This is a genomic window from Vibrio sp. JZG120 (assembly GCF_053890955.1).
Genome location: NZ_JBSRRK010000009.1, coordinates 1 through 57,671 on the forward strand (window position 1 = coordinate 1; position 57,671 = coordinate 57,671).

Below are 57,671 nucleotides of genomic sequence, written 5' to 3' on the forward strand. Positions count from 1 at the left end.
GCGTCCTGGAGGATTCGAACCTCCGACCGCCTGGTTCGTAGCCAGGTACTCTATCCAGCTGAGCTAAGGACGCGCAGATCTTCTTGCTAGGAAGTTGTGAAGCAAATCACATTCATTTCTTACGAAACAAAAAAAAGGCCATCGGGCCAGTCAATGAATGGCGGTGAAGGAGGGATTCGAACCCTCGATACGGGATAAACCGTATACTCCCTTAGCAGGGGAGCGCCTTCAGCCTCTCGGCCACCTCACCGTTTTCATTGTTATATCTCAGAAGAGATATGGCGCGTCCTGGAGGATTCGAACCTCCGACCGCCTGGTTCGTAGCCAGGTACTCTATCCAGCTGAGCTAAGGACGCACTTTCTTGTTGATGTCTCAACGTTGCAAGAATGGCGGTGAGGGAGGGATTCGAACCCTCGATACGGGATAAACCGTATACTCCCTTAGCAGGGGAGCGCCTTCAGCCTCTCGGCCACCTCACCGTCTTGCGGAGGCACATATTACGTTTTACCGAAAATATGTCAAACACTTTCTTTGAAAAAATCCACGAAACTGACTTAACCGTTGCTGATTTAATCAAAGTGACTATTAAACGAACTTTACCACTCTATTATGATGAAAAAAAGAGAGTCTTCTCTGAAAAAAAGACATTTATTTTCAAACGACTTCCTGGTGTTCGATTCAACAATATTGACGGATTCACCGCCACACTCAACACAATGGTTTCCGCAAATCTTCAAAAACATTAAAGACTAAAAAGGCCAACCCTTCGGTTAGCCTTTTTCATTCAAACTAAGCTCTGTAAACAGGAGCGACTTAGTAGTTACCTGAAGCAACGTTGCCATTGCCTTTTTCAGCTTGAATGCGCATGTAGATTTCTTCACGGTGAACTGAAACCTCTTTCGGAGCGTTAACGCCGATACGTACTTGGTTACCTTTCACACCTAGTACAGTTACAGTCACTTCATCACCAATCATCAGTGTTTCGCCTACGCGGCGAGTCAAAATTAGCATTCTTTGCTCCTTGAGTAATCTCTAAATTTTCTTGCTACAAAGCTATTATCCAACAAAAGTTATATTTTCGTAAACTACCTTGTTAGCGAAAATCAGCCTAAAAAGGCATGTTTTTGTTGAATGTTTAATGCTTCACTAGACGTAATGTAAGCATCATGCAGAATGTTTGCTGCTGTATCCACACATTCGGGTGCTAAAACTAGCATCATAGTGAGTGCATTCGTTGCGCTGAAATTGATCTCAATATCTCGCTTTGCCAACAAATCGCATGCGTGCTCTACCATTCCATTGGCCTCAAGCCCCACTGCGGTCAACAGGCTTACCACTTCACTATTACGGATTTTGTCGCTGAACACCAGATCGAACTTGGCACATGCATCTTGTTTTATCATGATACCTGCCCGTTCTGCTTCCTCGATCACATTCCAAATGTCTATACCCAACATCTGACATTGTTTTGTAGCACTAGATAAATGTTCTTTATCGACTTCGATAATGGCAAGGTCACGTTGAATGGCTATACCAGAGACGGCTTGACTGCCTGACTCCCCCTTTACCAAACTGCCTTCATTAACATCAAATGTCGAAAGCACGCGTAGTGGCACATTATTCTTCCATGCAAATTGCACTGAAGGTAAATGTAATACTTTTGCGCCTCGGCTTGCCATCGCTTCCATTGAAGGAAAATCGATAACCGCCAATTTGCGCGCATTTTTCACTACACGTGGGTCACAAGTATAAATACCATCAACGTCGGTAAAGATTTGACACTCGTTAGCGCGCAATGCGCCCGCCAGTGCCACAGCGCTCGTATCTGAGCCACCTCGACCTAATGTGGTGATATCCCCGTTCTCATTCACACCTTGAAATCCCGCAACAATCACGATTTGGTCTTGCTCAAGCAATCCCATAATTGTCGTGGTATCAATGTGTTTAATCGTTGCGTCATTGTGTTGATTATCCGTCACAATATTCGCCTGTGCTCCGGTAAGCGAGCGCGCAGCATGACCCATTTTATTCAAAGTCATGGCTAACAGTGCCATTGACACTTGCTCACCAGCAGAGAGCAAAACATCAAGTTCTCGAGCTGTAGGTACGCTATCTATCTGTTTAGCGAGATCCATCAGTCTGTTTGTTTCGCCTGACATTGCAGACACGACAACAACAACTTGATTGCCATCATTTTTCGCCTTAATGATGTGTTCAGCGACTTGGTGGATTCTTTCAATTGAACCCACAGAGGTTCCGCCAAACTTTTGCACGATAAGGGGCTTTTTCACCAGTCTTCACCTTCCCAAGACCGAAGTCTCTTTAGAACTGCTTACATCTTAAATATTTCCTTTGAGAAAAATTATATAAGCAGTAGTTACAACAAAAACCAAGCAGCTTAAATGACTCGGTTAACTTTTGGTCAATTAAACCACTTGGTTGCTAAAAAAAATTACGCTCAATCAAAGAAACTTGATTGAGCGTAATTTTATTAGTTAAGAGCTTATAAACGCTCTTCTAGCCAAGGCTGAACTGTTTTGATTGCCTCTGGTAGTGCTGAAACATCAGTACCACCGGCTTGAGCCATGTCTGGACGACCACCGCCCTTACCACCGACTTGCTCTGCAACCATTTTAACTAGATCACCTGCTTTTACTTTACCAGTGAGATCTTTAGTCACACCAGCAATCAAGCCAACCTTGTCACCCGTTACGTTTGCAAGCAGTACAACACCAGAACCCATTTGATTCTTGATGTCATCAACCATGGTACGTAGGTTCTTGCTATCAGCACCTTCAAGGGCCGCAACTAGAACTTTTGTGCCATTTACTTCAACCGCTTTGCCCATGATGTTAGCGCTTTCTGCGGCTGCCATCTTATCTTTTAGCTTCTGCACTTCTTTCTCTAGTGCTTTTGCTTTCTGTGCAGATTCTGCCAGTTTCTCTTCGTACTTCGCATTTTGAGCTTCAATGGCGTCTAATGCCGCCTCGCCTGTTACCGCTTCAATACGACGAATACCGGCTGCAATACCGCTTTCTGATGTGATTTTGAATAGACCAATATCACCCGTGCTTGATGCGTGAATACCACCACAAAGCTCAGTAGAGAAATCGCCCATAGATAGCACGCGAACTTCGTCATCGTACTTCTCACCAAACAGTGCCATTGCGCCTTTCTTCTTAGCAGACTCAATATCCATCACGTTGGTTTCAATCGTGTGGTTACGACGGATTTGCGCGTTAACTAGGCGCTCAACTTCTTTCAACTCTGCTGCGGTTACGGCTTCTAGATGCGAGAAGTCGAAACGTAGGTTGTCTGCCTTCACCAATGAGCCTTTCTGCGTTACGTGCTCACCTAAAACTTGGCGTAGTGCTGCGTGTAGCAAGTGCGTTGCTGAGTGGTTTAGAGAGATAGCTGCTCGACGCTCTGCGTCAACGATAGTTGCTACTTCGTCGCCTTTCGCTAGAACGCCTTCTGCCATTACACCGTGGTGTGCAATTGCGTTACCGAGTTTTTGAGTGTCCTCAACGCGGAATACACCAGACTCAGTACGGATTTCACCAGCGTCACCACACTGACCGCCTGACTCTGCGTAGAATGGCGTTTCACCAAGTACGATGATGGCTTTGTCGCCCGCAGATAGCGAATCTACTTCGTTACCTTCAACAAACATCGCGGCTACAGAGCTAGAGCCTTTAGTACCTGTGTAACCACAGAATTCTGTTTGCGTATCAACTTTGATTGCTGCGTTATAATCTGTACCGAATTGACCAGCTTCACGCGCACGTTGACGCTGCTCTTCCATCGCTTTTTCGAAACCCTCTTCGTCGATCGCGAACTCACGCTCACGTGCAACGTCGTTAGTGAGGTCTGCTGGGAAGCCGTAAGTATCGTAAAGCTTGAATACCGTTTCTCCGTCTAGCACTTTGCCATCTAGGTTATCTAATGCTTCGTTAAGAATTACCATACCTCGCTCAAGTGTACGACCGAAGTTTTCTTCTTCGATACGCAGTACTTTTTCAACCACTGCTTGTTGACGCTTCAGCTCTTCGCCTGCTGTACCCATTACTTCTGCTAATACGCCAACAAGCTTATAGAAGAATGCACCTTGTGCACCTAGCTTGTTACCATGACGTACGGCACGACGAATGATACGACGTAGTACGTAACCACGACCTTCGTTTGAAGGCATCACACCATCAACAATCAAGAATGAACATGAACGGATGTGGTCAGCAATAACGCGTAGCGATTGGTTCGATAGATCTTCATAACCAATGACTTCAGCCGCTGCTTTGATAAGAGTTTGGAATACATCGATTTCGTAGTTTGAGTGAACGCCTTGCATGATTGCAGAGATACGCTCGATACCCATACCAGTATCTACCGATGGTTTTGGTAGCGGTTCCATAGTGCCGTCTGCGTGACGGTTGAACTGCATGAATACGTTGTTCCAGATCTCGATGAAACGGTCACCATCTTCTTCAGGCGTGCCAGGACGACCACCCCAGATGTGTTCACCGTGATCGTAGAAGATTTCAGTACATGGACCACAAGGACCAGTGTCGCCCATTTGCCAGAAGTTATCAGACTCGTAAGGCTTGCCACCTTCTTTGTCACCAATACGCACGATACGATCAGCAGGCACGCCAACTTTTTTGTTCCAAATGTCGAATGCTTCGTCATCGGTTTCGTAAACGGTTACCAATAGACGATCCGCAGGCAGTTTAAGAACTTCGGTTAGGAATTCCCAAGCAAATGAAATCGCATCTTCTTTGAAGTAGTCACCAAAGCTGAAGTTACCTAGCATTTCAAAGAATGTGTGGTGACGAGCGGTAAAGCCAACATTTTCCAGGTCGTTGTGTTTACCACCAGCACGTACACAACGTTGAGCCGTAGTCGCTCGAGTATAGGCTCGTTTTTCTAAGCCTAAGAAACAATCTTTAAATTGGTTCATACCTGCGTTTGTGAACAGCAGGGTTGGGTCGTTATGTGGAACTAACGATGAACTTTCTACGATTTGGTGTCCTTTGCTTTCAAAGAACTTGAGGAACGCGTTACGAACCTCGTCAGTGCTCATGTACATGCAGCTCTTCCTGAAAATAGTCGAGTTAGAATTTTGCCGTATTGTAGATCATGCAAACAGCTGAGACTAGTTTTCTTGAGGAAAAGAGAGAGTAGAAGAAAAAATTTGAAGCAAAACAAAAATCAGCGCAATTGGATCAACGCTAATCTTGGTCTTCAAAGGCAAGCGCATAGCTAATTTGGTCGAAACTGTAGCCTCGGTATTGTAGAAAACGGACTTGTTTCGCGTATTCTTTTTGGTCCTTGGCTTTGACACCTTTGAATTTCTTTTCTGCCGCCTGCTTAGCAAGTTCAAACCAGTCTTGCGGTTCTTCAGCCATGGCTTGCTCAATCACCGATTCCGCAACACGTTTCTGGTTTAACTCTTGGCGAATTCGACGCTCTCCATGTCCTTTGTATACATGCTGCCGAATTTGGCTCTTCGCATAACGTAAATCATCTAAATAGTTATGGTCTAAGCAAAAATTAATCGCGATTTCGATGTCTGATGCTTCATAGCCTTTCATCGACAGTTTTTGGTACAGCTCATACTGACCATGATCGCGACGGCTAAGCAGTTGGATAGCCGCCTCTTTGCTCGATAATGTTGGTGTCTGGCGCTTTTGGTACATGGTGATCCTAAAGGTATTTTTGCTGTACAGACTCTCAATGGCCTTTGTGATGATTCGATTTTTGATGTCAATAGATACAACAAAGCCCCGCATTGCAGGGCTTTATCACTTTTTAATCTGTGAAGGGATTAAAACTCTTCAGCTTGCTCAGGCGCCTCGCCTGCTTCAGGAGCTTCCGCAAGGGCTGGCGCTAACAACATTTCACGCAATTTAGTGTCGATGGTTTTAGCCACTTCAGGATGCTCACGTAGGTAGTTGCACGCGTTCGCTTTACCTTGACCAATCTTATCGCCTTGGTAGCTGTACCAAGCACCAGCTTTTTCAACCAGTTTGTGCTTCACGCCTAGATCTACTAGTTCACCTTCGCGGTTAAAGCCTTGGCCGTACATGATTTGCGTATTGGCTTCTTTAAACGGTGCAGCAATCTTGTTCTTAACTACTTTGATGCGCGTTTCGTTACCAACGACTTCGTCACCTTCTTTGATTGCGCCAGTACGACGAATATCAAGACGAACAGAAGCGTAGAATTTAAGTGCGTTACCACCCGTGGTCGTTTCTGGGTTACCGAACATCACACCAATCTTCATACGGATTTGGTTGATGAAGATACACATACAGTTAGACTGTTTTAGGTTACCTGTTAGCTTACGCATCGCTTGAGAAAGCATACGTGCTTGCAGACCCATGTGGCTGTCGCCCATTTCGCCTTCAATTTCTGCTTTTGGTGTTAGCGCCGCAACTGAGTCAACAACCATTACGTCGATAGCGCCAGAGCGAGCTAGTGCATCACAAATCTCTAGTGCTTGCTCACCAGTGTCTGGCTGAGAAACCAAGAGCGCATCGATATCAACACCAAGTTTCTTCGCGTAGACAGGATCCAGAGCGTGCTCTGCATCGATAAACGCACAAGTTTTACCTTCACGTTGCGCAGCAGCGATAAGCTCAAGCGTTAGTGTTGTTTTACCTGAAGATTCTGGACCGTAGACTTCTACGATACGACCCATTGGCAGACCACCTGCACCCAAAGCGATATCAAGAGAAAGAGAGCCTGTTGAGATGGTTTCTACGTCCATTGCTCGGTTATCACCAAGGCGCATGATAGAGCCTTTACCGAATTGCTTTTCAATTTGACCTAGCGCAGCGGCGAGCGCTTTCTGTTTGTTCTCGTCCATTACTTTCTCCGATTTATTCATCTTCTTTGGGCGACGAATAGTAATTCATTTTTCTTAAGCAGCTAACCTGCTCAGCAATGAAAGTTATTATACTGTTGATTCATACAGTGTCTATACCTGTATAGAAAAAATTTAGTTCACTGCTTCTAAGGATTTGCTCTAGCCCTTATCAATTCTGGGCTAAGACAGTGTAAGAAATTCTAAATTAAATGTTGATGCAATCGAGTCAATGCATGCATCACCGCTTGTTGACGAACTTCCGCCCTGTCACCAGAAAAATGCATGGTCTCAACAAAGAGCCAGTCGTGCTTATCCGCAAAAGCAAAGCAGACGGTTCCAACCGGCTTTTCATCAGTGCCTCCCCCCGGTCCAGCAACACCACTGATGGAAACCCCAATAGTGGCATTCGAGTGTTGAAGCGCACCTTGCACCATTTCAAGCACAACAGGCTCACTCACGGCACCATGTTCCTCTAAGGTTTCCACTCTCACACCCAGCATTTCCATTTTGGCTTCGTTGCTGTAAGTGACAAAAGCTCTATCTAACCAACCTGAGCTGCCTGCAATATCAGTAATAGCGGTCGCAACACCGCCACCCGTGCACGATTCTGCCGTTGTTAAAACATGACCATACTTTGCCAATAATGCGCCTAAATCTGCGCTCAATTTTGTTGTTTTTTCCATAGCCAAAATGCCCTTTGTCTCTTTTTACTTGATAGGGATTCACGTATCCTAAGCCGCTACGGAAATAAACAAAAGAATTTACCTGTGAAAGCTGAACAAAAACACACTCCGATGATGCAGCAATACCTCAAGCTAAAAGCTGAGAACCCTGAGATTTTGCTGTTCTACCGCATGGGCGATTTCTACGAACTCTTTTACGATGATGCAAAGCGAGCGTCCCAACTGCTTGATATTTCGCTAACTAAGCGCGGTTCGTCAGCTGGAGAGCCTATTCCTATGGCGGGAGTGCCATTTCACGCAGTAGAAGGCTATCTAGCAAAACTTGTTCAGCTTGGTGAATCAGTCGCAATCTGCGAACAAATTGGCGATCCAGCCACCAGCAAGGGTCCGGTAGAACGTAAAGTTGTGCGTATCGTGACACCAGGCACTGTGACGGATGAAGCGCTGCTTTCTGAGCGTGTCGATAACTTAATCGCAGCAATTTACCATCACAACGGTAAGTTCGGTTATGCGACGCTGGATGTCACCTCTGGTCGCTTCCAACTGACAGAACCAGAAACTGAAGAAGCAATGACAGCCGAGCTTCAACGTACCGCACCACGTGAGTTGCTATTCCCAGAAGATTTTGAACCTGTACATTTAATGGCGAGCCGAAACGGTAACCGTCGTCGCCCAGTATGGGAGTTTGAGCTTGATACGGCTAAGCAACAACTCAATCAACAGTTTGGCACCAAAGATCTGGTTGGTTTTGGCGTAGAACATGCGTCCTTAGGGTTATGTGCTGCTGGTTGTTTGATCCAGTATGTGAAAGATACACAACGTACGGCTTTACCTCATATTCGCTCTTTAACGTTTGATCATCAGGACCAATCCGTCATCCTTGATGCCGCTACCCGACGCAACCTGGAAATTACTCAAAATCTAGCAGGCGGAACCGATAACACGCTCGCTGCGGTACTCGACCATTGTGCGACGCCGATGGGCAGCCGAATGCTGAAGCGTTGGTTGCATCAACCTATGCGTTGCATTGAAACGTTAAACAATCGTCTTGATGCGATTGGTGAGATTAAAGAACAAGCGCTGTTTGCCGATCTTCAACCAACGTTAAAACAAATTGGTGATATTGAACGTATCTTAGCACGCCTTGCACTACGCTCTGCTCGCCCTCGCGATATGGCTAGACTTCGCAATGCCATGCAGCAGCTACCAGAGCTAGAATCTGTCACCGCTTCTTTGACCCATCCATATCTAGCAAAACTGGCGCAATACGCAGCTCCGATTGACGAAGTATGTGATCTGTTAGAGCGTGCAATTAAAGAAAATCCGCCAGTTGTTATTCGTGATGGTGGTGTGATCGCTGAAGGCTATAATGCCGAGCTCGATGAATGGCGCAAATTAGCAGACGGTGCAACAGAATACCTTGAGCAGCTTGAGCGAGATGAGCGTGAACGACACGGCATCGATACGCTTAAAGTCGGCTACAACAACGTACATGGCTTCTTTATTCAAGTGAGCCGTGGCCAGAGCCATTTGGTTCCACCGCACTATGTACGTCGCCAAACACTAAAAAATGCCGAACGCTATATCATCCCAGAGCTTAAAGAGCACGAAGACAAAGTACTTAACTCGAAATCGAAAGCGCTGGCACTTGAAAAGCAGCTGTGGGAAGAACTGTTTGATCTATTGATGCCAAATCTGGAGAAGCTGCAGAATTTAGCTTCTGCTCTGTCTCAACTCGATGTACTACAAAACCTAGCAGAGCGTGCAGATTCGTTGGATTACTGCCGACCAACGCTTGTGAAAGACGCTGGCATTCACATTCAAGCGGGTCGTCACCCAGTCGTAGAGCAAGTAACAACAGAACCGTTCATCGCGAACCCAATAGAGCTTAACCCAGCACGTAAAATGTTAATCATCACCGGTCCAAACATGGGTGGTAAATCCACTTACATGCGTCAAACTGCGCTGATTGCATTGATGGCACATATCGGCTCTTATGTACCTGCAGAATCTGCACAAATTGGTTCTTTAGATCGTATATTTACTCGTATTGGAGCGTCAGATGATCTTGCATCTGGTCGTTCGACCTTCATGGTAGAAATGACGGAAACCGCTAATATTCTGCACAATGCAACTAAAAACAGTTTAGTGCTAATGGATGAAATCGGTCGCGGTACCAGTACTTACGATGGCCTATCTTTAGCTTGGGCAAGTGCGGAATGGCTCGCAACACAAATTGGTGCGATGACACTATTTGCAACTCACTACTTCGAATTGACAGAGTTGCCAAACCAACTGCCAAACTTAGCGAACGTTCACTTGGATGCCGTAGAACATGGTGACAGCATTGCCTTTATGCACGCAGTTCAAGAAGGTGCGGCAAGTAAGTCTTACGGCCTAGCTGTTGCGGGCTTAGCTGGTGTACCAAAAACGGTTATCAAAAATGCGCGTAACAAGCTATCTCAGCTAGAGCAACTAGGGCAAAACAGTGACGCACCACGTCCAAGTGCAGTAGATGTGGCTAACCAATTGAGTCTAATTCCAGAACCTAGCGAGATCGAACAAGCCTTATCTAGTATTGATCCTGATGATTTGACTCCACGTCAAGCACTTGAAGAGTTGTATCGTTTGAAGAAGATGCTTTAAATCGATTCACTTTAGCGAGCGCAAAAAAAAAAGGCTATGGATAACCATAGCCTTTTGCATATCTACTGAAGTACGGATTATTTAATCATCTTCGACGTTAAATAAGTTTTCCATATTCAAACCTTGCTTGATTAAAACTTCACGAAGACGACGTAAACCTTCTACTTGGATTTGACGTACGCGCTCACGTGTCAAACCAATCTCTCGACCAACTTCTTCAAGCGTCGAAGGCTCATAGCCTAGAAGACCAAAACGTCGTGCAAGTACTTCTTTCTGTTTTGGATTCAACTCTTCTAACCAATGAATCAGCGATGATTTGATATCGTCATCTTGAGTCGAGACTTCAGGATCGGAGTTGTTTGCGTCGGGAATAATATCCAACAGCGCTTTTTCACCGTCACCACCGATTGGTGTGTCGACAGAACTGATACGCTCATTGAGACGTAGCATTTTGCTTACATCTTCGACTGGAATATCTAACTGAGCAGCAATTTCTTCTGCGGTAGGTTCGTGATCGAGCTTCTGAGAAAGTTCACGCGCAGTACGCAGATAAATGTTCAGCTCTTTCACGACATGAATAGGTAGACGGATCGTACGAGTTTGGTTCATCAACGCACGTTCGATCGTTTGTCGGATCCACCAGGTCGCATAAGTAGAGAAGCGGAAACCACGCTCTGGATCGAACTTCTCGACCGCACGGATCAAACCAAGGTTACCTTCTTCAATCAGATCGAGTAGTGCTAGACCTCGATTACTGTATCGACGAGAGATCTTGACCACCAAACGTAGGTTACTTTCGATCATACGTTTACGTGCCGCTTCGTCGCCACGCAGGGCTCGTCGAGCATAAAGCACTTCTTCTTCGGCAGTAAGTAGAGGTGAGAAGCCAATTTCACCTAAATACAACTGAGTTGCGTCTAAGCTTTTACTGCTCGCGTCAAATTCTTCACGCGCAGCCGTTTTGCTTTCTGTGGATGATGATTTTTCGAGTTCGTTATCAATGGTCTTCACTGACGCATTGTCAAATGCAAACTCTTCAACTTTGGTTACTGTGTTGCTGATACTCATAACGCCTCCCCCTGGCGAGTTAGCAAGACATGACAACTCAATATGTCGCTAAATGATGTCGCAAGTTGTTTTTCAAAGTTTTAAGGCAAATAGCGCTTTGGATTCACTGATTTACCTTGATAGCGAATTTCAAAGTGTAGTTTGACCGACTTTGCACCTGAACTACCCATGGTGGCGATTTTTTGTCCGCTTTTTACGCTTTGTCCTTCTGTGACCAGCAGTTTGTCATTGTGTGCGTATGCGCTTAAATAATTGTCGTTATGCTTTACTATAATTAAGTTGCCATAACCTCGTAGCGCATTGCCTGAATAAACGACTGTGCCGGCTGCGGTTGAAACGATAGGTTGACCACGCTGTCCTGCGATGTCGATACCTTTATTTCCCTGTTCTCCCGCCGAAAAGTTCTTGATTACTCTCCCTTTTGTTGGCCACAACCACTTAGAAACTTTATCACTCTTCGCCGTGGTAACTGGCGATTTTTGCTTCACTTTTTGGTTATCTTTTGAACCAACATACTCCTTTGTTTTCGATTGTTCAACCTTCTTTGGAGGCTGTTTTTGTACGACTTTAGGCTTAGTCTCTGTAGGTTTTTGACTAGAGTTTTTACTTGAAGTTTTCGGTTTAGAGGATGTTGATGTTTTCGTCACTGGGGCTGGTGGCGTCGTAACAACAGGAACCACAACGGGTTCAACTTTTTGGCCATATTTAGGGGCGACATATTTCGGAGCCCAAAGTTTTAGCCTCTGTCCAGGGTAGATGGTGTAAGGCTGAGTTAACTCATTGTAACGGACAAGATCATTTACATCTTTATCTGTGACATAAGCTATGAAGTAAAGTGTATCGCCTTTTTTTACCTCATAATAACTCCCTCTGTAACTCCCTCTTTCAAGGCTTGAATAGTCTTTTTTTAGGCTAGAGACAGGTGCAGGGGAATGCGCTGCACAACCAACTAGTCCTGCAGCAAACACAAAGCTAATACCAATATGACGTAGTAACTTATTCACCTATCCCTAACCCTTAAGCTAAATCACCCGCAACCAGAGGTACGAACCGAACCATTTCTACAACGGTAGAGAGATATTCGTCTCCCTTACGCTCTATTTTTAATAACTGTTGTTCCGTATCTCCAACAGGAATGACCATTTTGCCGCCATCTCTTAATTGTGAGAGAAGAGCTTGGGGGATCACTTCTGCAGCTGCAGTAACAATGATGGCATCGAAAGGACCACGAGCTTCCCAGCCTTGCCATCCATCAGCATGCTTGGTTGAAACATTGTAGATATCCAATTGTTTCAGACGGCGTTTTGCTTCCCATTGCAACGATTTAATTCGCTCAACGGAGTATACATGGTCAACAATTTGCGCCAGTACTGCGGTTTGATAACCGGAACCCGTTCCGATTTCCAGTACGTGACTCGTTGGCTCTAGTTCGAGTAACTCGGTCATACGAGCAACAATATAAGGTTGAGAAATAGTTTGTCCCTGACCAATCGGTAACGCATTGTTATCGTAGGCTTGGTGCATCATCGCTTGAGAGACAAAGCTTTCTCGTGGTAAGCGTTGGATAGCATCCAGAACTCTTTGGTCTTTGATGCCACTGGAGATAAGAAACGCTATCAACCTGTCAGCATGTGGGTTACTCATTACTTCTCTTCCTTTAACCAACTATCCATTGCACGCAGCGACTCATGAGCAGTGAGATCAACTTGCAGAGGCGTCATTGAAACTCGACCATGTTCAATCGCATAAAAGTCGGTGCCCTCCCCCGCATCTTGCTCTTTTCCTGGAGGCCCTAGCCAATAAATATCATGACCTCTCGGATCTTTCTGCTTAATCATATTCTCTGCGTGATGACGCGCACCTAAACGCGTGACTTCGATTTCGCCCAGGTTTTCTGCTGGTAAGTCAGGCACGTTTACGTTCAATAACCGATTCGTTGGAATCGGAGACGCTAAATGCTGTTGCACAATTTGACGTGCAATTTTTGCGGCAGATTCGAAATGACGCTTACCCACCAGCGAAAAAGCAACCGACTGAACACCAAGGAAATGCCCTTCCATTGCTGCAGCTACCGTTCCTGAGTAAAGAACGTCATCACCCAAATTTGCACCATGATTGATGCCTGATAAAACAAGATCGGGCAAATCATCTTTCATCAGCTCATTCAGCGCGAAATGTACACAATCTGTAGGCGTTCCTTGCACTGAATAGATATTTAGGGCAATTTCAGTTACGCGCAATGGTTGCTCTAGTGTCAGTGAGTTCGAAGCACCTGAACGATTTCGGTCGGGTGCGACAATGGTCACTTCAGCGATATCTCGCAACTCATCAGCAAGTGCATGAATCCCTTGCGCATGTACGCCATCGTCGTTGCTGATTAAGACTCTTAGGGGCTTCGCGTTTAGTGAATCCTGTTCCATTAGTATTCTCTTTCTACTTCAACCTCATTAACTAACTCACGAACGATAGAGGTTGCAAAAGATCCCGCATCCAGTGAGAAAGTCAGCGTAATGTTGTTACCTTCAACCGTCCAAGCTAAATCTTTTGGCTTCAGCGCAATATCGCGACGGTCGTGGCGCATGCGATTACCACGAATCAGCGCCATGAGATCAGGCTCTTCATCTAAGAACGGTTGTTCTAAAGTAAGCGCATCCGCTTGAGTTGGAAGCGCATTATCACCTGCTAGAGCCGCGGTAATTGCCACTTCGCCTGCAGCAAATTGTGCTTGTAGATCTGCGATATTGCTTGCATCAACCAACTGAGTGCCAGAACTTGTCTGTGCAATATCACCATCGATGAATTTATCAAACACACCATTTTCTAGACGAGCAGAAACGATACGGTTGAAGATCCACGAACGCGCCGCTGATAAATACATGCTGCGCTTATTTTGATTACGGGTACGAACGTTTTCGCGTCCCCATCGACGTGCTTCTTCAAGGTTGTTGCCATCATTGCCAAAACGCTGACTACCAAAGTAGTTTGGCACACCAACTTGTTTCACTTTTTCAAGGCGTTGCTCTACATCTTCAACGTCAGTCACTTCAGACAAAGTGACAACAAACTCGTTCCCTATTAAGTCTCCAGGACGCAGTTTTTTGTTGTGTCGATCAGTCGCTAAGATCTCAATACTCGGATATTGAGCTAGGAATGCCGAGAAGTCCGGCGTTTCCCCTTTCGGTAAATGGACACTCAGCCACTGTTCCGTCACCGCATGGCGGTCTTTAAGGCCTGCCCAGCTAACGTCTTTCGACTTTACGCCACAAGCTTTCGCCAACTCATTCGCAACAAAACTGGTATTTTCTCCAGTTTTTCGAATACGCACCATTAGGTGCTCGCCTTCGCCAGTAAAGGCAAAACCTAAATCCTCACGAACCTGAAAATGTTCTGGTTGCGCTTTGATTTTTGCCGATGCAACAGGCTTACCCGTTAGATAAGCCAATGAAGATAAAATATCTGACATAATGTTTTTCCGCTGTTTACACAGCATTAAGGAGCAAGTTGGTTAATTATTGCTTGAACAGAAGCACCACGGCTTCCGTTGCAATGCCTTCTTTGCGTCCAGTAAAACCGAGACGCTCTGTCGTCGTCGCTTTTACGTTAATGTTACTAATATCGGTTTCTAGGTCTTCCGCAATCGCCGCACACATCGCGTCAATATGAGGTGCCATCTTAGGTGCTTGTGCCATGATGGTGACATCGGCATTACCAAGGCGGTAGCCTTGCTCTTTGACACGACGATAAACGTCCTTCAACAATTCGCGGCTATTTGCCCCTTTCCATTTATCGTCGGTATCCGGGAAGTGACGACCAATATCACCCGCAGCAATCGCCCCGAGTAGCGCATCAGTCAAAGCATGAAGAGCAACATCACCATCTGAGTGGGCTACTAAGCCCTGCTCGTAAGGGATAGCAACACCACCGATAATGACCGGGCCTTCACCACCAAATTTATGCACGTCAAAACCGTGACCAATTCGAATCATTTTTTATCCTTTCTTTTTTAGCCGCGCTCACGGCTCAGATAAAACTCGGCTAACGCGAGATCTTCTGGCTGAGTAATTTTTATGTTATTCGCATTACCCTGGACTAAAGCAGGCGTTTCGCCCAACCACTCTAAAGCCGATGCTTCATCCGTGATGGCTACGCCTTGTTCTAATGCGTCAGCCAGTGCTCGAGTCAGTTGTTGAGTTTTAAACATTTGTGGAGTTAATGCATGCCACAATGCTTCTCTCTCTACCGTATGACCGATATCTTGTGCTGCATTTGCTCGCTTCATTGTGTCTCTCACTGGAGATGCGAGGATGCCACCCGTTGGGTGAGCGCAGCAAACATCAATCAAACGGTCAATGTCGGATGTTAATACACATGGCCTTGCAGCGTCGTGGACCAATACCCACTCGCTTTCCAGATGTTCATTGACATAGTTTAGCCCTGAAAGTACGGAATCAGCGCGCTCTTTGCCACCCGCGACTTGAATTACATCGGGATGGTTCGCGATGGTTAACTCAGGGAAATAAGGGTCACCTTCGGTAATGGCGACAACCACTTTCGAAATTCGTGGGTGCGACAGCAACTTTTCTACAGTGTGTTCCAGCACCGCTTTTCCGTCGATCAATAAATATTGCTTAGGGCGGTCAGCCTTCATTCGACTACCGACACCGGCAGCGGGAACAATTGCGACATGCGATGAGTTCACATCCAACATTTTAATGATTTTCCTCACCTATAATGCGGTAGAAAGTCTCGCCATCTTTAACTAAACCAAGCTCATGACGCGCACGTTCTTCAATCGCATCAAGACCTTGCCTTAAGTCATCAATCTCAGCAAACATTTCATTATTGCGAGCTTGTAGCTTGCTGTTCACTTGTTGCTGAACTTCAATTTCATCTTTTACTGTGTAGTAGTCAGACACTCCGTTTTTACCAAACCATAGAGTGTATTGAAGCAAGCCAAACAGTAGCGTAAGGGCTATAACAAAGATTCGCATATCGCTGCTAACATTCTGTACCGGAAGGAATTAGATAAGGTGACATATATAGCATAAATGCGAGGTCGCCTCTAGGGGAGAAAGGGAGACTCACACGCTCCTTACAAGAAATAGGCAGCAAAATGAAACAAAGACATATGAAGCGATTCTTAGCACTCACCAAAGTAAGACCAAGAAATACAAGCCTATAGATACAAAAAACACCCCGCAAAATCAGGGGATTTTCAAAGCTTCAATCTAAGCGGTTAATCCAATGAAGAACTAAGCTTGAACTTCTTTAAGACCGCTTCTTTGAAACATGGAGGAGCGTGCTCACCTAGAGCTTCCTCGATGCAGATAAATGGGTTGCTTTCTTTAGGTATGGCAAGCAACACGGCCAGAACGGCTCATCGCTCTTAAATAAAAAACGCCCCACCGAAGTGGAGCGTTTCTAGAAAGCTATTTAGCTAAACTTATTCAATTAAGAATTAAGCTTGACCTTTAACTTCTTTAAGACCGTTGAAAGGAGCGCGCTCACCTAGAGCTTCCTCGATACGGATTAGTTGGTTGTACTTAGCAACACGGTCAGAACGGCTCATAGAACCAGTTTTGATTTGACCTGCAGCAGTACCTACCGCTAGGTCAGCGATAGTTGCATCTTCAGTTTCGCCAGAACGGTGAGAGATTACTGCTGTGTAACCTGCGTCTTTAGCCATCTTGATTGCAGCTAGAGTCTCAGTTAGAGAACCGATTTGGTTGAACTTGATAAGGATAGAGTTAGCTACGCCTTTCTCGATACCTTCAGCAAGGATCTTAGTGTTAGTAACGAATAGGTCGTCACCTACTAGTTGAAGTTTGTCACCTAGTAGTTCAGTTTGGTGCTTGAAGCCATCCCAGTCAGACTCGTCTAGACCGTCTTCGATAGAAACGATTGGGAATTGGTTAGCTAGCTCAGCTAGGTAGTGGTTGAACTCTTCAGAAGTGAAAGTTTTACCTTCGCCTTTCATGTTGTAGATGCCAGCTTCTTTGTCGAAGAACTCAGATGCTGCACAGTCCATAGCTAGAGTAACGTCTTTACCTAGTTCGTAACCAGCAGCTGCAACAGCTTCTGCGATAACTTCTAGAGCTTCTGCGTTAGATTTAAGGTTAGGAGCGAAACCACCTTCGTCACCAACTGCAGTGCTGTAGCCTTTAGACTTAAGAACTTTAGCTAGGTTGTGGAATACTTCTGCACCGATACGTAGACCTTCTTTAAGAGTCTTAGCACCAACTGGTTGGATCATGAACTCTTGGATGTCAACGTTGTTGTCTGCGTGCTCACCACCGTTGATGATGTTCATCATTGGTAGAGGCATAGAGAACTGACCAGCTGTACCGTTTAGTTCAGCGATGTGCTCGTATAGAGGCATGCCTTTAGCTGCAGCAGCAGCTTTAGCGTTTGCTAGAGAAACAGCTAGGATAGCGTTAGCACCGAATTTAGATTTGTTTTCAGTGCCGTCTAGTTCGATCATTACTGCGTCGATTGCAGCTTGGTCTTTAGCGTCTTTGCCAACTAGAGCTTCAGCGATTGGGCCGTTTACAGCTTCAACTGCTTTAAGAACACCTTTACCTAGGAAACGTGCTTTGTCACCGTCACGTAGCTCAAGAGCTTCGCGAGAACCAGTAGATGCGCCAGATGGAGCTGCCGCCATACCTACGAAACCGCCTTCTAGGTGTACTTCAGCTTCTACAGTTGGGTTACCACGTGAGTCGATGATTTCACGACCTAGAACTTTAACGATCTTAGACATTAATGTTTCCTCTCGTTTCAAATATAAATGTCAATTTTAAAGGGCAGCAGCACAACCTTCGCCGCCGCCCGTATCCTTTTACTTCTCGAATTCGCCGCGTGCGTTTTGGCCCGCAGCTTTAACGAAACCTGCAAACAATGGGTGGCCATCGCGAGGAGTCGATGTGAATTCTGGGTGGAACTGAGCCGCTACAAACCATGGGTGAGCTGGGTTCTCAATCATTTCCACTAACTTCTTGTCCGCTGATAGGCCAGAAACTTTCAGACCTGCTTTTTCGATTTGCGGACGAAGCACATTATTCACTTCGTAACGGTGACGGTGACGTTCATGGATCGTCGCGCTACCGTAAAGTTCACGAGCTTTCGTCCCTTTCTCTAGATGACATAGCTGTGAACCAAGACGCATCGTACCACCTAGGTCAGACTTTTCAGTACGCTCTTCTACGTTACCTGACTCGTCTACCCACTCTGTGATCAAACCTACCACAGGGTACTTAGTCTCTTTGTTAAATTCTGTTGAATGTGCACCTTCCATACCCGCAACGTTACGCGCGTATTCAATTAGTGCAACTTGCATACCCAAACAAATACCTAGGTAAGGCACATTGTTTTCACGTGCGTATTGAGCTGCACGGATCTTGCCTTCAATACCACGATCGCCGAAGCCACCTGGTACTAGGATCGCGTCTAAGCCTTCTAGCAGCTCAACACCTTTTGTTTCGATATCTTGTGAGTCTACATACTTAATTGTGACACTTAGACGGTTTTTCAAGCCAGCGTGTTTAAGCGCTTCGTTCACAGACTTGTATGCATCTGGCAATTCAGTGTATTTACCAACCATACCGATGGTTACTTCACCAGTAGGATTTGCTTCTTCGTAAATAACCTGTTCCCACTCAGAAAGATCAGCTTCAGGAGCTGTGATGCCAAAGCGAGCACACACAAGATCATCTAGACCTTGAGACTTGATCAATTGAGGAATCTTGTAGATAGAATCTACGTCCTTCATTGAAATTACTGCTTTTTCTGGAACATTACAGAATAGTGCGATTTTCTTACGTTCATTCGCTGGAATAACGCGGTCGCTACGGCAAACTAGGATATCTGGCTGAATACCGATAGATAGAAGTTCTTTTACAGAGTGTTGAGTTGGCTTAGTTTTCACTTCGCCCGCTGCCGCTAGGTAAGGAACAAGTGTTAGGTGCATGAACATTGCGCGCTCACGGCCTAGTTCAACGGCTAGCTGACGAATCGCTTCCATAAATGGTAGTGATTCGATATCACCAACGGTACCGCCAACTTCAACGATAGCCACATCATGGCCTTCAGAGCCAGCAATTACACGGTCTTTGATCGCGTTAGTGATGTGAGGGATAACTTGAATAGTTGCGCCTAGGTAGTCACCACGACGTTCTTTACGAAGTACGTCGGCATAAACACGACCTGCAGTAAAGTTGTTACGCTTGGTCATCTTGGTACGGATGAAACGCTCGTAGTGACCAAGGTCAAGGTCAGTCTCTGCGCCATCTTCTGTAACGAACACTTCACCGTGCTGAGTAGGGCTCATTGTGCCCGGGTCAACGTTGATGTAAGGGTCAAGCTTCATCATAGTCACTTTAAGACCACGAGCTTCTAGAATAGCCGCAAGAGATGCTGCTGCAATACCTTTACCTAGAGAGGATACAACCCCGCCAGTAACAAAAATGTAATTTGTCGTCATGTTTAACCTGAAATTGGTTGAATGAGGGAAATGGAGTGCTTCTGGACGGGAGATAAATATACCAGAAGCTCCTTACCGCCACAACGTGAAATCTATCACACCGTAATTTTTTATTTTTTGCTTCAAATCAAAGTGAGCAAAGACAAACCAAAGTCCGTTTTCGTGTTAAGAGGCAAACTGGCCTCATATTGTATATTCCGCTTATTTTCCCCTATCTAGACTCTTCTCGCTTTACTTCATCCCAGAAATCGTCGAGCTCTGATAAAGAACAATCTGTAAGCGCTTTGCCTGACTGCTGGACCTTTCCTTCAACTTGCTTAAAACGTCTCGCAAACTTTAAGTTTGCTTTCCCTAGTGCGACTTCTGGATTTTTATCAAGATGGCGTGCCAAATTGACGGTCGCAAATAGCAAATCGCCGAGTTCCAACTCCACTTTTTCTTCATCAGGCTGAACTTGTAGTGCTTCTTCCATGACTTCATCAATTTCTTCTCGCACCTTATCGACGACCGGGCCAAGAGAGTCCCAGTCAAATCCATATTTCGCACATTTTTTCTGTATCTTTGTAGCACGAGAAAGTGCCGGCAAAGAGTTTGGTATTGAGTCTAGGATACTTTCTTCCGCTTTGCCTACCTGCGCTTTTTCTTTTGCTTTTTCCGCTTCCCAGTTGGCGTTGATTTCCTCGTCCGATTCAAACTCAACATCTGAAAAAACATGCGGATGACGGCGAGTCAGTTTTTCATTCACAGTTTCGACAACATCCGAAAATTCGAACAGCTCTTGCTCTTTCGCTAGCTGGCTGTAAAAAATCACCTGAAACAACAAATCCCCTAGCTCTTCTTTTAGATTGGGCCAATCTCGATTTTGAATCGCGTCCACCACTTCGTAGGTTTCTTCTATTGTATGCGGAACGATGGTGTCAAAGGTTTGTTTTAAGTCCCAAGGGCAACCGTTTTCTGGGTCACGCAACTTCGCCATGATTTGTTCTAATTGTTCAATTGGATGACTCATTTTTTGTTCCTTTAAACCTTTCTACTAAAGAAAAAGGTGAGCAGCCAAAACCACTCACCTTCTACATTATATTTTCTCAGCAGCTTTCACTAAGTAATTGTTACTTTGACAAGGCAACAAGTTTTCGCGACTCCTGAGCATAGCTCGCCTATGTGATGAGCCTGGGCCGGCACTCCGGAGTGAGCGCAGGCAACAACGCTATCAGCTTCAAGTATGACGAGAATTTTAGCCGAGGCGTTTCACCGTCATGACATCCTTTATTTGTTCTACCCGTTTCGAAACACGAGAAAGCACTTCAATATTGGTGACTTCTAGATCAAAGTCCATGATAGCAAGTTGACGTCTGTAATCGACTCGGTTCTTCATACTGGTCACTTTGATCTTTTCGTTGGCGAACAGTGTCGTAATGTCTTTGAGTAGACCACCTCGCTCCATCGCTTCAACACGGACGGTGAGGATGTATGACCCGACGAAGCCGCTGCCCCAGACAGTATCGATGATACGCTCTGGCGCGTGATGGCGCAGTTCTTCTAGCTGTTCACAGTCACTACGGTGTACTGAAATCCCTCGGCCTTGCGTAATGTAACCACAGATATCGTCACCTGGAATTGGCTGACAGCAACGCGCTAGGTGCGTCATTAGGTTATCAACGCCTTCTACAACGACGGCGTCTTTTTTCGGTCGGCTTTGCGCTGGTGATTTGTGCTCTGCTTCTTGCAGTTTTTCCAGTGCTTGCTGGTCTTCTTCTTCTGCCGTTGGCTTGTTAACGAGCGCATTAATATGGTTAATGATTTGGTTGATACGCAAATCACCGCTACCAACACCAACGTAAAGCTCATCTGGTGTTTTGACGTTAAACCGTTTGAGAGCGTAATGCTCAGCATCTTTTAACGTTGCGCCAATTTTTGCTAACTCATGTTCAAGAATTTCACGACCCGCTTCGAGGTTCTTCTCACGGCTTTGCTTTCGGAACCAGGCGTTAATTTTGGCACGCGCGCGGCCAGAATGAACGAAGCCTAATGATGGGTTTAACCAGTCACGTGATGGGTTAGGTTCTTTCTGAGTGATAATCTCAACCTGATCACCCATATGTAGTTTATGAGTAAACGGTACGATGCGGCCTCCGACTTTGGCGCCGATACAACGGTGTCCCACTTCGGAGTGAATATGGTAGGCAAAATCTAGCGGCGTTGCCCCCATTGGTAAATCGACAACATCGCCGCGAGGTGTAAAGGCATAGACGCGATCATCAAAGACTTGGCTACGTAGCTCATCAAGCATTTCGCCAGAATCTGACATTTCTTCTTGCCAATCCAGTAGCTTACGCAGCCACGTAATCTTCTCATCATAACCGCTTCGGCTGCTTGCCCCTTCTTTATATTTCCAGTGCGCTGCAACACCCAGCTCCGACTCTTCATGCATTTGCTTGGTACGAATCTGGATCTCGATGGTTTTGCCTTCTGGCCCTAGAATTACGGTGTGGATCGATTGATAACCGTTTGGTTTAGGGTTAGCAACGTAGTCATCAAACTCGCTCGGTAGGTGCTTGTATTTGGTGTGAACTACGCCCAAAGCCGCGTAACAGTCTTGCAGTTTGTCTGCGATGATACGTACTGCTCGCACATCAAACAGCTCATCGAATGCCAAACTCTTTTTCTGCATTTTTCGCCAAATGCTGTAGATGTGCTTAGGTCGACCGCTCACTTCAGCATTGATGCCTGACACTTCCATTTCGTGCGTGAGGTCTTCAACAAAGTCTTTGATGTACTGTTCACGAACAATACGTCGCTCAGAAAGCTGCTTGGCAATTTGTTTGTAAGTTTCCGGTTGTTGGTAGCGGAAAGCGTAATCTTCAATTTCCCATTTCAGCTGACCGATGCCTAATCGGTTTGCTAGCGGCGCATAGATGTTGGCACACTCTTTTGCCGCCGCACGTCGAACCTCATCAGGCGCTTTTTTAACTTCAATAAGATTACAAATTCGTTCCGCGAGCTTGATAACCACGCAGCGGAAGTCATCCACCATGGCAAGCAGCATACGGCGTACGTTATCTACCTGAGATGACGCTGCACTGCCTTCCATGTTGACATTGAGTTGGCCAATAGCCGCCATCTCTTCAACGCCATCAATTAATTTTATGATTTCTTTGCTGTATTTCTCTTCCAGAATTTCTCTGTTAAAAGCACCACTTGAAACCAAAGGAAACAGTTGTGCAGCCACTAAGGTGGCCTGATCCATAGACAAGGTGATCAAAATTTCGATCATTTCTCGTCCACGCCACAACAACAGTTCCGCTTGCTCGTTATCGGCTAATACCGTCTGGCAATCTCGATATACTTCGATTAAGCGTGAGGCTGTGTTTTTCTCTTGTCCTAGGCTAGCCACCCAGTTTTCGAGTTCAAACTGTTCATCTTGGTTTAAATGCGCGCTTCTTACCGCAACCATCTCATCATCCTAATTATTATATTCGTGTGGTTTGACTAACACCGTCCAGGTTAGTTCTTTTACCTGCGCGTAAACGCTGGCTTTATGACCACCCACCACAAATAAGGTGCCAAAGTCCTAAAGTTAGGACTTTTCAAACAATGCCATCGATTCTAGATGACTGGTATGAGGGAACATGTCCAGCATACCTAATTTAGTTAATTTATAGCCTTGCTCCATCAAGCTTTGGCTGTCCCTAGCAAGGGTAGCAGGATTACAAGAAACATAAACTACACGCTGTGCGCCAAGCTCAGAAACTTGATCGATGATCCCACTTGCCCCCGCGCGTGCTGGGTCTAACAGCACTTTATCAAACCGTTCTGCCGCCCAGACCTGCCCTTCAAAATCTTGCTCAAGGTTAGCGTGATAAAATTGCGCATTATTGATTTGGTTCAAGGATGCATTATTTGTAGCTTTTTCGACCATCTCTGCAACACCCTCGACCCCAACTACGTGCTTAACTAACTTCGCAATCGGTAAACTGAAGTTGCCTACGCCGCAGAACAAATCTAACACTCGGTCACTCTTTTGTGGGTCTAACCACTCAACCGCTTGTTTGACCATTTGTTGGTTTACACCTTGGTTTACTTGAATAAAGTTATTTGGTTCAAAAGGGATTTTCACGCCAACTTCTTGATAAAAAGGCATATCGCCTTCGATAAGGTCTAATTGCTCTGTCGATGGCATTAAGTACAACGATGCACCATGACGTTTTGCCAACTCCGTTAGAGATTGAGTTTCACTCGTTGTCAGAGCGCTCAAGTGGCGCAGCGTAATACACGGCCCATTATCACCAAGTACCAGCTCTACATGGCCCAATTGTTCCGGCTTTTTATACGCTTTTAGTACTGAATAAATCTCTGGAAGCAGAACGTTCAGTTCCGGCGCCAGCACTGGGCAGTCGGTCACTTGCACAATTTGCTTACTCTGCTTTTTACGGAAACCAAAGTGCAATTGACGTGTTTTTTTATCGACAAATAAGCTCACTCGCGCACGACGACGATAGGCCAGTGAATCCCCTAATAATGGCGCATCAAGCTCAATATCATTGCCTGAAAATTTTCTCATTAGCTGACGCAACGTTTGCTGTTTGTACGTCAATTGTTGGTCATAATCTAGATGCTGCAAATCACAGCCACCGCACTCATGATAATGTGGGCAAAATGGCTCCACGCGAGTGTCACTCGGCTTAAGAATCTTAATCAGTTTACCGCGAGCAAATTTACTTTTTTCTTCCACTAATTGTGTGACGACTTCTTCTCCCGGCAATGCGCCATCAATAAACAGCGGTTTTTTCTTTAGGTAAGCAATACCTGCGCCGTGGTGATCTAAACGCTCCACTTGCACCGCTTGATGACGAGTATTGAGTTGGGTTTTCTTTTTCGGTTGAAAGATGCGTGCCATGCTCTATGCCTGATTTATGTCTAATTGCTCTTCGGCTTCACTATTCTTGATTGCAGCCGTTGTGTGATTCGAGTGACTTGATTATGCTTACCTTTTATTAGGTGACGTCACTTCTTTGCTCAACGCCTTATCGTGCGCTTGAGAAATAATGCGTTATTTTCCCATATCCAGACTCCGATGTAATTAGATAACATGACCAGATATGGCTTACGAGCACGTGTAATTACACTGACTCTCGCTCCCACTCTCATCATTGGTTTATTACTGAGCGGTTTTTTCTCTTTCAACCGCTACCAAGATCTTGAGAAACAAGTTATCACCACTGGTAACAGCATCATTGAGCCGTTAGCAATTGCCAGTGAAACTCATCTACTATCAGAAAGCCGAGAGGCGGTACGTCGCTTGATAAGCTACGCCCATCGCAAAAACTCTAAACTGGTTCGTAGTATCGCGGTGTTTGATGAACATCATGAGCTCTTCGTGACATCTAACTTTCACCCTAATTTCGAAGCCTTGATGTTCCCTAAAGATAAGCCGATCCCGCAACTGGGCAATTCGGAAATCTACGAAAACTCACTGATATTGCGCGTACCTATTTTGTCAGAGGGTCACTATTTAGCGGAGTTGTCGAACGAAAGCCAAGGAACCAAAGCAATTGGTTATATTGCCGTTGAGTTAGATCTCTCCTCTTTGAGGCTGCAACAGTATCAAGAAGTTTTCTCTGCTTTTTTAGTTCTTATACTCGGTCTTGGCTTGGCAAGTGTGTTTGCTTCACGTCTGATGCACGATGTTACCCAGCCTATCACCCACATGAAGAATGTCGTTGACCGCATTCGCCGTGGTCACCTAGACGTGCGTATCGAAGGTAAAATGCACGGTGAGTTAGACCAACTGAAAAACGGTATTAACGCCATGGCGGTATCGCTATCGGAATATCACGTGGAGATGCAGCACAGTATAGACCAAGCCACATCAGACTTGCGTGAAACGCTTGAGCAGCTAGAGATTCAGAACGTTGAGTTAGATATCGCGAAGAAACGCGCGCAAGAAGCGGCCAGGGTTAAATCTGAGTTCTTGGCGAACATGTCGCACGAACTGCGTACTCCGCTCAATGGGGTTATTGGCTTTACTCGTCAAATGCTTAAAACACAGCTTTCTAACAGCCAAACTGATTACCTACAGACGATTGAGAAGTCGGCGAACAATCTACTGAACATCATCAATGACATTCTCGACTTCTCGAAACTAGAGGCGGGTAAGCTGGCGCTGGAAAACATTCCGTTTGATTTCCGAGAAAGTTTAGAAGAAGTGATTAACCTACAAGCCACAAGTGCACATGAGAAAGGGTTAGAAATCACCCTAAAAGTGGACCCTAAAATTCCACCGGGTTTAGTTGGGGACCCACTACGTATCCAGCAAATTTTGACGAACTTAGTCGGTAACTCAATCAAGTTTACCGAGCGAGGCAACATTGATGTTAGCGTTGAAATGCGCTCTCAATCTGGGGACTCCGTCGAACTGCAATTCATGGTGCGTGATACCGGCATTGGTATTTCTGAACGTCAGCAAGCGCAATTATTCCAAGCGTTCAGCCAAGCGGATGCCAGCATTTCACGTCGCTACGGCGGCACTGGGTTAGGTTTGGTTATCACGCAGAAATTGGTAAGCCAGATGGGTGGCGAGATCAGCTTAACTAGTCGCCTACACCAAGGTTCGACGTTCTGGTTTACGGTGCGCTTGCACTCAACCGAAATGCCGATGAGCGAACTGATTGAAGTGGAACTTCTGACTGGCAAACAGTTGCTGTTGATTGAACCAAACATGCAAGCCGCATCCGTAACCCAACAGATTCTAAGTCAAGAAGGTATCTTAGTAACCTATCGCTCTTCGCTACCGAAAAACGAAGAACAATATGACTATGTATTACTGAATTTAGCGGCAAATCAAACGCATGATGCAGACGTCATTACACCTTGGATAGAACAAGCGAAACGCATGGCTCCGAGTGTGATCCTAGGGACGCCGAGTACCGAACTGGCACTTGCCGACCAAATTATGACAGAGCATCACGTCCAATGCCTGACGAAGCCGTTGTCTCGCCGTAAACTGCTACAAAGCCTAATTAGCGAACATGTCGAATCACCACCAACATTGAGTGCTCCAATTACGCCAAGCGAAGGGGAGCGTTTACCTCTGACGGTGTTAGCGGTGGATGATAACCCAGCGAACTTGAAGCTGATTTCCGCTCTGCTTCGCGAACGAGTAGAAACCGTCACCGCCTGTAGCAATGGCCAGCAAGCGGTGAACCTTGCGACGGAGAAAAAGTACGACTTAATCTTCATGGATATCCAAATGCCACAAATGGATGGTGTGACCGCTTGTCAGCACATTAAAGAGTTGGAGTTAAATAAAGACACGCCAGTGATTGCGGTAACTGCGCATGCCATGGCGGGTGAAAGAGATCGCTTGCTCTCGGCAGGAATGGATGACTACTTGACCAAACCTATTGAAGAGCATGTGCTACAACAGGTTTTGGTTCACTGGAACCCAAATGCTTGTACAGAGAGCATTGGCAAAGTCGCCCCTTCATACGTTGATGAGCCTGAAGGGAGCGCGCCACAATCCGTTTCTTCGCCTCAGCAGGATGTGATTATTGATTGGCAAGCTGCCTTAAAACAGAGCGCGAATAAAGAAGATCTAGCCAAAGACATGCTGCGCATGTTGGTTGAGTTTATCCCTGAAGTAGAAGCAGTCGTTGACCAAGCTCTGGAGCAAGAAGATATCTCCCGTGATGACCTAATTCATGTCATCCATAAGCTGCACGGCAGTAGCTCATATTGCGGAGTGCCTAGGCTGAAATCACTCTGTGCGACGCTTGAGCAAGCACTGCGCTCAGGGATCAGTCTTGAGGAGGTTGAGCCTGAAATGTTCGAGCTGCAAGATGAAATGATTAAAGTCACAACGACTGCAAAATTATACCTTGAACAGTAATCTGCTCGAGAGACAAGAAAGCCAGAGCATCTGCTCTGGCTTTTTAGTATTTTGTTTAAGACTTACAAGCTAGGATTCAAAAATGACCGTCGCCACAGCGTAATGACGCTCATCGGAAATGGACAGGTGAATGTGGTTAACGCCCATCGCATCCGCTATTTGCTTTGCTGTGCCCGTCAATGCGAGCACCGGTTTTCCAAGCGCATCGTTCGAGATGGAAAAATCGTGAAACGTGACCCCTTTCGCGATCCCTGTCCCCAATGCTTTTGAGGCCGCTTCTTTGACCGCAAAGCGCTTAGCAAGATAACGGCCTTGCAGCTTAAGCTGTGAAAATTTAGCCATTTCTTCTTCTGAAAGAATACGCTGAGCAAAAGGCTCACCACTACGAGCTAACGCTTTTTCAATACGCTCAATTTCTGCAATGTCGGTCCCTAACCCTATAATCGCCATCTAGATAGCCCTATTACTGGCGTGCCTCAATCATCAGTGCTTTCATGTCCGCAACCGCTTTATTCAAACCATCAAATACCGCGCGACCAATGATTGAGTGACCAATGTTGAGTTCGTAAATTTCTGGTAATGCAGCAATTGGCGCGACATTGTGATAAGTCAGGCCATGCCCGGCATTAACAATAATACCTAGGTCATGAGCATAACTCGCACCAGCGGCAATCTTCTTCAGTTCTGCTTGCTGTTCGTCTTCTGTCGTCGCATCAGCATAATGACCCGTGTGCAGCTCAATAAACGGAGCACCACACTTTTTCGCAGCTTCAATCTGTTGACGATCAGCATCAATAAAGAGTGAAACTTTAATGCCTGCATCTGTCAGCTTTTTCGTCGCAGCTTTAATTTTTTCAAGCTGCCCCACAACGTCCAAGCCACCTTCCGTCGTCAGTTCTTCACGTTTTTCAGGCACTAAGCACACAAACTCTGGTTTAGTTTGCAGCGCAATCTCAACCATTTCGTCCGTCACTGCCATCTCTAGATTCATGCGCGTTTGAATGGTTTCACGCAGAATACGTACATCACGGTCCAAAATATGGCGACGGTCTTCACGTAAGTGAATTGTGATACCATCCGCGCCTGCACGCTCAGCAATTTCTGCAGCGTGAACAGGATCAGGGTATTTTGTACCACGTGCATTACGTAGAGTGGCAATATGGTCGATATTGACGCCTAAATAAATTGAGCTCATTTTCCGTTACTCCGTGCTCTGGGGGTCTGAATGAAAAATTCACGACTTTTTAAAGGTTTGCCGCCAAGATACGGCTTTAAGGCTATACGTGTAAAGCGTTTTGCCGCTTTTAGCTGCTCTTTAGTGACGAACCGCCGCTCACTGATAGCAATCAGCTCATTCCCTAAAAACGTAAGGTTATCGCGCCTAACCGAAGCTATGAAGCCTTTTTGTTCCCGGTAACGATACGTCATCTCTGGGTCGACGGGCTCGCCAGTACCTGCACAGTGCAAGAAATCCACGCCATACCCCATAGAAGAGAGCAATGCTAACTCAAAACGACGCAGTGCTGGCTCAGGGTTCTCGTTGTGTGCCAACTCTGTTAACGCATGCAAATAATCATGAAATAGCGCTGGCATCGGCACTTCAGCCATCAATATCCGACCAATCAGTTCATTAACGTACATGGCAGAGTAGAGATTAATGCCCGTTAACGGTAAACCTAGGCTTATCGGCTCAGCTTGACGCAAAGTCTTCATTGAACCTTTTCCCGACCATTTAAGTAACAGCGGAGTAAAAGGTTGCAATGCGCCTTTTAAGTTCGAACGCTTACTGCGCGCGCCTTTGGCCATTAAAGTCATTCGACCATATTCCTCACTGAATACATCAAGGATTAAGCTCGATTCACTGTAAGGGCGGCGATGTAATACAAAACAGCGCTGTAAACCTTCGGAAGAGAGATTACTCATCTAAGTCATTGTGCCTAAAAAGTGTGAAATAAAAAATAAGGAGCCGAGCGGCTCCTTATTTTAATCGATACTAATTTTTCATCGATGTTGGAGCGAAGCATCTTCGCAGCCAAGATTATAAGTCGTCGATATAACCCAACGAGCGCAGTGCTCGTTCGTCGTCTGCCCAGCCAGATTTCACTTTTACCCAGGTTTCTAGGTAAACCTTACGACCGAACAACTCTTCCATATCTAAACGCGCTTCACGACCAATGGTCTTGATCTTCTCGCCACCTTTACCAATCACCATTTTCTTCTGGCCATTACGCTCAACAAGAATCAAGGCATTGATGTGGAAACCGTCGGTTTCTGGGTTGTAATCAAAACGTTCAATCTCGACCGTTACCGAGTATGGCAATTCTTCACCCGTGAAACGCATTAACTTTTCACGCACAATTTCAGATGCCATAAAACGCTGGGAGCGATCAGTCACGTATTCTTCTGGGAAGTGGTGCGTTGCTTTAGGTAAGTGATTACGCACGTGCTTACGCAGTACATCAATGTTCTTCCCTTGCTTCGCAGAGATTGGCACAACGTCCACGAAGTCCATCTTCTTAGACATCTCAGCCATGTGTAGCATCACTTCGTTACGATCTTGCACGTTGTCGACTTTATTGACACAAAGCACAACTGGGAAGTTCGATTTTTGAAGCTTAGTTAGCACCATCTCATCGTCTTTGGTCCAATGCGTACCATCGACTAAGAAGAACACTAGGTTTACATCACTTAGAGATGAGTTAGCCGCACGGTTCATCAGGCGGTTAATCGCACGCTTTTCTTCAATGTGAAGTCCTGGCGTGTCGACGTAAATCGCTTGGTAATCGCCATCCGTGTCCACACCCATAATGCGGTGGCGTGTTGTTTGCGGCTTACGTGAGGTGATCGAAATCTTCTGACCCAAGATTTTGTTCAGAAGTGTCGACTTACCTACGTTTGGGCGACCAACAATAGCAATGAAGCCACAGTGCTGGTTTTCTGGCGAGCTTAGCTCACCTTGTGATGCGAAAAACGCATCGATATCGAATTCGTTATCAGCCATTTGTTAATTGCTCAAGTGCTGTTTCAGCAGCCGCTTGTTCTGCCTTGCGGCGGCTGGTGCCTTTCCCGATTACAGGCTTGTCCACACCTGCTACTTCACACTCAACCGTAAACTCTTGGTTGTGCGCTTCACCTTTAATATTAGTCACTGTGTACACAGGCAGCGGTTTTCTTCTGCCTTGTAGGAACTCTTGTAGGCGAGTTTTCGGATCTTTTTGTGAGACGCCAGGTTTAATGGCTTCAAGGCGTGAGTTGTACCAACTCAGTACAATGCCTCGCACGACTTCAAGATCGCTGTCTAGGTAAATTGCGCCAATAATGGCTTCAACCGCATCGGCTAAAATAGAGTCTCGGCGGAAACCGCCACTCTTCAATTCACCTGGACCTAATTTTAAATAATCTCCTAGATCGAATTCACGACCCAGTTCCGCCAATGTATGTCCACGAACCAAAGTAGCACGCATACGGCTCATGTCACCCTCGTTCACTTTCGGGAAACGATGGTACAGATCATCAGCGATGACAAAACTTAAAATTGAATCGCCCAGAAACTCAAGACGTTCATTATGCTTACTGTTGGCGCTGCGGTGAGTCAGCGCCAAGTTGATAAGCCCGGCATCTTGAAACTGGTAGCCGAGCTTTCTCTCTAGTTTATCAATTGGAGAATTCATACTCTCTCGATATAAAATGGTTAGTGAATACCACCGATGCGGTTAAAACGCACACCAGTTGGAATCCATGAAGGTAGAACGCTATCTGCGCCACGATCAAACTCGAAGCTGATCCAAATGGCGACAGCTTTGCCGACTAAGTTTGCTTCAGGAACGAAGCCCCAGTAACGGCTGTCAGCACTATTGTCACGGTTATCACCCATCACAAAGTACTGACCTTGTGGTACAACCCACTCTGTCGTGCCGCTACGTGGGAAGTATTGCTCCACACGGTTACGAACAAGAGGGTTAACCAAAATATTGTGCTCCACGTTACCCAATTTTTCATCCAGTTGGATCATTGGAATACCGTTCGAGCTAAACTGACTTTCTTCAACATTGCTCAGTTTAACTGGTTTACACGCCGATTCACCTTGGCTTTGCACGCAAAGCTGCTTATCACTTGAATAACGCACTATATCACCAGGCAAACCAACAACACGCTTAATGTAATCCACACTTGGTTGTGGCGGGTATTTGAATACCACGATATCACCACGCTCAGGTTTACCTGTTTCAACTAACTGCGTGCGCCATACCGGATCTTTCAAGCCATAGGCGTATTTTTCTACCAAGATAAAGTCACCCACCAACAAAGTCGGCATCATTGAGCCTGATGGGATTTGAAATGGTTCGTAGATAAAAGAACGTAATACTAAAACGAACGCAATCACAGGAAAAATTGAGACGCTATTTTCAACCCACCAAGGCTGACGCTCAACTTTTTGCAAGGTCACTGCATCCAAACCATTAGACGTCTGAGCTTGAATCTCCGCCAGTTTTTCCTGACGCTTTTTCGCGAAAACCAGCTTTTCCAATAGCCAAACCACGCCAGTTACCAAAGTCGCAATAACCAGCATCAGTGAGAATGTATTCGCCATTAAATTCCCTTATCTAAAAATACGAAAGTGAAAGAGCCGAAACCCTTTCACTTATTTTAATATCTAACGTCTTAAGACCGACAAGTGTGAGACAAAGTTCAACTTTAGTCTTTACCTACGTGAAGGATGGCTAGGAACGCTTCTTGAGGCAGCTCAACGTTACCGATCTGCTTCATGCGCTTCTTACCTTCTTTCTGTTTCTTCAGAAGTTTCTTCTTACGACTTACGTCACCGCCGTAACATTTCGCGATTACGTTCTTACGCAGCTGTTTTACAGTTGAACGTGCGATAATGTGGTTACCAATCGCTGCTTGGATTGCGATATCAAACATTTGGCGAGGGATAAATTCTTTCATCTTCTCTACCAGCTGACGACCGCGAGTCTGAGACTGGTCTTTGTGTGTGATCATCGCCAATGCATCAACGGTGTCACCGTTCAGAAGAACGTCTACACGTACCATGTTCGACGCTTCAAAACGCTGGAAGTTGTAATCCAAAGACGCATAACCACGAGATGTCGATTTCAGACGGTCGAAGAAATCCAGTACCACTTCTGCCATTGGAATATCGTAAGTCACGGCAACCTGGTTACCGTGGTAAACCATATCGACCTGAGTACCACGCTTTTCAACACACAGCGTGATCACGTTACCTAGGTACTCTGAAGGTACCAGGATATTACAACGAGCGATCGGTTCACGAATTTCTTCAATATCATTGATCGCTGGTAGTTTGGCAGGGCTATCAACGTACAGCAGTTCACCATCGGTCTTTTCAACTTCGTAAACTACCGTTGGTGCCGTGGTGATAAGATCTAAGTCGTATTCACGCTCTAGACGCTCTTGGATAATTTCCATGTGCAGCATGCCAAGGAAACCACAACGGAAACCAAAGCCAAGTGCCGCTGAGTTTTCTGGCTCGTAGAATAGCGATGCGTCGTTTAGACTTAATTTGCCCAGCGCATCACGGAAGTTCTCGTAATCGTCAGAAGATACCGGGAACAGACCTGCGTAAACCTGAGGTTTTACTTTCTTAAAACCTGGTAGCGGTTTTTCACAGCCGTTCTTAGCCATAGTCAGCGTATCACCAACTGGTGCACCAAGGATGTCTTTAATACCACAAACCACCCAACCTACTTCACCAGTACGAAGGATATCGGTATCTACTTGTTTTGGCGTAAAAATACCAAGACGGTCTACCCCCCAAACTTGGCCCGTACTCATCACTTTGATCTTATCGTTCTTCTTCAGTTCGCCGTTTTTAATACGTACTAGAGAAACAACGCCAAGATAGTTATCAAACCATGAGTCAATGATCAGCGCTTGTAATGGCGCATCTGGGTCACCTTCCGGTGCTGGAATCGCTGATACGATGTTCTCTAGAACGTCATCAACACCGATGCCTGTCTTCGCAGAACAGCGGGTTGCTTCCATTGCATCGATACCAACGATTTCTTCAATTTCTTCCGCTACACGCTCAGGATCGGCTGCTGGTAGGTCAATCTTGTTCAAGATTGGCACAACCTCTAGATCCATCTCAATCGCGGTGTAACAGTTAGCCAGTGTTTGAGCTTCAACACCTTGACCCGCATCTACAACCAATAGCGCACCTTCACAAGCCGCTAGAGAACGTGATACTTCATATGCAAAGTCAACGTGCCCCGGAGTATCGATGAAGTTCAGCTGATACGTTTCACCGTCTTTAGCGGTGTAGTTTAGCGTCACACTCTGAGATTTAATGGTGATACCACGCTCACGTTCAAGATCCATAGAATCCAGAACCTGTGCGGCCATTTCACGATCGGTTAACCCGCCACAAACTTGGATTAGACGGTCTGATAGGGTCGACTTACCATGGTCGATGTGGGCGATAATCGAAAAGTTACGAATGTGCTTCATAGATTTAGGGTGACTAACTCTTTACAAATAGGGACAGTAAGAAACGCCATCTACTGACGGCATTTCAATCAAGTTGGCAGATTCTACCGAATTTCGTTAACGGGCGCACGTAATTTAAAGTACATACCCAAATAACCTTAAGTGGAGGGGGACAGCGCTTACTGGATTGGCTCTCCAAGTACCCTAACAAGGGTAACTTGGCGCTTGGATTCATCCTCTAACGGACGAGAAACACGTTTTGCGATCCACATTCCACCAGCTGCAAATAGTACTGATGCCAATATGATGATACCTTCTCCGCCCGCGGTCAGCGGCGCTAATAGGAAGTGACCAAACATCGCACCGATAATCAAACCAAACAACGGCAGTAAATAAACCGCCATTGCTGATTTTATCAGGCTCGACTCAGGAAAGCCTATCTCGACGACTTGACCTATCTTCACTGATTTATCCGTGCGCAGGTGCCAAGATAAACTCTTGTTACCAATGGCTTTAGTCACAACGCCCGTTCCACAGCTTTTCTGTGAAGAGCAACTACTGCAACTGGTCTGCTGTTCGCAGCTTAAATCAATTTCGTATTGTTTACCGCGACGATGTACGTCTGTCACAGTAGCCAACGCGGTCATCATTGTTGTTTACTCTTTGTTACATTAAATGTGACAGATTGAGCGATACGCTGTGCTGTGGTCGGCGGAATGTCTCCAACTACGGAGATTTCATGTTGACCGCTCACAAAACTATGCAGCGTTCTTCGGCCTTGGCGAACCAACTGACCTTTTAACGAATGCTCATCTTTGTTTGCTACGTAAACAGAGAAGCTAAATAGACCGTCAGAGTACAGCTGACTCTCCACCATTTGATTGGTAACAGCCATGCGGTAGCGGTTCAGCTCGTTCGGTTCGAAACCTTCAGGGATCCAACCTACCTGCCAATTGCTGGTTCCAATATCGCCTTTTGGCATGGTGAGAACAGCTGGTAATTGAACATCTTGTAGGCCACTCATTAACTCTGCGATTTTTGGATTCACCGTGTAAGAAATAGTGCGATATTGTTCAAGCATCTCACCATCACGGTCCACAAGGTCGGCACGTAAAGGCAATTTACTCTTTTCATCGATCCATAGTACGTATGAATAGCGCAGACCGTCTTTAGGGACGACACGCAGCACTTGTGTTGCTACACCTGCTTCACGAGCTCTACCCACTTTTACATAGTCGTAATACAAGTTTAGCTCATCGATATTGGTATTGAGCATAGGCATGGTCGGAGCGACCATTTTACCTGACTCGATGGTGAATGGTTCTAAACCCGTTTCGATATAGCTTACTTCTGTGCCGCGACGAATCACTTCGCGTACAGGGCCACTTAAATAGACAAGATGAGCATATTGATCGTCACCATGCGTCGCATGACGATACAGCAACGGCTCAATGCTGTTCTTTTTGATAAGGATATAAGAGAGTTCGTAACTTAAATTCTTACTCGCCTCGCTCATTTGATGCAATAAAGCCTCCGCTGGCTTATCACCAGCAAAGGCTTGAGAAGACATCATACTGAACAGAGCGCAAGCGCTGATCAGAAATTTTTTCATTCAATATCCGGATTCAGATTTGCATCTTGTTGAGATGCATCACTGTTAATTCGTAACTGCAATTCATAGTCTCGCAGCATAGCATGAACACGCTTACGTTGCTCTTGCATATTTGCTTCACCTACAGAACGCTCAACAGACTCACGAGTTAAACTCACAGGCTCTGCGCTGCCAGCAAACGGAACTGTCTGCAACACAGGCAATTGGTCTGTTTGCGGCGACATTGAATCGCTACCACCGTACTGCTGTACACCTAAAATAACGACAAGCGATACACATGCAGCAACAGCAACTTGACCAAACTGTGTCAACCAACCTGGCAACTGACGTTTTGCTTTTTGCGGTTCTGGTTGTGACTCTTTTGGCGTATCAGCAATTGAGATAACATTTGCACTGTGCGCATCAAACGCACGGTGTGCAGGTTCATCTTCTAACGCTAACGCCACGCTTTCAGCAATATTCCACTCAGGTTTTGCTGGCGCTTCGCCTCGCATCACATCACCAATCAGGTGATAGTTCTGCCAAGCATCACGGCTCTCTTGGTCTTGCTCTAACTCTTGAATTAAAGCCTTATCGACCAATTCTCCATCCATGAGAGCTGAAAGTTTTTCTTTGTCAGCCATTATTTTCACCATAGTTATTACTTGTACTAGCGTTGCAAAAGAGGTCTGATTTTCTTTTCCACCGCCTCACGAGCACGGAAGATACGCGATCGTACCGTTCCTACCGGGCAATCCATCACTTCTGCAATTTCTTCATAACTCAAGCCATCGAGCTCTCGTAATGTCATTGCGGTTTTTAAATCTTCAGGTAAAGCTTCGATTGCACTGAACACCACCCGTTGCAATTCTTTGGACAACGTTAAGTTCTCAGGGTTCGATATTTCTTTAAGTGCACTACCTGTTTCGTAAAATTCAGCATCTTCAGCATCGACATCTGTCGCTGGAGGTCTACGCCCTTGAGCAACAATGTGATTTTTCGCAGTATTCACTGCAATGCGATACAGCCACGTATAAAACGCACTTTCCCCACGAAAGCTGGGAATAGCTCGGTAAGCTTTAATAAACGCTTCTTGTGCTACATCTGGTACATCGCCAGGATTACTAACGTATCTGGAAATAAGATTACATACCTTGTTCTGATACTTCGTTACCAGCAGGTTGAATGCTTGCTTATCGCCATTCTGAACTCGCTCAATCAATACTTGATCGGTCAGCTGCTCGTTCATTCGAGCGGATACTCCTATTTGTTATGCCCCTACTCTTCTCAGATATGGGTACTAATTATGCAAAACGTAGTATTGACACCACTGCTTACTTGAGCACTATTGTGACCCTAACGTGAATGAGAAAGTTCCATGGTTTCTCAAGTTTTTTGTCATTGTTTTTTCACAGTGTGATGTCTATACCCAAATGACCACCGTTGCCTGACTTTAGTCTAAGTTTGACAAGCGAGCATCTTGAGGGGAAATGGGTATAATGAATGATCTCTGTCCCAGATTGTGCTGGGTCGAGCATGGAAAAGCAATGGCATTGACAAACTATTACTTTTCATTTGCATGGCTAATGGCTATCTGAACACCGCGTTACAAATATAACTTAGGAAGCATGCTCATGCTCTGCATGAAAAAGAAGAGTGGCTCAGTCACCGCAGTAACACGGATGTCGATAGGTCTCCCAACTTAGCCCTTAGCGACGGGTGTCGCGATAATGGAATGCACATGGTGTGCAAATAATACACAAGGTGACTTTGTTACCTTAGCTTGGGATTATAAAAGTTATATGAACACAAATCGTGAACATGAGTGTGATGTGTTAGTGGTAGGGAGTGGCGCGGCTGGTTTGTCGTTGGCTTTGCGCGTAGCTAACCACTGTAAAGTGATGGTGCTGAGTAAAGGGCCACGCAGCGAAGGGGCGACCTATTATGCCCAGGGTGGTATTGCTGCTGTATTTGATGAGTCAGACACCATTGATTCACACGTTGAAGATACACAAATCGCCGGCGATGGTATTTGTGATGAAGATACCGTGAGGTTCATTGCTGAACATTCAAAAGAGTGCGTACAGTGGTTGATCGACGGTGGTGTCCCATTTGATCGTGAAGAGGATGACTCTGACGATGAGCCTCGTTACCACTTAACTCGTGAAGGTGGCCATAGTCGTCGTCGTATTCTTCACGCGGCAGATGCAACAGGTATGGCGATGCAAACCTCTCTGCAAGATAACGCTCACAACCATCCAAATATTCATGTTCTCGAACGTCACAATGCGCTGGACTTAATCACCGAAGACAAAATTGGCGGTGATAAAAACAAAGTTATCGGTGCTTATATTTGGAACCGCAACGAAGAGCATGTCGAAACCGTGCGGGCCAAATTTGTGGTTCTCGCTACAGGTGGCGCTTCAAAAGTTTATCAATACACCTCTAACCCAGATGTTTCGTCTGGTGATGGTATTGCCATTGCTTGGCGTGCAGGGTGTCGTGTGGCAAATATGGAGTTTAACCAGTTCCACCCGACGTGTTTATATCACCCAGAAGCACGTAACTTCTTGTTGACCGAAGCGTTACGTGGCGAAGGTGCTTACCTGCGTCGTCCCGATGGTTCTCGCTTTATGCCAGATTTCGATGAGCGTAAAGAGCTTGCTCCGCGTGACGTCGTGGCTCGCGCTATCGACTTCGAAATGAAGCGTTTGGGTGCCGACTGTATGTACCTCGACATCAGTCACAAACCTGCGGACTTTATTACGAAACACTTCCCAACCATTTACTCACGCTTGATGGACTTGGGCATTGATATGACCAAAGAGCCAATCCCAATCGTACCTGCTGCGCACTACACTTGTGGCGGTGTCATGGTGGATAGAAATGGCTGCACCGATCTTAAAAACTTGTATGCGATTGGCGAAGTCAGCTATACAGGGCTGCACGGTGCTAACCGCATGGCATCAAATTCACTTCTCGAATGCGTGGTTTATGCTTGGTCTGCGGCGAAAGATATTCTAAAACATCACACTAACGTGGAGCTTCCTTCACAGGTGCCATGTTGGGATGAAAGTAAAGTGACCAACAGTGATGAAGAAGTGATCATTCAGCACAACTGGCACGAGCTTCGTCTGTTTATGTGGGACTACATGGGCATTGTACGAACTGACAAGCGTTTAGAACGCGCCTTGCGCCGTATCCAACTGTTGCAACAAGAAACGCATGAGTACTACAGCAATTTCCGTGTCTCGAACAACTTATTAGAACTGCGTAACCTTTTACAAGTAGCAGAGCTGATGGTTCGTTGTGCGATGCAGCGTAAAGAGAGTCGAGGTTTGCACTACACGCTTGATTATCCGAACCAACTGGAAAACAGCGGACCAACGATTTTGGTTCCAGCTAAACAGCTTTAATTCGACAAAATAAACTATTACATCAACAGGGAGCATTGGCTCCCTGTTTCATTTCCCACTGGCGTAATACCAAAGATAATTGACGGTAATGCTGATCGTCACAGCTATCACGCCAAATCGTGACGCTACGGCCAGACTGCAATCGAAATGTTATCTTGAATGGCAATGTCGATGTATCGACTCGTTGTAACTGATCCTTTTCAGACTCAAGAGCCGCCGAACATTCACTATACTCAAGGGCCTCAAACCTAACCGAGCCATCGCAATGCACATACCAATAACCCTGACTTGTCGGTTTAACAAAGCCTTGGCTCAGTAGTGCCTTAACAATCATTAATAACAAATAAATCGATAATACGAGAGGGATGCTAGAGAGGGTAACGGCCCAAGTCATCAGTAAGAAAAGTATTACATTGAGAACTCGGGCAGTCAGAGAGGGAGAAGCGGTAAAATTAACGAACTTTGCTGAGGTTATGGGCGACAATTTTATCAACCATTGCAGCATGACCTAAGTTTTCGCTGCGGCCATGCCCCATTATCCAAGTAAACAGATCAGGATCATCGCATTCAAGTAAAGAAACAAAGTCACGCTGCTCTTGTTCACTCAGAGTATCAAAGCACTCTTCAAAAAACGGCATAATTACTACGTCAAGCTCAAGCATGCCTCGACGACAAGCCCATTTAATACGCGCTTTTTCTTCCGGAGTGTACATTCACTATTCCTTCATAGATGTCTTGTTGTTAGTGCGGAGTGTAACAAGGGATGTGCTACGTCACTAGTGTGCGGGTCACAATACGATAGTGAAAGCAGACAAATGTTGATTCGTAAATCGCTCCCCTAGTATCTCAAGGTTATTTGGGTATAACATAGCGGAAAAATATCTTCAAAAGGCATTGTAATTATGGAATGGCAAACTCGTTTTTCAGCACTACCTCTCTCAACTCAAGACGCACTTCCAGAGTTATCTATCTCGCTGCTGGACAATTTCGGCATGATCACCATGGTCGGTGACGATAAAAAATCATACTTACAAGGTCAGGTTACCTGCGATGTCGTTTCTTTAGAACAAGACCAATCAACATTAGGCGCACATTGTGATGCGAAAGGTAAAGTGTGGAGTGTGTTCCGCCTTTTCCATCACCACGATGGCTACGGCATGATCCAACCAAAATCGGCGATTGACGTAGAACTTAGCGAAATAAAAAAATACGCCATTTTCTCTAAAGTAACGATTGAAGCTTCTGATGAAGTTATCTTAGGTGTTGCCGGCGTCAAAGCCGATGAGCTTATTTCTTCAATGAGCAAAACGACTGGCAGCGTTCGCCCTGTTGAAGGCGGCACCGCGGTACAAGTTTCACAAAACCGCTGGCTACTGATATTAAGTGCGCCAGCTGCGCAACAAGTCGTTGAAAATACAGATGCTGCCCTTACGACAAATGAGCTTTGGAATCGTTTCGACATTGAAGCTGGTTTACCATTTGTCTCTGCATCCGCGCAGAATGCTCACATTCCACAAGCACTCAACGTGCAAGCTTTAGGAGGCATTAGCTTCACAAAGGGCTGCTACACAGGACAAGAAACGGTAGCACGAGCTAAGTATCGCGGTACAAATAAACGTGCGATGTACATCGTAAAAGGGGCAACTTCTGCTCCATTCAGTGACGAGCCAATTGAGCTCGAACGCAGCGTAGGTGAAAACTGGCGTTCAGTGGGTGCTTTATTAAACCACTACCAGTTCAGCGACAATCACGCGATTGGCCTGATCGTACTGCCCAATAATCTCGATGAAGACACTCGTCTTCGTTTGGTTGCTCAACCAGAATGTGAATGGACAATCGAATCACTGCCTTACAGTCTTGATGATGAGTAATACAATCAATACTCCTTTGATGCAATTTCTCACAGCCCAACACATTCCGTTTCGTCTGTTACCGCATCAAAAACCAGCAACCACTATTGAGGATGCCGCGCAACAACGCGGTATTCGCCCTTCTCAAATGGTGAAAGCAATCTTGCTACGAGACATGGGTAATCAATATGCACTCGCCTGTGCGCCTGGTGATCGTAGTGTCGATCCCAAAAAAGTGCGCTCGTTACTGCAATGCCGCCGGATGACTTGCGTTGATCAAGCCGACGTTGAGGCCATCACGGGTTACAAAATTGGTACTGTCACTCCACTATTACTCAAACGACACATGCCGATCGTGTTCGATCCTAGCTTACTAGAAGAACAGGAAGTCACGATCAGCAGTGGCGATCGCATGGCCGGACTGGCGCTTTCTATCCAAGATCTTATCCAATTGTGTCAGCCGACCGTAGCTGAGATCTGTCGTTAATCGTCTAAAAATAGTGTAATAACACGTAGTGTTTCTATCATCACGTGATCTCGCTCATATCTATAAAAATACACGAGAGAATTTTTAATCACATATAAAACATAAATAGTCACAAAGATAAAACTCGTATATGCTGAATTTGTTGGTTAAGTTTCAAACAAGCACTTAACCAGCATAAAGTGAATCAGCTGACTGAATGACAGTATTCATGGCGTCAGCTGTCCACTTTTGTGTAATGCATCTGTGACTATTCGCCCGCTGAAGCGGGCTTTTTTTTGTACGGAACTTTTTTCTCTTCCTCTTTCTCTAACCGTTAGGACGTAAAGTTTGTTCTGTTGGATACCACCTCAATAGAAACAATTAGCAAACAATCATTTTCGTTCTATTCTTAATTCTGTAACAAAACTATTGCTTAATGCGTCACGTAAAAAGGAGTGTATTGTCGTAAGGGTTCCTTGAACGGTGATTTTTTGGGGTAATCCTCACGCTATTTAAGAGATGACACTGTCAAATTGTCTAAGACAACACAAATCTCTGACGCAACACCCTACATCTGTATTTAATACTATGGCTGTCACAATAATTTTCGCGTCCAAAACGTAGAATACCTAGGCTAGGTTAGATAAAAGGAAAGTAAATATGAGACTGTTTAAGCGCTATACACCAAGTATGATTGCTAAACATATAAGTCGTCTTTTTAAAGGAAGAATTTATATTTACGGGGTCGGTAGATTCGAGTTTGATAACGGCAAGTTAATACTGCCGGAGAAAGCAGAGCAACGCCATTTCCGAGCGGTCAAAGAGATCAACCAAGAAATAATGAAACTCCGATGCGCATATGCTTAGCAAAACGTTGATAAAACAAAGGCTGGATTAACCAGCCTTTTGTGTATTTGAAGTTCGCTTTACACCTACTGACGTGCCAGATCCGGCAGATGACCTTTTAGACCAAGCGCACGCTTCATGATCTCATCTTTCGCTCCCGGCAATTGACCCGCTAAACTCAAACCAATGCCACGAACCAGCTTCTTAGCAGGATTCTCTCCAGAGAACAGGTCTCGGAACCCTTGCATTGCAGCGATCATCTTTGCTGCTTCCGCTTTGCGCCAACGCTCATAACCTCTTAGGTTGCGTTTGCTGCCAATATCTTGGCCTTGCTTCCATAGCGCTAGCACCTCTTGAGCGAGGCTGGCTGCATCTAATAAACCTAAATTTACCCCCTGGCCCGCTAGAGGATGAATGGTATGGGCAGCATCACCAACCAATGCGACTCGCTCCACAACAAAATCTCGCGCATAACGCATTTTCAGAGGAAACGCGGCACGCTCTCCCACGACTTCACATAGACCAAGTCGTGTATCAAATTCGCTCGTCAACGCTTTGTTGAAATCATGCTCACTCATTGCCAATAGCTGCTCTGCACGATTTGGCTCAGTGGACCAAACAATAGAGCACATATCTGGTTGCGACATTGGCAAAAACGCCAATGGCCCTTGAGGAGTAAAAATCTGTCGTGCAATGCTATTGTGCGGAGCAGCGGTTTTAACATTCGCGACCAGAGCATGATGTCCATAATCCCAATGCGTTAACGGAATATCCATTTGATGACGAAGCCACGAGTTTGCCCCATCGGCTCCGACCACTAACTTAGCCGTCATGGCTTGACCATTGTCGAGCGTCAACCAACTTTCTTGTTCGCCCACCGCTAAGGTCGCGCAACGTGCAGGCATAAACATAGTGACGTTATCGAGCTTTTGGACTTGTTCGAGCAGTGCGAGTTGAATCACTCGATTCTCAACAATATGCCCTAAATCAGGTTGTGCCATGCTTTGTGCATTGAACTCAATACTAGCGAAGCTATCTTGCTCCCACACTTCCATTCCGTAGTATGGTGAAGCTCGGCGTTGCTCTATTCCCTGCCAAGCGCCAAGCTTACGCAAGATCGTCTCACTAGAACGGCTCAACGCAGACACACGCACATCAGGTAACTCTTTCAACGACTCATCTGGCACCTTGCCTTCTATTACGGCGACACGCAGATCGCTGTCCTTGAACGCGGCAGCAAGTGCCAACCCAACCATCCCTCCGCCGATGATGGCGATATCTACACTTTGCATCATTGCTTTTTATTACCTAATTCAGTGCGGCCGTTCATCGTTTTACCAAACCAAGCGTATGGCGCAGTAGCGGCTGCTTAAAAATAGAAAGGTTATCCATCGCTGCTAAGGCTGTATTTCGCCCAATTCGCATCGCGGGTAAATCATTTGAAAAAATATGCACTAAGGCACTGGTTAGCCAGATCGTTTCGCTTCGATCTGCCTCTCTACGCTGACTAAAGCGCATCAAGCCTTGATAAAGACCAACATCATCGCTTTGCTGCACGATTTCTTCTGCTAGCGAGACAACGTCGCGAATACCAAGATTAAAACCTTGTCCAGCTATCGGATGCAGCGTTTGCGCCGCATTCCCAACAATCGCAAAACGATGAGAGATATTTTGCTTTCGATGGCGAAGAAGCAATGGGTAACTCGCACGTCGTCCCACTTTTTTCATCGCGCCCAAACGCCAGCCAAAATCTTGTTGTAAACATTGGAGAAATGCTTGGTCAGATAACTCAAGAACTGCTTGGGCTTCCTCTGGGTGCAGACACCAAACTAAGGACATTCTATTGTCACTCATTGGCAATAAAGCAACAGGGCCATTTTCAGTAAAACGTTCAAAGGCTCTACCCTGATGAGGTTCTTGAGTCACAATATTGGCAATGACAGCCACTTGTTCAAAATCTTGCTCAGAAAGCTCTAAACCAATTTTCTGACAACAAGTCGAAACAGCACCATCGGCTGCCACCAGCAGTTTTGCTTCAAGCTTCCCACCGCTTTTCAACGTAATATGGGTACAGTCTTGCTCGCGCTCGATATCGGTAACAGAGTCAGGGCAAAACAGCGTAATGGATGCGCTGCTATCTAATAATTCTTGATATACGCGACCAACATCGGCTAATTCGACAACATACCCTAGTGCTTCAACGCCAATCTCTTGCTTGGTAATTTCCGTCATCCCAGCATGAGAGCGGTCAGAAACGTGGATATGTTCAATGGGTGTGACAAACGGCTCTATCGAGGTCCAGAGCTGTAGTTGACGCAACAGATTGACAGTACCGTAAGACAATGCGATTGAGCGAGAGTCAAAACCAGGGTGCATATCTGACTGCGCTTTAAAAGGCTCAACGACGGCAATGCGGAGCTTTCCCTGGGACAAATGGTCAATCGCCAATGCTAACGTTGCACCAGCCATGGCACCACCAGCAATGACTACATCATATTGCTTCATGCTAACCTCTGGACCATCTACGATTAATGAATAGTAGGCTTTTTATCGCTACTTTCAGGGCGAACACCAAACTCAGCATGAATCGTTAGTACGCAAGCTTTGATGTGTTCAATCACTTGTTCTAGCAATTGCGCTTGTTCACCGAGGTCGTCATCTTCATCAATGCCTAATTTGGCAATCTCTTCTAGGTCAGCCAATGCTTCTTTAGCGTCATCTGACGCTTTATTTAGCGCAACACCTGCTAGACCTAACCCAGAAATAAAGTGGTTTACGAAATCGGACACGCTGTCAGCCAACGCGAATAAGCCTTCTTCTCCCGGCTCATCTGGTAATAATAAAGACAGCTCCATCGACGTGCCCGTGAGTTCATTGACAGTAACGGTGAATACGCTTTGAGCAAACGCTAGCGCGGTAGAAGGCCACCCCATACCATCATTGGTGTAGTCAAACAGAATAGGCTGCCAAGTTTGATCATTAATCGCCAATCCACCACTTAGCATGCCGACAAATAAGCCATGTAATTCCGCAGGTGTTACTGCTAGGCTTGCAGATTGCAGTTCAGCAGCAATAGATTGGTATTCAGGAAGGGTGATTTCACTCATAACTTGGCTCATTCTTGCATAATAATGTATTGGTATATCCTACCATCAAGGTTAGTGGTCTGAAACGGCTATCAAATTCAATTTTGAACAGCATTTGCTCAATTTGCCCAATTCCTGTGTGATCTCGTCATCATTTCTCTTTCTGTGATGGGAAATGCTTGAATCTTAATAGCGGTTTTCCTATAGTTTGCTCCTCGGTAGTTGTATGAAGCAACACCTTAGATAGCGCGAATATAGAGTTTATTCATCATGAGCAATCAAGCGATCGACGTTGAAATATTAGGCAAAGTTACACGAGTGAATTGTCCGACAGGACAAGAAGAGTCTCTTGTTGCAGCGGCAAAAGATCTGGATCGCCGATTGAAAGAAATGAGCGAACGTACTAAGGTAACCAATGAAATCCAACTGCTGACCTTCGCTGCATTGAATATTTGTTATGAGTTGCACACCAAGTCATACGAATCAAACGGTCAACAGCAAGAAATTACTGAGCGAATGGAAAAGCTCACTGCGTCTCTTGAGAACGCACTAAGCAAAGTTACGCAAGGACAGCAGTAAATACAAAATTTACCCTGGGGTGTGCGTCAGCAGGATTTAAGTCCCTGAGCCGATAAGCAATACCTAAGGGTTAGTATTTGGTAACTATTGAGCAAGCTCGGCATGTACCGAGAAGCCTACGGTTGTCATTGCTGATCCGCCTTGAACCAGCTGGTTCAAGGGCCACAATCCTCAACGGCACCCTGGGGTATTCTCTCTATGTCAGACCTCTCTCGACAAGACTTTCGCAAACTGATTCGTGAAAAGCGCAACGCATTGTGTAGCGATACGCAATTCCAAGCGGGAATCGACCTTGTCACTCAGTTCTCTCAAATTCCTGAAATCCAGCAAGCACAGCATATTGCTATTTATCTTTCTGCTGACGGTGAACTTGATACCAAGCCGCTCATTGAGTGGTTGTGGCAACAGGGAAAATCGGTTTATCTACCTGTCATCCATCCGTTTTCCAAAGGTCAGTTACTGTTTCTTTTGTACGTAAGTGATGATCAATTGGTCTACAACAAATACGGCATCTTAGAGCCCAAACTGGACATCCGCCACCTCAAGCCCGTTCGTCAACTTGATATCATTTGCACGCCTTTGGTTGGATTCGACAGCATCGGCCACCGCTTAGGCATGGGCGGAGGGTATTATGACCGTACCCTGTCTCATTGGTTTACAACCGGAGAAGGTGCCAAGCCTGTTGGTATCGCTCACGACTGCCAACATGTAGAACGCTTACCAATTGAAAGCTGGGACATTCCATTACCTAAGATCGTGACCCCAAGCCGAATATGGCAATGGGAAAGTGGCAAGTAAGCAGCTATAATCACGCCCGCAAACGTTAACGAACATCTATTCAGGAGATTGGCATGACTCAAGATGAAATGAAAAAAGCGGCTGGTTGGGCAGCACTAAAATATGTTGAGAAAGGCAGCATTGTCGGTGTTGGTACTGGCTCTACCGTGAATCACTTCATCGATGCACTAGGCACTATCAAAGACGATATTAAAGGTGCAGTGTCTAGCTCTGTCGCTTCAACTGAGCGCCTTAAAGAGCTTGGTATTGAAGTATACGAGTGTAACGACGTAATGAAGCTGGATGTGTATGTTGATGGCGCAGACGAAATTAACCCAGCACGTGAAATGATCAAAGGCGGCGGCGCGGCTCTGACTCGTGAGAAAATTGTCGCGGCAATCTCTGATAAGTTCGTATGTATTGTTGACGGCACCAAAGCAGTTGACGTACTAGGTCAGTTCCCACTACCTGTAGAAGTGATCCCAATGGCACGCTCTTACGTTGCGCGCGAATTAGTAAAACTGGGTGGTGACCCGGCTTACCGTGAAGGCGTTGTGACTGACAACGGCAACGTAATTTTGGATGTACACAACATGCAGATTACTAACCCGAAAGAAATGGAAGACAAGATCAACGGTATCGCGGGTGTGGTGACTGTGGGTCTTTTTGCTCACCGTGGTGCTGACGTCGTAATCACAGGCACACCAGAAGGCGCAAAAATTGAAGAATAAATAACAGCTCAAATCGACCTATCTGGTTCACTTTTCTGTTATTTCATTACATACGGTGCTGCAAGGCACCGTTTTTTATTCCTTTCTCTAAGAAAATTATCTCTTATTCCGTAATTTTCTTACCCAAAGCAATTTTTTTTTGTTACTTTATTGAACAGAAGACGCACAAGGAAACGTTTGTCCTCCTACAAAACTATCAATTATCCCCTTTTTAATAGTTTTGCCCAATGTGCGCCACATTAGCCCACCTTTCCATTTTAAGGACGAGAAAAAATGGCCAAAGTTTCACTGGAAAAAGAAAAGATTAAGATCCTCTTGTTAGAGGGACTCCACCCTTCTTCAGTTGAAGTTCTTCAAGCAGCTGGTTATACCAACATTGAGTACCATAAAGGTTCCCTTCCGGAAGAAGAATTGATTGAAGCGGTTAAAGACGTGCACTTCATCGGTATTCGCTCCCGTACGAACCTATCCGAAGAGGTAATCAATGCGGCGAATAAACTGGTTGCAATTGGCTGTTTTTGTATCGGTACTAACCAAGTAAACCTAGACGCAGCAGCAAAACGCGGCATTCCTGTGTTTAATGCACCGTTCTCTAACACACGCAGTGTGGCTGAGCTAGTGCTTGGTCAAATCCTACTACTTCTGCGTGGCATTCCTGAAAAGAATGCGCTTGCACATCGCGGTATTTGGAAGAAAAGTGCTGACAACTCTTACGAAGCACGTGGCAAACGTCTTGGCATTATCGGATACGGCCACATTGGTACGCAGCTAGGTATTATTGCCGAAAACTTAGGTATGCGCGTTTACTACTACGACATCGAGAACAAATTGTCCCTTGGTAATGCGACGCAAGTACATACCATGAGTGAACTACTAAACAAGTGTGACGTAATTTCTCTGCACGTTCCTGAAACGCCAGAAACAAAAAATATGATGAGTGAAGCTGAGTTTGCTCGCATGAAGCCAGGCTCAATCTTTATTAATGCAGCACGCGGTACTGTCGTGGATATTCCAGCGCTTTGCCATAGTTTAGAAGCAGGTCATATTGCGGGCGCAGCGATTGATGTATTCCCAACGGAACCGAAAACGAATGCCGACCCGTTCGAATCTCCTTTGCAGAAGTTCGATAATGTCATCCTCACTCCACACGTTGGTGGCTCAACGCAAGAAGCACAAGAGAACATCGGTGTTGAGGTCGCAGGAAAACTGGCGAAGTACTCTGACAACGGCTCTACGCTTTCAAGCGTAAACTTCCCAGAGGTGTCACTGCCAGAGCACGGTGGTGAATGCTCTCGCTTGCTTCACATCCATAAAAACCGTCCTGGTATTCTTACTCAGATCAACACCATCTTCGCGGAAGACGGTATTAACATTGCTGCACAGTACCTACAAACAGCCGCTGAAATCGGCTACGTAGTGATCGATGTTGAAACCGAGCGCTCAGAAGAAGCACTAGCGAAACTGAAAAGCATTGAAGGCACAATCCGTGCTCGTATCCTTCACTAATCACTAATTTGTGAAGCAGAAATGACAAAGGCAGGGAATACCCTGCCTTTTCTTTTTGCACCCAGCCTTATTTCAGCTTGTAAATCACGTCAACTTGATCGCGAATAATCATGGTAGAATCCTGGTAGCTGTTTGCCCCTTCTTTACTGTCCATCGCCATCGAGCGCATTAGAACTGGCTGAACGTGCATCTGTCTGTAATTGATCTGCCAGACATCACCCAATTTTTTCTCAAAGCCAGTAGCCAGTGACGCTGCTTTTTCTCGCGCATCTTGGATAGCCGCCATGCGTGCCTTTTGCTGATACTCAGCCTGGTTGCTTACCTTAAGTTGAATATTATCAACCTGATTAATCCCTGCTTCTAACGCCATATCTAGGTACTGGTTTAGGTTTTTTAGATCCGTAACCGTCACATCAATGCTACGAGAAGCGCGATAACCAACGAGCTCTGCTTTACCAGATTTAGGGTAGTGGTATTGAGGCGCAAGGTATAAATTCGAGCTGGTAACATTGTCTTTTGATAAGCCAGCATCGGACAGATTTTTCAGAAATTGCTCAACGGTTTTGTCTACTGACTGCTTGGCCTGTTCAGCAGTCATTGTCGTGTCTACCACTTTCACAGAAAACGTCGCCATATCTGGTGTAGCAATAACTTCACCATAACCTGTCGTCGTTACGTGAGCAAATTCAGGCGAGTTCGCCAACACTGAAGCACTAGTAAGGCTGAGTGCAGAAGCCAGCAAAAATGAATACAGTCTCATTCAATAAATCCATCCATACAAAAATAAAGTACTTACTCTCAGCAGAAAGGCTCAAGATTCAGACAAAACTATCACTACTGAGAAAGTGTATGGTTTCATAATAGAAACTTCTGTCGATTATCCAAGCACTCAGAATGACTTCTAACACAACTTTGACTATGTAACATTGGCGTAATTTTTCAACGAAACACTCTATCGGCAATGAACCCATCGCTGCAACAATGAACTTATTGAGGTAAGTGTCGCTGAGCATACCCGACTATCGCGTGTGAGATTTCTTGTAGAACCCCCGTTTCCAGTTGCCAATGATGCCAATAAATCCGATGGGACATTAAAAAACCGGGAGTAACATCAACCAACGCGCCACGCTCTAGCTCGTCGGTAATTTGCAAACGAGGGATTAAGCAATAGGCTACACCAGCTAACGCCACTTTTAGAAACGCTTCAGAGCTGCTGATGTTATGGTGAATGACGCTATCAGGGCTGACATTGAAATGCTCGGTAAGAAAGGTTTTATGTAGGTCATCATATTGATCATACGAAACGGCCGGCGCCTTGGCCAAAGTCTGGTTATTGACGCCTTGAGCAAAGTAACGCTGATAAAACTCCGGACTCGCGACACAAACGTAATCAACACGTCCCAAGTAATCCGCTCTACAGCCAGGTATCGGCTGGGATTCTAAGCTGATCGCCCCCGTCACTTCGCCACTTTTTAGCTTTTCGATGGAACGAGATTCACCATAGATAGTGAGTTTGAGTTCAACCTGACGCTGCTTCATGACATCTTGCAGTGCAGGCAGTAGCCAAGTAGCAAGGCTATCAGCATTGGTCGCCAAAGAGAGTTGTACAGGTCGAGTACTGGTATCATTCTTGAGTTCGGGCAGAATTTCATGCTCGAGTAAGCGCACTCGACGATAAAGGCCTAATAACTTTTTACCAATCGGCGTTGGCTTGGGTGGTTGACTACGAACCAAAACGGGTTGTGCGAGAAACTTCTCTAATTGTTTAATACGTTGAGAAATCGCTGATTGCGAGACAAATAAATGTTCGGCTGCACGCTCAAAGCTCCCCTGATAAACCACGGCATCTAATGCCTCAATCCATTTATAGTCCAACCCTCTCATCCTGATCTTCCTCTCCTGATAAAACATCAACCCTTAAATTAGCTTGGCTAATATAATATTAAAATCATTAATTATACTTATTTAGATAAACTCTTTATCTTTCACTCTTCTGAGCATTTATTGGTTATTTTGAAGTGAGGTGAAGTGTGAGCTTGTGGGTTCTATTGCAAGGATTTGGTTTAGGGGCATCAATGATCATTCCGATCGGCGCACAAAATGCGTATGTCTTAAATCAAGGCATAAAGCGCAATCATCACCTGACGACTGCCACTATTTGTAGCATCCTAGATATGATCTTCATTTCTCTAGGTATCTTTGGTGGTGGTGCGATTTTGTCTCAAAACGAAATCTTACTAACATCGGTGACGCTTGGTGGTATTGCCTTCCTGAGCTTTTATGGATTACTGTCACTTAAGAGTGCGTTTAAGTCAGACAGTGAGTCAGAATCAAAAGGTGAAGTCGTCGCTCGTGGTCGCCGAACGGTCATATTAGGTGCTTTAGCCGTCACAGTACTTAACCCACACTTGTACTTAGATACAGTCGTTATTCTGGGCTCTATTGGTGGGCAGTTTGAAGGCCATGACCGAATTGCTTTTGCACTAGGTACGATGATGGCTTCCTTTGTTTGGTTCTATACCTTGTCGATAGGAGCCGCAAAACTAGGCCCTACCCTGTCAAAGCCAAGAGTGAAAAAAGGCATCGACATCGCGGTCGCAGTAATGATGTTCACGATAGCGTATATTTTAGCTAGTGAACTTATTGAAAAGTACTGGTAATCAACAGGACAACAAAGACATGGAGTCACTAAAGCGTATCTATGATATCAATAGAGAGCGACTCAACGCGCTCTCTATTCCTTTTAGGGAATGGCAGCATGAAGCCATCTTAGACTTTGACACGGATATAAGAATTGCGTCCGAGCTTGGATGGACAGGCACGCACACCAAAAGCCTCTTCTTAAAACTTAAAGAACAAGGCTACGCAATTTATCTAACAGAAAAAGACTCTCGCCTCGATGCCAAACAAATAAAAGCCGTCACAGGCAAACGCCCCTCAATTTGTGACGACGATGAAATGGTCGAAGTGTTAGGTTGTTTGCCTGGAGCGGTATGTCCGATTGGCTTACCTGAATATGTCACACTCATTGTTGATACAACCCTCTATCAACACGAAGAGTTGCTCTACACGCCAGGATTGCCTGAATTCACCTTTGGCTTTGCAGGTAAACATCTAAAACGTCTATTGCTTGCCGGTAATCACATTCTTTATGAGATATAAAAAAGCGAGGCCAATTGGCCTCGCTTTCGAATATCTACCGCTTGTATTAAGCGTCGATTTTGTTCAGATGAACATCCATTTGCGGGAATGGAATTTCGATACCATTTTCATCCAATGCTTCTTTAATACCTTGCATTGCATCAAAGTATACGCCCCAGTAATCTGCAGTTTTCACCCATGGGCGAACCACAAAGTTTACTGAAGAGTCTGCCAGCGTAAGTACGCCGATTGTGATATCAGGATCTTTCAAGATACGCGGATCTTTTTCTAGCGTCTCGCGAATTACTTTCTTCGTTAGTTTAAGATCCGCTTTGTATGACACACCAATCACTAAGTCGACACGTCGCGTTGCATGACGAGAGTAGTTAGTAATTGCACCACCGATTACTGACGAGTTAGGCACAACAACCATCTTGTTGTCTGGTGTTTTTAGGACAGTTTGGAAGATTTGAATTGCTTCAACACTACCCGCTACACCGCCAATTTCTACGTAGTCGCCAGATTTGAATGGACGGAACGCAACAATGAGTACACCAGCTGCAAAGTTTGATAGTGAACCTTGTAGCGCAAGACCAACAGCAAGACCTGCCGCACCGATTACAGCCACGACTGAAGCGGTTTGAACGCCTAATCGACCAAGAGCTGCGATAAGTACGATTACAAATAGCAAGTAACGAACAAGACCATGAATAAATTCAACGACAGCCTTATCCATGTTTTTCTTTTCTAGTACTTTAGAAACACTACCAGCGACTGCTTTAACGATAATATTACCGATAAACAGAATAAGCAGCGCAGAGATAATGTTCACACCGTACTGAACCAGTAGATCTGAGTTGTTTGTCAGCCAAGTTTCAGCCTGAGTTAGACCATCCGTTAAAGTGGTATCGATACCCACCGATTCACCTGCCATAATTCTTATCCTCAAAAATAAAGATATATAAATCCAATTGCCGTTAATTTATGAACCTTGTTTTTTAAAGGCTCTTTTCTAAAACAACATCCCTATTGCCCCACTGAACAGTGTCAGATTTTTGGCACAATATCCCAACTTTGACTTTTTTCAAAGTCAGAGTTTCGCAAAGATATGCAAAACAAGACTTTATCAGAGTTTTCTGATATTGGCTTGTTACAGGTTACGCAATGCACTCTTATTTCGCCACTCCTATGACTGATATTCCTATGTTTTTATTTAAAAACGTTAAAGGGGGAACATCCCACCAGAAAATACAACCTGACGCATAAAGATATCAATAGGAAAACAGGGAAAGAAACATAGGGGCAAAATGATAGACATAAAAAAACCCGCTCAAAAAGCGGGTTTTTAAGTAACTTAATCAGTAACGATTATAGTACGTCAACTGCGTTTAGGTCAGCAAATGCTTGCTCTAGACGAGCTACCATTGAAGCTTGACCAGCACGTAGCCATACGCGTGGATCGTAGTACTTCTTGTTTGGTGCATCTTCACCAGTTGGGTTACCGATTTGACCTTGTAGGTAATCGTGGTTTTCAGCTTCGAACTTACGGATACCATCCCAAGTTGCCCACTGTGTATCAGTATCGATGTTCATTTTGATAACACCGTAACCGATAGACTCACGGATTTCTTCTAGAGAAGAACCTGAACCACCGTGGAATACGAAGTTTAGAGAGTTCGCTGGAAGACCGAATTTCTCAGAAACGTGCGCTTGAGAATCACGTAGGATAGTTGGAGTTAGTACAACGTTACCTGGCTTGTATACGCCGTGTACGTTACCGAAAGATGCAGCGATAGTGAAACGGTGGCTGATTGCGCTTAGTTTCTCGTATGCGTATGCAACGTCTTCTGGAGAAGTGTATAGCTCAGACGCATCCATATCAGAGTTGTCAACGCCGTCTTCTTCACCACCAGTACAACCTAGTTCGATTTCTAGAGTCATGTTCATTTTAGCCATGCGCTCTAGGTACTTAGCAGAAATCTCGATGTTCTCTTCTAGAGACTCTTCAGAAAGGTCGATCATGTGAGAAGAGAATAGTGGCTTACCAGTTTGAGCGAAGTACTCTTCACCAGCGTCTAGTAGACCGTCGATCCAAGGAAGTAGTTTCTTAGCAGCGTGGTCAGTGTGTAGGATTACTGGAACACCGTAAGCTTCAGCTACAGCGTGAACGTATTTCGCACCAGCAACAGCACCTAGGATTTGAGCTTCTTGACCTTCAAGTTTTAGACCTTTACCAGCAAAGAAAGCAGCGCCACCGTTAGAGAATTGAACGATAACTGGAGCTTTAACTTTTGCAGCTGCTTCAAGTACTGCGTTTACAGAGTCAGTACCCACACAGTTTACTGCTGGAAGTGCAAAGCTGTTTTCTTTTGCAACTTCAAATACTTTCTGAACGTCATCGCCAGAGATAACACCTGGTTTTACGAAGTCGAAGATCTTAGACATGGATGTAATCCTATTTATCTGTCGTTTTTAAACAAAACTTGTTAAGTTGAAAATCTTGCAAACGTTTGCTCACAACTGAGGCTATTCTAGCAGAGTTCCTCACACGTTGCAGCAAACAAGAAAGCGGGAGAATCACTCCCCCGCTTTGCTTTAATTACTTAGCGCGTGCTTCTAGCATTTCTACTGCTGGAAGAACTTTACCTTCTACGAACTCAAGGAAAGCGCCGCCACCTGTAGAGATGTAAGAAACGTCAGCTTTGATACCGAACTTGTCGATAGCTGCTAGCGTGTCACCACCACCTGCAACAGAGAAGCCTTCAGATGCTGCGATAGCTTCTGAGATACCTTTAGTACCTGCTTCGAAGTTCTTGAATTCGAATACGCCTACTGGACCGTTCCATAGGATAGTCTTCGCGTTCTTAAGGATTTCTGCTAGTTCAGCTGTTGAATCTGGGCCAAGGTCGAAGATCATGTCGTCGTCTTGTACTTCAGAAACGTGTTTAATTTCTGCTTCTGCGTTTTCGTCGAATGCTTTCGCACATGCAACGTCAGTTGCTACTGGAATTGCACACTCATCCATTAGCTTCTTAGCAGTGTCTACTAGATCCGCTTCGTATAGAGACTTACCAACGTTGTAGCCAGCAGCTGCGATAAATGTGTTAGCAATACCACCACCAACAACTAGTTGGTCAGCGATTTTAGATAGAGACTCAAGTACAGTTAGCTTAGTAGAAACTTTTGAACCGCCTACGATTGCAACCATTGGACGAGCTGGGTTGTCCATTGCTTTACCTAGCGCTTCAAGCTCGTTTGCTAGAAGAGGGCCAGCACAAGCGATAGGTGCGTGCATACCAACACCATGAGTTGACGCTTGAGCGCGGTGAGCCGTACCGAATGCGTCCATTACGAATACGTCACATAGTGCTGCGTATTTCTTAGATAGCTCTTCGTCGTTTTTCTTTTCGCCTTTGTTAAAGCGAACGTTTTCTAGAACAACAAGTTCACCAGCGTTTAGCTCTAGGCCATCTAGGTAGTCTTTTGCTAGCTTCACTTCACAATCTAGTGCGTCGTTTAGGTAGTTAACAACTGGTTGTAGAGAGAACTCTTCAGCGTATTCACCTTCAGTTGGGCGACCTAGGTGAGACGTAACCATTACTTTAGCGCCTGCTTCTAGGCAGTGCTTAATAGTTGGAAGAGATGCGATGATACGTGCATCTGAAGTTACTTTACCGTCTTTTACTGGCACGTTTAGGTCAGCACGGATAAATACACGTTTACCTGCAAGATCCAGGTCAGTCATCTTGATTACAGACATGATGTGTCCTCTCAAATATTGATAATTAAAGTTTTTGAAAACTCGGCAACCCTGCCAAGCCTGTTAATTCTTCAAACTGGTTATAGATGATATGGAGATATCATGGATTTATTTCAAGGCTTGAAATAAAAATTCTCCATCACTTCTTCGTCATTACTGCTCCACTTGAGAAGAAGCTTGCATTGCTAAGGCAGTATCCAGCATCCGGTTAGCAAAGCCCCATTCGTTGTCGCACCAAACGAGCATTTTTACGAGTTGCCCGTTACTCACTCTAGTCTGGCTTCCATCTACAATCGCACTATGGGGGTCGTGGTTAAAGTCGATGGAAACGAGTGGCGATTCAGTATAGTCAACAATGTTACATAATGTACACTGAGATGCGTTAACAATGGTTTGATTTACGTCATTAACTTTCACATTTGTATTAATTGTGACACTTAAATCCATTGCGGTGACGTTAACGGTTGGGACACGAACAGAAATTGCTTCGAATTTGTTGGAAAATTTCGGGAAGATTCTTTCAATCCCCTTATGCAACTTGGTGTCAACCGGAATAATAGATTGGCTCGCTGCGCGGGTACGGCGTAGATCGTTATGGTACGCATCGATTACTTGCTGATCGTTCATGGAAGAGTGAATCGTGGTTATGGTACCGGACTCAATACCGAAGGCTTCATCTAACACTTTAATGATGGGAACGATACAGTTGGTGGTGCAAGAGCCATTAGAGACAACACGGTGTTCATCTTTCAGAGTTTCGTGGTTCACACCATAGATAATCGTATTATCTATGTCGCTTGCGCCCGGGTGTGAAAACAGCACTTTCTTCGCGCCAGCTTCTATATGCGCTTGCCCATCGGCTTGTGAACCAAACACGCCAGTGCAATCCAAAACAATATCGACTTCTAAATCGCGCCAAGGAAGTAATTCGAGTTCAGAGAGGTGAAGAATGCGAATAGAATCATATTCGCCGCTGTCATGATGAACATGCAAGTGTTCTTGGTCGTGGGAGATTTTTTTGCCGAAGCGACCATGACTAGTGTCATATTGCAGTAGGTGCGCCATCGCTTCTGGCTGCGCTAATTCGTTAACCGCCACAACCTTGATCTGCTGATGTTTTCCGCTTTCATACACGGCTCGCAGAACATTACGACCTATACGTCCAAATCCATTGATCGCAACCTTTAGCATTTATCCTTCGCCCTACCAAAAATTTCGTGTCACAGATACTACCTGATCAGGCTGAAAAACGCACCTGTTGAATCATAGTAAAGCAGGATTAAAAAAGGCCGAGACAATGCTCGGCCTTATTACAACAATAATTAAAATGCGACGTCTAAACCTAACCAGTAGCGACGACCATCTTCGACATATCCGTATTCTTCGTAACTGATTTCCTCATCCAGCAAGTTATAGATCGCGCCTTTAATACGAGTATTATCGGTTAACTGGTATGTCACACCAGCGTCCACAAAGGTATAAGCAGGCTCTACGATACTGTTTCTTGATGGGCCAGTAACCGGATCCATTTCTTTACCTCGGTAAGTTACTTTAGCCCAACTTTCTAGATCTGTTGTTGTTTGCCAAGTTACATCCACATTAAACAGATGCTTTGGTAGCTGCTGCAGCGGCATGCCTTTGTATTCACCTGTTTTTTGCTCTGAGTCAGTAAATGTGTAGCTCGAGCTGAGGTAAATGGTTTCCGTTAATGGCGATGCTAAGGTCGCTTCAATACCTTGTGTGACCGCTTCGTCCACGTTAATGCGGTACGTTGGATCTGCACCCCATTGGTTTGGTCCATCTGTACAGATGGTATCTGGG

The 57,671-nt window shown here is 45.4% G+C and carries 54 protein-coding genes, 4 tRNA genes and 1 other RNA gene (1 of these 59 running past the window's edge); 13 read left to right on the forward strand and 46 right to left on the reverse strand.

What is annotated here, in order from left to right:
• The 10 genes from ACWPOD_RS17620 to pncC form a co-directional block, all read right to left on the reverse strand.
• Positions 1 to 73: transfer RNA gene (locus tag ACWPOD_RS17620), tRNA-Arg, on the reverse strand.
• An 85-nt stretch (positions 74 to 158) separates the two neighbouring features.
• Positions 159 to 250: transfer RNA gene (locus tag ACWPOD_RS17625), tRNA-Ser, on the reverse strand.
• Between the two features lie 29 nt (positions 251 to 279).
• Positions 280 to 356, reverse strand: a tRNA-Arg gene (locus ACWPOD_RS17630).
• Between the two features lie 32 nt (positions 357 to 388).
• Positions 389 to 480: transfer RNA gene (locus tag ACWPOD_RS17635), tRNA-Ser, on the reverse strand.
• 334 nt (positions 481 to 814) lie between these two features.
• Positions 815 to 1,012 (reverse strand): carbon storage regulator CsrA, encoded by a 198-nt coding sequence (gene csrA, locus ACWPOD_RS17640; RefSeq protein WP_004415691.1) that lies wholly within the window; start codon positions 1,010 to 1,012, stop codon positions 815 to 817.
• A gap of 92 nt (positions 1,013 to 1,104) precedes the next feature.
• Complete coding sequence (locus ACWPOD_RS17645) at positions 1,105 to 2,292, reverse strand: aspartate kinase (RefSeq protein ID WP_167426242.1); 1,188 nt, start codon at positions 2,290 to 2,292, stop codon at positions 1,105 to 1,107.
• A gap of 212 nt (positions 2,293 to 2,504) precedes the next feature.
• The gene (gene alaS, locus ACWPOD_RS17650; protein ID WP_109169448.1) at positions 2,505 to 5,087 is read right to left on the reverse strand and encodes an alanine--tRNA ligase; all 2,583 of its coding nucleotides are present in this window, start codon (positions 5,085 to 5,087) and stop codon (positions 2,505 to 2,507) included.
• A gap of 142 nt (positions 5,088 to 5,229) precedes the next feature.
• Positions 5,230 to 5,697: a recombination regulator RecX gene (recX, locus tag ACWPOD_RS17655; protein WP_005393871.1), complete on the reverse strand. Its 468-nt coding sequence runs from the start codon at positions 5,695 to 5,697 to the stop codon at positions 5,230 to 5,232.
• Positions 5,698 to 5,825: 128 nt separating this feature from the next.
• Positions 5,826 to 6,869: a recombinase RecA gene (gene recA / locus ACWPOD_RS17660; protein ID WP_005393872.1), complete on the reverse strand. Its 1,044-nt coding sequence runs from the start codon at positions 6,867 to 6,869 to the stop codon at positions 5,826 to 5,828.
• A 200-nt stretch (positions 6,870 to 7,069) separates the two neighbouring features.
• Complete coding sequence (gene pncC / locus ACWPOD_RS17665) at positions 7,070 to 7,552, reverse strand: nicotinamide-nucleotide amidase (protein ID WP_104974807.1); 483 nt, start codon at positions 7,550 to 7,552, stop codon at positions 7,070 to 7,072.
• Positions 7,553 to 7,636: 84 nt separating this feature from the next.
• On the opposite strand from pncC, the gene mutS reads away from it, so the two are divergent.
• Positions 7,637 to 10,198, forward strand: a complete 2,562-nt coding sequence (gene mutS / locus ACWPOD_RS17670) for a DNA mismatch repair protein MutS (RefSeq protein ID WP_167426241.1) — start codon at positions 7,637 to 7,639, stop codon at positions 10,196 to 10,198.
• 81 nt (positions 10,199 to 10,279) lie between these two features.
• On the opposite strand, the gene rpoS is transcribed toward mutS, so the two are convergent.
• From rpoS to rlmD, 13 genes are all read right to left on the reverse strand, one after another.
• Positions 10,280 to 11,266 (reverse strand): RNA polymerase sigma factor RpoS, encoded by a 987-nt coding sequence (gene rpoS / locus ACWPOD_RS17675; RefSeq protein WP_005393877.1) that lies wholly within the window; start codon positions 11,264 to 11,266, stop codon positions 10,280 to 10,282.
• Positions 11,267 to 11,346: 80 nt separating this feature from the next.
• Positions 11,347 to 12,270: a peptidoglycan DD-metalloendopeptidase family protein gene (locus ACWPOD_RS17680; protein WP_456232101.1), complete on the reverse strand. Its 924-nt coding sequence runs from the start codon at positions 12,268 to 12,270 to the stop codon at positions 11,347 to 11,349.
• A 13-nt stretch (positions 12,271 to 12,283) separates the two neighbouring features.
• A complete protein-coding gene (locus ACWPOD_RS17685) occupies positions 12,284 to 12,910 on the reverse strand; it encodes a protein-L-isoaspartate(D-aspartate) O-methyltransferase (protein ID WP_167426239.1) in 627 nt (208 codons plus the stop codon).
• A complete protein-coding gene (gene surE, locus ACWPOD_RS17690) occupies positions 12,910 to 13,686 on the reverse strand; it encodes a 5'/3'-nucleotidase SurE (RefSeq protein ID WP_456232102.1) in 777 nt (258 codons plus the stop codon). Before surE ends, ACWPOD_RS17685 begins: the two co-directional genes overlap by 1 nt.
• A complete protein-coding gene (truD, locus tag ACWPOD_RS17695) occupies positions 13,686 to 14,729 on the reverse strand; it encodes a tRNA pseudouridine(13) synthase TruD (protein WP_046875093.1) in 1,044 nt (347 codons plus the stop codon). The genes surE and truD overlap by 1 nt, the downstream gene beginning before the upstream one ends.
• Positions 14,730 to 14,775: 46 nt before the next feature.
• Positions 14,776 to 15,252, reverse strand: a complete 477-nt coding sequence (gene ispF, locus ACWPOD_RS17700) for a 2-C-methyl-D-erythritol 2,4-cyclodiphosphate synthase (protein WP_005393886.1) — start codon at positions 15,250 to 15,252, stop codon at positions 14,776 to 14,778.
• Between the two features lie 17 nt (positions 15,253 to 15,269).
• A complete protein-coding gene (gene ispD / locus ACWPOD_RS17705) occupies positions 15,270 to 15,974 on the reverse strand; it encodes a 2-C-methyl-D-erythritol 4-phosphate cytidylyltransferase (RefSeq protein ID WP_065646112.1) in 705 nt (234 codons plus the stop codon).
• Between the two features lies 1 nt (position 15,975).
• Positions 15,976 to 16,257 carry a cell division protein FtsB gene (gene ftsB, locus ACWPOD_RS17710; RefSeq protein ID WP_005380907.1) on the reverse strand — a complete coding sequence of 94 codons (282 nt, stop codon included), beginning with the start codon at positions 16,255 to 16,257 and terminating at the stop codon, positions 15,976 to 15,978.
• Between the two features lie 467 nt (positions 16,258 to 16,724).
• Entirely contained in the window at positions 16,725 to 18,026 is a 1,302-nt protein-coding gene (gene eno / locus ACWPOD_RS17715) for a phosphopyruvate hydratase (RefSeq protein WP_005383785.1), read from the reverse strand.
• Between the two features lie 78 nt (positions 18,027 to 18,104).
• A complete protein-coding gene (locus tag ACWPOD_RS17720) occupies positions 18,105 to 19,745 on the reverse strand; it encodes a CTP synthase (RefSeq protein WP_005393892.1) in 1,641 nt (546 codons plus the stop codon).
• 211 nt (positions 19,746 to 19,956) lie between these two features.
• Positions 19,957 to 20,754 carry a nucleoside triphosphate pyrophosphohydrolase gene (gene mazG, locus ACWPOD_RS17725; protein WP_258460226.1) on the reverse strand — a complete coding sequence of 266 codons (798 nt, stop codon included), beginning with the start codon at positions 20,752 to 20,754 and terminating at the stop codon, positions 19,957 to 19,959.
• Positions 20,755 to 20,979: 225 nt separating this feature from the next.
• On the reverse strand, positions 20,980 to 23,199 hold the full coding sequence (gene relA, locus ACWPOD_RS17730; protein WP_005393896.1) for a GTP diphosphokinase: 2,220 nt from the start codon (positions 23,197 to 23,199) through the stop codon (positions 20,980 to 20,982).
• Positions 23,200 to 23,322: 123 nt separating this feature from the next.
• Positions 23,323 to 24,642, reverse strand: coding sequence for a 23S rRNA (uracil(1939)-C(5))-methyltransferase RlmD (gene rlmD, locus ACWPOD_RS17735; RefSeq protein WP_456232103.1), 1,320 nt, complete (start codon positions 24,640 to 24,642; stop codon positions 23,323 to 23,325).
• A gap of 192 nt (positions 24,643 to 24,834) precedes the next feature.
• Between rlmD and barA the strand changes: the two genes are divergently transcribed.
• Entirely contained in the window at positions 24,835 to 27,633 is a 2,799-nt protein-coding gene (gene barA / locus ACWPOD_RS17740) for a two-component sensor histidine kinase BarA (protein ID WP_048625987.1), read from the forward strand.
• A 69-nt stretch (positions 27,634 to 27,702) separates the two neighbouring features.
• Here the strand turns inward: barA and acpS are convergent, their stop codons facing one another.
• From acpS to rpoE, 11 genes are all read right to left on the reverse strand, one after another.
• Positions 27,703 to 28,083, reverse strand: coding sequence for a holo-ACP synthase (gene acpS, locus ACWPOD_RS17745; protein ID WP_012841407.1), 381 nt, complete (start codon positions 28,081 to 28,083; stop codon positions 27,703 to 27,705).
• Positions 28,084 to 28,096: 13 nt separating this feature from the next.
• Positions 28,097 to 28,828, reverse strand: coding sequence for a pyridoxine 5'-phosphate synthase (gene pdxJ, locus ACWPOD_RS17750; protein WP_048625989.1), 732 nt, complete (start codon positions 28,826 to 28,828; stop codon positions 28,097 to 28,099).
• The gene (recO, locus tag ACWPOD_RS17755) at positions 28,825 to 29,556 is read right to left on the reverse strand and encodes a DNA repair protein RecO (protein WP_006743310.1); all 732 of its coding nucleotides are present in this window, start codon (positions 29,554 to 29,556) and stop codon (positions 28,825 to 28,827) included. The genes pdxJ and recO overlap by 4 nt, the downstream gene beginning before the upstream one ends.
• Before the next feature lie 115 nt (positions 29,557 to 29,671).
• On the reverse strand, positions 29,672 to 30,634 hold the full coding sequence (gene era, locus ACWPOD_RS17760; protein ID WP_145532503.1) for a GTPase Era: 963 nt from the start codon (positions 30,632 to 30,634) through the stop codon (positions 29,672 to 29,674).
• On the reverse strand, positions 30,627 to 31,304 hold the full coding sequence (rnc, locus tag ACWPOD_RS17765) for a ribonuclease III (protein WP_005393907.1): 678 nt from the start codon (positions 31,302 to 31,304) through the stop codon (positions 30,627 to 30,629). Before rnc ends, era begins: the two co-directional genes overlap by 8 nt.
• A 20-nt stretch (positions 31,305 to 31,324) precedes the next feature.
• The gene (lepB, locus tag ACWPOD_RS17770) at positions 31,325 to 32,224 is read right to left on the reverse strand and encodes a signal peptidase I (protein ID WP_005380933.1); all 900 of its coding nucleotides are present in this window, start codon (positions 32,222 to 32,224) and stop codon (positions 31,325 to 31,327) included.
• A gap of 104 nt (positions 32,225 to 32,328) precedes the next feature.
• On the reverse strand, positions 32,329 to 34,122 hold the full coding sequence (lepA, locus tag ACWPOD_RS17775; RefSeq protein ID WP_005393909.1) for a translation elongation factor 4: 1,794 nt from the start codon (positions 34,120 to 34,122) through the stop codon (positions 32,329 to 32,331).
• 158 nt (positions 34,123 to 34,280) lie between these two features.
• Positions 34,281 to 34,751: a SoxR reducing system RseC family protein gene (locus ACWPOD_RS17780; RefSeq protein ID WP_005384575.1), complete on the reverse strand. Its 471-nt coding sequence runs from the start codon at positions 34,749 to 34,751 to the stop codon at positions 34,281 to 34,283.
• Positions 34,748 to 35,713, reverse strand: a complete 966-nt coding sequence (rseB, locus tag ACWPOD_RS17785; RefSeq protein ID WP_005393918.1) for a sigma-E factor regulatory protein RseB — start codon at positions 35,711 to 35,713, stop codon at positions 34,748 to 34,750. The genes ACWPOD_RS17780 and rseB overlap by 4 nt, the downstream gene beginning before the upstream one ends.
• Positions 35,710 to 36,336: a sigma-E factor negative regulatory protein gene (locus ACWPOD_RS17790; RefSeq protein ID WP_012841405.1), complete on the reverse strand. Its 627-nt coding sequence runs from the start codon at positions 36,334 to 36,336 to the stop codon at positions 35,710 to 35,712. The genes rseB and ACWPOD_RS17790 overlap by 4 nt, the downstream gene beginning before the upstream one ends.
• A 26-nt stretch (positions 36,337 to 36,362) precedes the next feature.
• A complete protein-coding gene (gene rpoE / locus ACWPOD_RS17795) occupies positions 36,363 to 36,941 on the reverse strand; it encodes an RNA polymerase sigma factor RpoE (protein ID WP_005380946.1) in 579 nt (192 codons plus the stop codon).
• Positions 36,942 to 37,494: 553 nt separating this feature from the next.
• Between rpoE and nadB the strand changes: the two genes are divergently transcribed.
• A complete protein-coding gene (gene nadB / locus ACWPOD_RS17800) occupies positions 37,495 to 39,108 on the forward strand; it encodes an L-aspartate oxidase (RefSeq protein WP_031780368.1) in 1,614 nt (537 codons plus the stop codon).
• A gap of 22 nt (positions 39,109 to 39,130) precedes the next feature.
• Here the strand turns inward: nadB and ACWPOD_RS17805 are convergent, their stop codons facing one another.
• Together ACWPOD_RS17805 and ACWPOD_RS17810 are read right to left on the reverse strand one after the other, a co-directional pair.
• Entirely contained in the window at positions 39,131 to 39,613 is a 483-nt protein-coding gene (locus ACWPOD_RS17805) for a protein YgfX (RefSeq protein WP_308384594.1), read from the reverse strand.
• Positions 39,561 to 39,821, reverse strand: coding sequence for an FAD assembly factor SdhE (locus ACWPOD_RS17810; protein WP_005393925.1), 261 nt, complete (start codon positions 39,819 to 39,821; stop codon positions 39,561 to 39,563). Before ACWPOD_RS17810 ends, ACWPOD_RS17805 begins: the two co-directional genes overlap by 53 nt.
• Before the next feature lie 189 nt (positions 39,822 to 40,010).
• On the opposite strand from ACWPOD_RS17810, the gene ygfZ reads away from it, so the two are divergent.
• The 3 genes from ygfZ to ACWPOD_RS17825 all read left to right on the forward strand — a co-directional run bounded on the left by ygfZ (position 40,011) and on the right by ACWPOD_RS17825 (position 42,291).
• Complete coding sequence (ygfZ, locus tag ACWPOD_RS17815) at positions 40,011 to 40,979, forward strand: tRNA-modifying protein YgfZ (protein WP_225462176.1); 969 nt, start codon at positions 40,011 to 40,013, stop codon at positions 40,977 to 40,979.
• Positions 40,972 to 41,445, forward strand: coding sequence for an aminoacyl-tRNA deacylase (locus ACWPOD_RS17820; RefSeq protein WP_053807743.1), 474 nt, complete (start codon positions 40,972 to 40,974; stop codon positions 41,443 to 41,445). Before ygfZ ends, ACWPOD_RS17820 begins: the two co-directional genes overlap by 8 nt.
• A gap of 639 nt (positions 41,446 to 42,084) precedes the next feature.
• On the forward strand, positions 42,085 to 42,291 hold the full coding sequence (locus ACWPOD_RS17825) for a DUF1107 domain-containing protein (RefSeq protein WP_005380970.1): 207 nt from the start codon (positions 42,085 to 42,087) through the stop codon (positions 42,289 to 42,291).
• A 65-nt stretch (positions 42,292 to 42,356) separates the two neighbouring features.
• Here the strand turns inward: ACWPOD_RS17825 and ACWPOD_RS17830 are convergent, their stop codons facing one another.
• Genes ACWPOD_RS17830 through ACWPOD_RS17840 form a run of 3 tightly spaced genes read right to left on the reverse strand, consistent with a single transcriptional unit; the run spans position 42,357 to position 45,377 of the window.
• The gene (locus ACWPOD_RS17830; RefSeq protein WP_005393929.1) at positions 42,357 to 43,565 is read right to left on the reverse strand and encodes an FAD-dependent 2-octaprenylphenol hydroxylase; all 1,209 of its coding nucleotides are present in this window, start codon (positions 43,563 to 43,565) and stop codon (positions 42,357 to 42,359) included.
• Between the two features lie 31 nt (positions 43,566 to 43,596).
• Entirely contained in the window at positions 43,597 to 44,775 is a 1,179-nt protein-coding gene (gene ubiH, locus ACWPOD_RS17835) for a 2-octaprenyl-6-methoxyphenyl hydroxylase (RefSeq protein ID WP_456232104.1), read from the reverse strand.
• Between the two features lie 23 nt (positions 44,776 to 44,798).
• Positions 44,799 to 45,377: a YecA/YgfB family protein gene (locus tag ACWPOD_RS17840; RefSeq protein WP_033907447.1), complete on the reverse strand. Its 579-nt coding sequence runs from the start codon at positions 45,375 to 45,377 to the stop codon at positions 44,799 to 44,801.
• A 249-nt stretch (positions 45,378 to 45,626) separates the two neighbouring features.
• Between ACWPOD_RS17840 and ACWPOD_RS17845 the strand changes: the two genes are divergently transcribed.
• From ACWPOD_RS17845 to serA, 5 genes are all read left to right on the forward strand, one after another.
• Entirely contained in the window at positions 45,627 to 45,935 is a 309-nt protein-coding gene (locus ACWPOD_RS17845; protein WP_005393932.1) for a cell division protein ZapA, read from the forward strand.
• 8 nt (positions 45,936 to 45,943) lie between these two features.
• Positions 45,944 to 46,128: non-coding RNA, 6S RNA (ssrS, locus tag ACWPOD_RS17850), on the forward strand.
• 5 nt (positions 46,129 to 46,133) lie between these two features.
• Complete coding sequence (locus tag ACWPOD_RS17855; protein WP_456232105.1) at positions 46,134 to 46,733, forward strand: 5-formyltetrahydrofolate cyclo-ligase; 600 nt, start codon at positions 46,134 to 46,136, stop codon at positions 46,731 to 46,733.
• A gap of 53 nt (positions 46,734 to 46,786) precedes the next feature.
• Positions 46,787 to 47,443: a ribose-5-phosphate isomerase RpiA gene (gene rpiA / locus ACWPOD_RS17860; RefSeq protein ID WP_005380982.1), complete on the forward strand. Its 657-nt coding sequence runs from the start codon at positions 46,787 to 46,789 to the stop codon at positions 47,441 to 47,443.
• A 273-nt stretch (positions 47,444 to 47,716) separates the two neighbouring features.
• A complete protein-coding gene (gene serA, locus ACWPOD_RS17865) occupies positions 47,717 to 48,949 on the forward strand; it encodes a phosphoglycerate dehydrogenase (RefSeq protein WP_456232106.1) in 1,233 nt (410 codons plus the stop codon).
• Between the two features lie 67 nt (positions 48,950 to 49,016).
• On the opposite strand, the gene ACWPOD_RS17870 is transcribed toward serA, so the two are convergent.
• Together ACWPOD_RS17870 and ACWPOD_RS17875 are read right to left on the reverse strand one after the other, a co-directional pair.
• On the reverse strand, positions 49,017 to 49,709 hold the full coding sequence (locus ACWPOD_RS17870; RefSeq protein ID WP_005393939.1) for an oxidative stress defense protein: 693 nt from the start codon (positions 49,707 to 49,709) through the stop codon (positions 49,017 to 49,019).
• 227 nt (positions 49,710 to 49,936) lie between these two features.
• Positions 49,937 to 50,833: a LysR family transcriptional regulator ArgP gene (locus ACWPOD_RS17875; RefSeq protein ID WP_046875104.1), complete on the reverse strand. Its 897-nt coding sequence runs from the start codon at positions 50,831 to 50,833 to the stop codon at positions 49,937 to 49,939.
• A 146-nt stretch (positions 50,834 to 50,979) separates the two neighbouring features.
• On the opposite strand from ACWPOD_RS17875, the gene ACWPOD_RS17880 reads away from it, so the two are divergent.
• Entirely contained in the window at positions 50,980 to 51,609 is a 630-nt protein-coding gene (locus tag ACWPOD_RS17880; protein ID WP_012841398.1) for a LysE/ArgO family amino acid transporter, read from the forward strand.
• 19 nt (positions 51,610 to 51,628) lie between these two features.
• Positions 51,629 to 52,111, forward strand: coding sequence for a YbaK/EbsC family protein (locus ACWPOD_RS17885; RefSeq protein ID WP_167426236.1), 483 nt, complete (start codon positions 51,629 to 51,631; stop codon positions 52,109 to 52,111).
• A gap of 46 nt (positions 52,112 to 52,157) precedes the next feature.
• Here ACWPOD_RS17885 and mscS read toward each other — a convergent pair whose 3' ends face one another.
• From mscS to ACWPOD_RS17910, 5 genes are all read right to left on the reverse strand, one after another.
• Positions 52,158 to 53,024 (reverse strand): small-conductance mechanosensitive channel MscS, encoded by an 867-nt coding sequence (mscS, locus tag ACWPOD_RS17890; RefSeq protein WP_005393946.1) that lies wholly within the window; start codon positions 53,022 to 53,024, stop codon positions 52,158 to 52,160.
• A 434-nt stretch (positions 53,025 to 53,458) separates the two neighbouring features.
• Positions 53,459 to 54,535 carry a class II fructose-bisphosphate aldolase gene (gene fbaA / locus ACWPOD_RS17895; RefSeq protein ID WP_005393947.1) on the reverse strand — a complete coding sequence of 359 codons (1,077 nt, stop codon included), beginning with the start codon at positions 54,533 to 54,535 and terminating at the stop codon, positions 53,459 to 53,461.
• Between the two features lie 154 nt (positions 54,536 to 54,689).
• Positions 54,690 to 55,850 (reverse strand): phosphoglycerate kinase, encoded by a 1,161-nt coding sequence (locus tag ACWPOD_RS17900; protein WP_167426235.1) that lies wholly within the window; start codon positions 55,848 to 55,850, stop codon positions 54,690 to 54,692.
• A gap of 153 nt (positions 55,851 to 56,003) precedes the next feature.
• On the reverse strand, positions 56,004 to 57,041 hold the full coding sequence (gene epd / locus ACWPOD_RS17905) for an erythrose-4-phosphate dehydrogenase (RefSeq protein WP_456232107.1): 1,038 nt from the start codon (positions 57,039 to 57,041) through the stop codon (positions 56,004 to 56,006).
• A 131-nt stretch (positions 57,042 to 57,172) separates the two neighbouring features.
• Positions 57,173 to 57,671 carry the final stretch of a ligand-gated channel protein gene (locus ACWPOD_RS17910; RefSeq protein ID WP_456232108.1) on the reverse strand. The gene runs 1,460 nt beyond the window's last position, so only the last 499 of its 1,959 coding nucleotides appear in the window; its start codon lies beyond the right edge, outside the window — the gene reads right to left on this strand; it ends in the stop codon at positions 57,173 to 57,175.

Bases quoted from the DNA above. Each gene is read 5' to 3' on its own strand.
- csrA (WP_004415691.1), bottom strand. From the start codon at position 1,012: ATGCTAATTTTGACTCGCCGCGTAGGCGAAACACTGATGATTGGTGAT.
- alaS (WP_109169448.1), bottom strand. From the start codon at position 5,087: ATGTACATGAGCACTGACGAGGTTCGTAACGCGTTCCTCAAGTTCTTT.
- recX (WP_005393871.1), bottom strand. From the start codon at position 5,697: ATGTACCAAAAGCGCCAGACACCAACATTATCGAGCAAAGAGGCGGCT.
- recA (WP_005393872.1), bottom strand. From the start codon at position 6,869: ATGGACGAGAACAAACAGAAAGCGCTCGCCGCTGCGCTAGGTCAAATT.
- pncC (WP_104974807.1), bottom strand. From the start codon at position 7,552: ATGGAAAAAACAACAAAATTGAGCGCAGATTTAGGCGCATTATTGGCA.
- rpoS (WP_005393877.1), bottom strand. From the start codon at position 11,266: ATGAGTATCAGCAACACAGTAACCAAAGTTGAAGAGTTTGCATTTGAC.
- ACWPOD_RS17685 (WP_167426239.1), bottom strand. From the start codon at position 12,910: ATGAGTAACCCACATGCTGACAGGTTGATAGCGTTTCTTATCTCCAGT.
- surE (WP_456232102.1), bottom strand. From the start codon at position 13,686: ATGGAACAGGATTCACTAAACGCGAAGCCCCTAAGAGTCTTAATCAGC.
- truD (WP_046875093.1), bottom strand. From the start codon at position 14,729: ATGTCAGATATTTTATCTTCATTGGCTTATCTAACGGGTAAGCCTGTT.
- ispF (WP_005393886.1), bottom strand. From the start codon at position 15,252: ATGATTCGAATTGGTCACGGTTTTGACGTGCATAAATTTGGTGGTGAA.
- ispD (WP_065646112.1), bottom strand. From the start codon at position 15,974: ATGTTGGATGTGAACTCATCGCATGTCGCAATTGTTCCCGCTGCCGGT.
- ftsB (WP_005380907.1), bottom strand. From the start codon at position 16,257: ATGCGAATCTTTGTTATAGCCCTTACGCTACTGTTTGGCTTGCTTCAA.
- eno (WP_005383785.1), bottom strand. From the start codon at position 18,026: ATGTCTAAGATCGTTAAAGTTCTAGGTCGTGAAATCATCGACTCACGT.
- ACWPOD_RS17720 (WP_005393892.1), bottom strand. From the start codon at position 19,745: ATGACGACAAATTACATTTTTGTTACTGGCGGGGTTGTATCCTCTCTA.
- mazG (WP_258460226.1), bottom strand. From the start codon at position 20,754: ATGAGTCATCCAATTGAACAATTAGAACAAATCATGGCGAAGTTGCGT.
- relA (WP_005393896.1), bottom strand. From the start codon at position 23,199: ATGGTTGCGGTAAGAAGCGCGCATTTAAACCAAGATGAACAGTTTGAA.
- rlmD (WP_456232103.1), bottom strand. From the start codon at position 24,642: ATGGCACGCATCTTTCAACCGAAAAAGAAAACCCAACTCAATACTCGT.
- barA (WP_048625987.1), top strand. From the start codon at position 24,835: ATGACCAGATATGGCTTACGAGCACGTGTAATTACACTGACTCTCGCT.
- acpS (WP_012841407.1), bottom strand. From the start codon at position 28,083: ATGGCGATTATAGGGTTAGGGACCGACATTGCAGAAATTGAGCGTATT.
- pdxJ (WP_048625989.1), bottom strand. From the start codon at position 28,828: ATGAGCTCAATTTATTTAGGCGTCAATATCGACCATATTGCCACTCTA.
- recO (WP_006743310.1), bottom strand. From the start codon at position 29,556: ATGAGTAATCTCTCTTCCGAAGGTTTACAGCGCTGTTTTGTATTACAT.
- era (WP_145532503.1), bottom strand. From the start codon at position 30,634: ATGGCTGATAACGAATTCGATATCGATGCGTTTTTCGCATCACAAGGT.
- rnc (WP_005393907.1), bottom strand. From the start codon at position 31,304: ATGAATTCTCCAATTGATAAACTAGAGAGAAAGCTCGGCTACCAGTTT.
- lepB (WP_005380933.1), bottom strand. From the start codon at position 32,224: ATGGCGAATACATTCTCACTGATGCTGGTTATTGCGACTTTGGTAACT.
- lepA (WP_005393909.1), bottom strand. From the start codon at position 34,122: ATGAAGCACATTCGTAACTTTTCGATTATCGCCCACATCGACCATGGT.
- ACWPOD_RS17780 (WP_005384575.1), bottom strand. From the start codon at position 34,751: ATGATGACCGCGTTGGCTACTGTGACAGACGTACATCGTCGCGGTAAA.
- rseB (WP_005393918.1), bottom strand. From the start codon at position 35,713: ATGAAAAAATTTCTGATCAGCGCTTGCGCTCTGTTCAGTATGATGTCT.
- ACWPOD_RS17790 (WP_012841405.1), bottom strand. From the start codon at position 36,336: ATGGCTGACAAAGAAAAACTTTCAGCTCTCATGGATGGAGAATTGGTC.
- rpoE (WP_005380946.1), bottom strand. From the start codon at position 36,941: ATGAACGAGCAGCTGACCGATCAAGTATTGATTGAGCGAGTTCAGAAT.
- nadB (WP_031780368.1), top strand. From the start codon at position 37,495: ATGAACACAAATCGTGAACATGAGTGTGATGTGTTAGTGGTAGGGAGT.
- ACWPOD_RS17805 (WP_308384594.1), bottom strand. From the start codon at position 39,613: ATGCTGCAATGGTTGATAAAATTGTCGCCCATAACCTCAGCAAAGTTC.
- ACWPOD_RS17810 (WP_005393925.1), bottom strand. From the start codon at position 39,821: ATGTACACTCCGGAAGAAAAAGCGCGTATTAAATGGGCTTGTCGTCGA.
- ygfZ (WP_225462176.1), top strand. From the start codon at position 40,011: ATGGAATGGCAAACTCGTTTTTCAGCACTACCTCTCTCAACTCAAGAC.
- ACWPOD_RS17820 (WP_053807743.1), top strand. From the start codon at position 40,972: ATGAGTAATACAATCAATACTCCTTTGATGCAATTTCTCACAGCCCAA.
- ACWPOD_RS17825 (WP_005380970.1), top strand. From the start codon at position 42,085: ATGAGACTGTTTAAGCGCTATACACCAAGTATGATTGCTAAACATATA.
- ACWPOD_RS17830 (WP_005393929.1), bottom strand. From the start codon at position 43,565: ATGATGCAAAGTGTAGATATCGCCATCATCGGCGGAGGGATGGTTGGG.
- ubiH (WP_456232104.1), bottom strand. From the start codon at position 44,775: ATGAAGCAATATGATGTAGTCATTGCTGGTGGTGCCATGGCTGGTGCA.
- ACWPOD_RS17840 (WP_033907447.1), bottom strand. From the start codon at position 45,377: ATGAGTGAAATCACCCTTCCTGAATACCAATCTATTGCTGCTGAACTG.
- ACWPOD_RS17845 (WP_005393932.1), top strand. From the start codon at position 45,627: ATGAGCAATCAAGCGATCGACGTTGAAATATTAGGCAAAGTTACACGA.
- ACWPOD_RS17855 (WP_456232105.1), top strand. From the start codon at position 46,134: ATGTCAGACCTCTCTCGACAAGACTTTCGCAAACTGATTCGTGAAAAG.
- rpiA (WP_005380982.1), top strand. From the start codon at position 46,787: ATGACTCAAGATGAAATGAAAAAAGCGGCTGGTTGGGCAGCACTAAAA.
- serA (WP_456232106.1), top strand. From the start codon at position 47,717: ATGGCCAAAGTTTCACTGGAAAAAGAAAAGATTAAGATCCTCTTGTTA.
- ACWPOD_RS17870 (WP_005393939.1), bottom strand. From the start codon at position 49,709: ATGAGACTGTATTCATTTTTGCTGGCTTCTGCACTCAGCCTTACTAGT.
- ACWPOD_RS17875 (WP_046875104.1), bottom strand. From the start codon at position 50,833: ATGAGAGGGTTGGACTATAAATGGATTGAGGCATTAGATGCCGTGGTT.
- ACWPOD_RS17885 (WP_167426236.1), top strand. From the start codon at position 51,629: ATGGAGTCACTAAAGCGTATCTATGATATCAATAGAGAGCGACTCAAC.
- mscS (WP_005393946.1), bottom strand. From the start codon at position 53,024: ATGGCAGGTGAATCGGTGGGTATCGATACCACTTTAACGGATGGTCTA.
- fbaA (WP_005393947.1), bottom strand. From the start codon at position 54,535: ATGTCTAAGATCTTCGACTTCGTAAAACCAGGTGTTATCTCTGGCGAT.
- ACWPOD_RS17900 (WP_167426235.1), bottom strand. From the start codon at position 55,850: ATGTCTGTAATCAAGATGACTGACCTGGATCTTGCAGGTAAACGTGTA.
- epd (WP_456232107.1), bottom strand. From the start codon at position 57,041: ATGCTAAAGGTTGCGATCAATGGATTTGGACGTATAGGTCGTAATGTT.